The sequence below is a fragment of the Sphingomonas qilianensis genome (assembly GCF_039614825.1).
GTDB classification, from domain to species: Bacteria; Pseudomonadota; Alphaproteobacteria; order Sphingomonadales; family Sphingomonadaceae; genus Sphingomonas; species Sphingomonas qilianensis.
In genome coordinates this window covers 54,950-110,170 of record NZ_JBDIMF010000002.1, presented here as the reverse complement: position 1 = coordinate 110,170, position 55,221 = coordinate 54,950, and the positions used below count along the sequence as shown (strand labels likewise).

The following is a 55,221-nucleotide window of genomic DNA, read 5'->3' as shown; positions in this document are numbered from 1 at the left end:
CAAGACCAATGTCGAGACCTTCGTCTCCCTGCGCAAAGCCGAGCCGCCGATCCCGCTCGCCGATCTCCAGGCGCTTGCTACGGACTTTCCCGGCTCATCGACAACACTCGCTCTCGACCCCTCCTACGAGCCGGAGCGAACCGACAAGCAGAAAGCCGATCCCGCCATTCCGCGGCCCGATCCTGAAAAGAACGCGGTGTTCGCGCGGCTCCAGCGCTATGTTAAGGTCAATCTGGTGCGGCCAGTGGGCGCCGGGCACATGTGGCATGCAGCAATGGATTCTAAAGCCTGCGAGCTCACCGTGCTTGGTCAGCATTACCGCACGCTGGTCGCCAGCGGGATGATTTGACGCGCCATGACGCCAACCGAAATCGATCGCGCGCTCGAAGGTGTGCTGGAAGAGCTGGCCGCGGTCGAGCACGCGCGCTGGTCGCACTGGCAAGCCTACATGCATCGCAAGTGCGCACGACAGCCCGATGGAAGCCTGGTCATACCTGCGGAGCTCGTGGCTCACTGGGAGCGGCAGATCGCGCGCGACTATGTCGAGCTCGCAGAGGACGAGAAGGAGAGCGACCGCGAACAGGTGCGCGCCTATATACCGTTGATCAAGCGCGCGCTGAGTAAAGGCGGTTAATCGATAATGCGCCAAATACTGCGCTCATTGGTGTTTTGATCTTCGTCTTTCGCGGGTTACCCGCGCTACCTTGCCTAAGCGCGAGGCCGACTTTCGGTATGTCCGTCTTGGTCTCACTGCTTCCTATGGCAATGGCGCTGAGGTAGGATCGACGCTTATCATGCGTGCCAGGACGCTGCCGCGGCGGAAGCGGTCTGCCCTAGGCGAAGTTGTGCGGCAGGGGGAACAGACATGTCTGAAACGCGCGAGCGGGTTTTCGTTTCGATCGCGGTGTCGAATCCCGATGGCGGGCTCGCACCGTTACCAGGCGCAATAACCGCGTCGGAGCGGATGGCGGCTTGGGCTGAGGCCAACGGCTACATCCCGCTGCTGATAAATGATGCGCTGTATCCCGCCGTGACGATCGACCTGCTGCGCGACAAGATCACCGCCACGATCGAGGAAGTCACCAGCCGCGCGGCGCTGCGGCGGCTCGTGATCTTCTTCGCCGGACATGGTGCTTCGCTTGGTATCGACGATCAGAACTGGCTGCTCAGCAAGTGGAAACAACGATCCAGCGAGGTCGTCAACATCGCCTCGCTGCTGCGTGTGCTGGAGTATCACGGGCCGCAGCAGGTGGCCATTATCGGCGATGCCTGCCAGGAATTCTCTGCCACCTTCATGGAGGTGGTCGGTGGGCCCATCCTCGATACAACCGAGGAACAGAAGCAGGATTTCGAGCTCGACAAGTTCTTCCCGGTCGATGCTGGCTGCAAGGCCTTCATGATTAAGGCGAAGGACGGCGAACGAGCCTTTTGCCTGTTCAGCGAAGTCATGCTGGACGCATTGGAAGGCGACGCGCCCGAGCAGTACTTCGAAGAAGACGCCGATGGTCGCCATGTCACCAGCCAGAAAATCGCGCAGTTTCTCAAAGATCATCTCGCCAGCCAGGCCGGCAAGTACGGGGTCAGCATGTCTCCCCGCCCGCGCCCGGGATTCTGGAGCGATCGCAAGTATTTCACCGCTCCCAGGGCCGGCCGACCGCCCGAGGGCATGGTGCCGCGCGGAACCTTCCCGGCCCGCAACAAGGCGCTTGGCGGCGGTAATGCCGGCGGACTTGACGCGGCACTGCCGCGCGCCGTCGAGCGGATCGACCTGGCACTCGCCCCCCCCGCGACGGCACCCGCGCGGGACCTGGCCACCACGCTCGAAACCCAGCGGCGCGAGGTGGAAATGGCCTATGCTGAGGCGGCCGATGGTGACGTACGCGATCACTTCGAGACCGGCTGCGGCATTTGCTTCACCGGGGCGCCGGTGGGCAATGTGCGTACGTCGCGCGGTGAGGTGTCGCAAGACTGGCTGCCGTCCAATTGGTTTCGCCTGCAACTGAGCGACGATCGCGACCCGTTGTTGTGGGCCGACGTGGTTGTCAATCTTGCTGACGGCAGCGCGGCTTCGGCCTGCGTGGTCCAGAATTTCATTACCGCCATGCACGCGTTCGCCGACGGCGGGCTGAACGTGCTGCACCGCCCGCTATTCGCCGACGCCCGCGAAAGCAAGGATATCGTGGCCCTGCTCGCCAAGCTTCATGCCGGCACGCTGACAGAAGGCGAGATCGTCGATGCCGCGTCCATGCTCCGCTATGGCAAGCATCGGGTTATAACGCTCGGGCCGGTGGCGGCGCAGTTCTACGATTCGGTCCGCGACACCAACGGGCTGCGATCCATCGCGGCGTTCTATGCCCAAGCGGGACAGCCGATCCCGCTTGATATTCTGCTCTACGGCGGCGGACGACTGTTTGTTCAGGGCGACACGCTCGTGGCGGATGTTCCCGCTACCGGAGATCGCGCGCCGCGCTCGGCGATCGAGCGCGAGCGGGGGTATACGTATCAGGCTACCCCAGCGGTGACGCAGCATCCCGTCGCCGGGCGCGTGCCATGGATGCGGCAGGCGTGGAGTGCCCTCGCCACCGCCGAGTGCGACCCCACCGCGGAAAGCTGGCGGCAGGAGGCGCTCGCCGTGCTGCCGCACCTCGCCGCCGGCCCGTTCACCAAAGTCCGCCCAACAGGTGCGGAGGCGCTCGCTATGCTCGCCGGGGTGACCGAGAACCGCGAGGATCCCAAGCCCGCGCTCGCCCACGCCTGACCTGCAAGTTGGAGGACAAACCATGCGAATGATACTGGTTCACGGCATCGCGCAAGAGGGCAAGAGCGAGGAGAATATCCGCGAGGAATGGCTGGGCACTCTGCGACAAAACTTAGCTGGGGTAGGCAGCGACGCGCTGGATAGGCTCAGCCGGATCGACGCGGCTTTCTACGGCGACCTGCTCGCGCACCTAAGCTCGCTGCGGCTGGAAGACGAAGCGGTCGCGCTGGGCACGGATGAGGGCAGCAATGATTTCGACGAGTTCGCGGTCGGGCCATTCGAGGAAATGGCGCTGATGCTTGGCGTGGCGCGGGAAGCGATCGAAGCCGAGAACGGGCGGGCCGCGGTGCCGATGGGCGCGGGCCCCCATAAGCGCTGGTTGAAGGCCATTGCGCTTGCCGTAGAAGCGGTGTCGCCATTCCATGGTCGCATCGCGTTGCGGGCGCTCGGGCAAGCGCATACCTACGTTCGCAATCATTACGCGCACGACGAGGTGAACGGCAGAGTTCGCCCTTTGTTGGAAGACGATGAGCCAGCGATCGTCGTTTCGCACTCGCTTGGTACGCTAGTGTCCTATTCGCTGCTGCGCGAGTTTGCCGCCAATGGCCGGCCGCGCTCGGTCCCGCTATGGCTGACGCTCGGCTCACCGCTGGGAATCGACGTGATTCGCAAGGGCTTTGCCAAGCCCCGTGTGCGTCCGGCCGACGTGGCGCGATGGCTCAATGCGGCCGACCCGGAGGATTTCGTCGCCTTGCGCGAAGCGCTTGCCGAGAAAGACTACGGCCCCGACGTGGAGAACCTTTCCGACGTCGAGAATGGTCAGGCCAACCCGCACGCGATTGCCGGGTACTTGAGCGATGTTCGGATAGCGCAGGCCATCGCGGATGCCATGCCTTAGCTCGACTTTGTACGATTAGGCGGTGAAGCACAGGGCCTGCGCCATACGCATGAGGCGGTGGGCTCCAATATATGGCGCTTGTCGGTTTGGCGGGGAGCGTTGATAAATGTCGCCTATCCAGAGTTGGAGCCGAACGGCCACGATGGCGTCACTGAAGGTGAGACTGGTTTTTCGATACTAGGCGGCGGCATAGAGGGTGATATTGCTGGAGAGCAGATCGCCGGCCTACAGCGATACGAGGCTGTAGAGGCCCAGGTGAGCGCGCGTTTCGGCGAAGGTCGCCTCGATCAGCCATCGGCGGACGTAGGGGGCGATGATGTCCTCGGGCTTGATGGTGATATCGGTGCTAAAGAAAGCTTGCGGATAGCGTTCTGCCTCGGGATCACGCACGAGTACCCATCGGACCGGCAAGACCGGGGTGTCAGGTTTGTACCACAAGGCGATGCCGGATGTGAACTCAAGCGCCTTGCCCTCGGCATATCCGTACCTGGCGGAGACAACGATCCTTGTTTAGCTTGTCGGCTGGTTGGCCAGCAGGGTCTTGAGCTTGGGCAGCGCCGGGCCCTTTTTTGCGCGGGCCGGCCCATCGTGCGTAAGGTTCGTTTTGTGTGCAGTGCGAACAAGGCTGGCATCCAACCGCAACCGGCTGATCAGCGTTGCGCGCCGTGTGATGGCATGGGTCCGTTCGTCACACTGGAAGATCGACGTCCAGCCAGCAAGCGTAGGCCCGGACATCGATCATCGGCACCGTTGCCTTCTCCTACAAGCGGGCGAGGAGCTCAAACAGGAACGCCATCGCAGGCTTGCCAGTGGGCGTCAGCGTACCGCAGCCTTCATTGTGGCACGAGAAGATGCCCTGAGCCGCTACGCATTCGAGATCGAGGCGATCCTCCGGGCCGCCAGCGGCGAGAGCGTTGACCAACGGACCACCGAGGCATGGACTCCAGTCGCTGTCGAGCGTCAGCAGCCCGCCGACGATGTGTTGTAGAGCCTTTGCGGGATAGGTGCCGCCAGCGTGCGGGATCGGCAGGCTCGTGCGGTACAGCCGTCGCACGCTCCCCACGTTCTTGCGCGCGTACGCCACCTGCTCCGCGTTGATCGACGGACCGGTCGCCCGCCAAAATAAGCTTGCGGCGAAGGCGGACGATCGTGGCGCTCGTCGCGTACATCCCAATCGTGGCGCTACTCGCGGCGGCGATCGATCTGGTGCTGGCGCTGACGGGCGAGGTGATGCGGATTGATGTTAGCTACGGCCCGCAGCCGTATTCCAACTGGCGCACGGGTTCTTCAATTGGGCGCAAAGCTTATTGCCTATTAAATTAGTAGGAATATGTTTGCCGATGGAAGGCGCGTTTCGCCAGGCCCCCTAGAGCCAGGCAGGAACGCGTCTTCCGCTCCATCAGGAGTCGATGACATGGGAATCTTTTCAGCGTTCGATCCGGTCCAACCGACGATCCTGACCGTCCCCGGCCTTGGGGGGTCGGGACCATCGCATTGGCAGACTTTATGGGAGAGCGCGCGGCCCGATACGGTGCGCGTTGAGCTTGGCATGTGGCACACGCCGCATCGCAACGCCTGGGTGACGAAGCTCGATCAGGCAATTCGCCATGCGCAGGCCCCGGTGATCCTAGCGGCGCACAGTCTCGGATGCCTGGCTGTCGCCTGGTGGGCGGAATTGACGCGCCAACCTTATGGCTGGCCGGTCGCGGGCGCCTTGCTGGTGGCCCCGGCGGACGTCGACAGGCCATCGGCGCAGGATGCGTTGAAGGCGTTCGGCCCGACGCCGACCAAGACGATGCCCTTTCCGTCGATCGTCGTGGCGAGCCGAGACGACCCCTGGATCGATATCGAGCGCGCGCACAGCCTGGCGGTCGGCTGGGGCAGTCATTTCATCGATGCCGGCGCGCAAGGCCATCTCAACGCCGCCAGCGGCATCGGTTGGTGGAGCGAGGGCCAGGAATTGCTTGACCGCGTCATTGCCGCCGCCAGCGACCGCAAAGGCCGCGCCCGCCACCCTAGCGAGGCCCGCTCCTTATTGGCCATCAACGGGACGGACGCGGCGCAACAGCACTATCTGGGGAGATAGGGCCGGATAGGTTCGACTTGCTGGAGGACGCCGTAAGAGATCGATACGCCGTCCTTTTGGTTCGCCCGTTTCGGCCTTGGCGCCGACACGGGGCCCAAAGTATCGGTGCTCGATCTGTGATTTTGCAACGAAGTCTCTCCTGAGGCCTGCGCTGTCATAGGCCGAATCTTGATCGAGGCACGCGAGCGATTGCCAGCGACTTATGCCAATTACGGACGTTCACCCTTGCGGGGTATTGACGTCCTCCCTGCGTTCTGAGCCTCCGGCTCAAGCGACCCAGGCGCAACGTCAGCGCTGCCAACCGCGAACGGCAGCCAGCCGCGCTGGCGGCAAACGAGATGTGGTCGATGGACTTCGTCTCGGAAGCACCGTTCGATGGGCGCCGGCTGCGGGCGCTGACGGTGTTCGACGCCTTCACGCGCGAGGCGCTGGCGATCGCCGTCGACCACGGCATCAAGGGCGCGCCGGTGGTCGAAGCGATGACACGGATCGCGCTGTCGCGCGGGGCCCCCAGGGCATCCGGGTGGACAACGGGCCGGAGTTCATCTCGAAGACGCTCGACCGCTGGACATACGAGAACGGTGTGACGATGGACTTCAGTCGACCCGGCAAGCCGAGCGACAATGCGTTCGTGGAAACGTTCAACGGCCGCCGGGGCGACGAGCACCTGAACACCCATTGGTTCCTGTCGCTAGAGGACGCCCGGACCAAGATCGAGGTCTGGCGGCAGGACTACAATGAGAGCCGCCCTCACACATCGCTTGGCTGGCTGACGCCGGTGGAATATGCCGCCGCCGCGACCACCAAGGCTCCCGAATGAACGCTGGATACTCACCTGCGACCTGGGATGAGAAACCGGGGGACTCTCACTACTGGAGGGGGCCGGGTCGGGCGGCATGGCACGGAAACATCACAACGATTGATCGCGTGTGTGACAAATCAGAGTACGACTGTAAAGTTGAGCGAAGCATATTTGGTCCACCGGCCGGGCGGCGCGTTGAGCGCGTCGCGCAGGAAACGTCCTTTGCACAGCACGACCGCATCCAACTCCAGGCGCAGGGCGGGGGACAATCGGTGGCGCAGCCGACCGTCGACCTGCGTGCCGGCAAATGTGCCCGATCGCCCACTGGCATCGCGCACGCCTGTGGTTGAAAAACTATCCTCGCGCGCCGCGAGCCAGATCGGGCGCAGTGTGGCCATCACGTCGGTACGTTTGCTCGGCGCCGCCTCGATCCGCGCGCCGGGGCTGATGAAATTGGCCCGCCCGAACGCGTTGTAGAGGCCGGAGGGGCCGAGATCGGCGCGGCGCATGCCTAACAATGTGTCGAACCGGCCGTAGCGACCGCCCGGGCGGTCGCCGCTGGCATGATCAAATTCGATCGACAGCCGCGGGTGCCAGTCACCGGCCCAGGTGTAGCCGGCATCGGCATGGACGAACCAGGCGCCCACGTCCTGGCGCGCGGCGTTGGCAGAAAGGCCGGTGGAGATATGGCCGTGCTGGACGAAGCCCTCAAGCTCACCATCGAGTTTGCCGGGCGCGGGGTCGCTGATCAGCCGCAGCCCCAGGGTGTTCAGCAACCGGTCGCGTGTCGGGCGCTGCGGCGTATCGCGCTCGCCGAGATGGAAGAACGACGTTTCGATCATCGTTCGCCTGATCGCCCGCGCGCGGCTGATCGTCCCGCCCCACAGCACCAAATCGACGCCTTCATGATCCACCGCCACGGCGTTGTGCCGGAGCTCGGCCGGATCGTCCGGGCGGCGCTGCTGCGGCAGCGTGTAGATCAGGATGGCACGCCACCCGCCGCGCCAGGCGAGCTCGGCGTGCAGGCCGGTATAGCTGTTGGTGGTGTTGCGATAATCGTCTGCCGCGACGAGCCGACGTGAGCCGAGGTTGAGCAAAAAGCGCCCCGCCTGGAGCGATGCGGTGCTGCCCGCGCCCAACAAGGCGTGCGGCCTGACCTCGGCAAAGGCTTGGGCAAGTTCAAGCGTGTTGACCTCGCCGGTCGTGATCGGCGTGCCCTTATCGCCCGCATAGACGCGGCTGTCCCACAGCTCCGCGGCGATGCGGATCGGGCCATCGCGATACTGGCCGAGCACCGTCGTGCGCAGATTGACCAGATCGTCCGCCGCGTTGAACCCAGCCCGCGCCTGGCCATCGATCGCCTCGTAGCGCAACCTCGTGGTGCCGGATAAGGCAAAGCCGTCCTTGCTGTCCTGCGCGGACGCGGGCGCCGCGATGCCGATCGCGCTGAGCGCGATTCCCGCCATCGCCAGGCGCATCAGCCGATCGCGCCGCTGAGGTACAGCACCACGCCCCCCGCCGCCGCCGCGAGCAACGTCACGATCACCCCGGCGCGCAGCCAGAAAATTGCGACGACCGCCGCGGCCGTCAGCACCAACGACCACCAATCTATACTGGCCAGCACAGGCACGTCGAAACGAACCGGCCCCGCCACCAGCGGCATGGTGACACGGAACACCGTATGCAGGGCAAACCACAAAGCGAGATTGAGCACGACGCCCACCACCGCCGCGGTGATCGCCGACAAGGCACCGGAAATGGCGGCATTGCCGCGCAGCCGCTCGATGAACGGCGCGCCGAGGAAGATCCACAGGAAGCACGGCGTGAAGGTGACCCAGGTGGCGAGCAGCCCGCCCAGCGTCCCGGCCAGGAGCGGATCTAGCCCGCCCGGCGCGCGATAGGCGCCGAGGAAACCGACGAACTGCAGCACCATGATCAGCGGCCCGGGCGTGGTCTCCGCCATGCCCAGGCCGTCGAGCATCTCGCTCGGCTGGAGCCAGCCATAGGTCTCGACCGCCTGCTGCGCGACGTAGGCCAGCACGGCATAGGCGCCGCCGAAGGTCACCACGGCCATGGTCGAAAAGAACAAGGCGATGCGACTGAAAACATTGTCCGGCCCCAACGCGGCGACCAGCGCCGCCACCGGCACCAGCCACAGGGCCAGCCATACCGCGGCGGTCCGCACCGTGTGGCGCCAATCCGGGCGCGCATGATCGGGCAGTTCCGCACCGAGCAGCGTATCCGCATCGGCCACGCCGTTATGCTTGGCGGCATGGCCCCCGCCCGCCCGGAAAGCCGCCGACCCGCGACGCGTGGCCCACCAGCCAATGCAGCTGGCGCCCAGGATGATGACGGGAAACGGAATGGCGGCAAAGAAGATCAGCACGAAAGCAACCGCGGCCAGCATCAACGCGCCGCGCGTGACCAAGGCGCGGCGACCGATCCGCACCACCGCCTGCAGCACGATCGCCAGCACGGCGCCTTTCAGACCGAAGAACAGCGCCGACACGATGCCGAGCCGGCCATAGAGAATATAGATCCAGCTGAGCGCCATGATCGCGATGGCGCCCGGCACCACGAACAGCACCCCCGCCACGATGCCGCCGCGCGTCCGGTGCAACAGCCAGCCGATATAGGTGGCGAGTTGCTGCGCCTCGGGACCTGGCAGCAGCATGCAATAATTGAGCGCATGGAGGAAACGCTCCTCCCCGATCCAGCGCTTCTCATCGACCAGGATGCGGTGCATCATCGCGATCTGCCCGGCCGGGCCGCCAAACGACAGCAGCGCAATCCGCAACCATACCCAGAACGCCTCACCCAGCGTGACATCCTGGGGACGCGCATCCTTACAGGTCGCGGCTGCGGCGGTCGCGTTCATGCCGGCAGTTGCCGCGGCTGATGCGACGTCCAGTCATGCGTCTCGCTTCGCGCATCGCGGCACCAGCGATACAAGGCATCGTAGATCAGCATCCCCGCATCGAGCTGCGCCAGATCATCGGCATAGAGGCGCGACAGGCCGAGCGACACGGCCAGCAGGCCGGCCGCCTCGGGCACCAGATCGGGTTGCCCGGTATCCGCGCCGCGGACGATCGCGGCGAGTGGATCGAGGCCGGCGAACCCGCCGAGCCCCAGTTCGTCGATCATCACGTCGAACGTGCACTGCGCGCCGCGATGGCTCCAGAACACGTCCTCATGCGCGACATCGAACGGCGCCGCGCCAAGCGCTGTTGCCACCGTCAGGACGTCGCCGGGCGGCGCGAACAGAAAGCGCGCGTGCGGATCGACGAAGCGGCGGATCAGCCAGGGGCAGGCGATCCGATCCACCTTAGGCCGCGCGCGGGTGACCCACACGGTGCGGCCCTGCGCATCGGGGCGCGGCAGTTTGGCGAGCGGCAGCAGCGGCAACCCGGCGGCGGACCACGCCGCAGCGCCGCCATCCAGTGTTTCGGCCGCCACGCCCTCGCTGCGCAGCCAGGCGGCGACGCCCGGCGCCAGCGACGTGCCGCGATCGTCAATGATCACCGCTGCGCTGCCGATGCTGCCGCCCCAGTGTTCGACATTATCAGCCGCGCGGCGCACGGCGGTCGGGATCAGCTCGGGCGGATCATCGGGGCGGACATCGATGATGGCCGGGCACTGCGGCGTACCGACCAGCCGGGCGAGTTTGTTGACGGCAATGGTGTTGAGCGAGGGCATAAGGCGTCCTTTGCAAAAACATTGGACGCGATACTTCGGCTGTCGCCTCGTGGGGAGACCGCGTTCCCCATGCAACCCTTAGTCACGCCAACAACGCAACATTGTCAAGCGGCGCGCAAGGGTCAGGACACCACGCGCAGCGTCGCGCCTGCAATGCGCGGGGTGCCGAACTGCCGGCATGGGCGACGGGCGAGGTTTCCACGGCTGCGGTGATGGACAGTCTGGAGGGTTTTTTGCCGCGATGTCCTGTTGAGACGCACCAGAACATACGCACACGTCCCTATTGGGCGGTGAAACTGAACCTAGCACGACGTAAAGATTCGCTATGTGGGCAATTCCTACTATTTTAGTCGAGTATCGCCAGGGATAACAAAGGGCAGACTCGTGAACATCAGAAATCTCCTGTGCACTGGAACGGCGCTCACTTCCTGTTTCGCCCCTGCCGCCGTATTCGCCCAGTCGCTAGCCGACGCTGGAGCCAATTCGAGCCCGGTCGTCGACGACACTTACTCCCGCGGTGCGGGCGACATCGTCGTGACGGCGCGGCGCCGCGCCGAAAATGTCCAGGATGTCCCCATTGCCATCTCGGTGGTGAGCGGTGCCACGCTTGATGAGCAGGGCGCCTACAACATCTCCCGGTTGGCCCAGCTTGCACCGACGCTGCAATTTTACTCGCAGAATCCTCGCAACACCTTCATCAACATTCGCGGGATCGGTGCTCCGTTCGGCCTGACCAATGACGGTTTCGAGCAGGGCGTCGGCATCTATATCGATGATGTCTATTACAACCGGATTGCCTCGGCGACACTCGACTTCGTCGATGTCGAACGCATCGAAGTCCTTCGGGGCCCGCAGGGTACGCTCTACGGCAAGAATACAACTGCCGGCGCAATCAACATCACCACACGAGCGCCGAGCTTCGACTTCGAGGGCAAGGCCGAGGTGTCACTCGGCAACCTCAATTTCAAGCAAGGCAAGGCGTCAGTCTCGGGGCCGCTTACCGACAAGATCGCCGCGCGCATTAGCGTGACGGGCACGAGTCGACGTGGCACATTGTATGACACCGCCAAGAGCGCGTGGATCCAGTCACAGGATAACATCGGCGTTCGCGGATCGCTATTGTGGAAGGCGACGCCCAATTTCAATCTAACCGTTTCGGGCGACTATAATTTGCAGGATCCGAGTTGCTGCGCTTTTGCGTATGGCGGTTATGGCCCCACCCAACGCGCAGCCAATCGGCAATATCCGGCGCTGATCTCCTACTTTCCAGGCTATCAAGTACCGAGCACGAACCCGTATGAACGCGTGACGGATGCCGACGCAGCGCTCGCCGCGCGCAACGAACACGGTGGCCTTTCGGCCAGGGCGATCTGGGAAATCAGCGACGCTAACACGCTAACGTCGATCACGGCATGGCGGTATTGGGATTGGGGCCCGGCCAACGATCGCGATTATACGGGGCTGCCGATCTACACCAAGGTCAACAATCCAACCAAGCAGAGCCAATATACGCAGGAGTTTCGATTTAGCCACCAGGGGGCCGGGTATGACGTCGTCCTTGGCCTGTTCGGTTTCCATCAGAAAATTCACACCAGCGGGGTGCAGGAAACCGGCACAGCCGCAAGCCGCTGGTTGCTGGCCCCGCCCGCGGGCGGGGTCTGCACGCCCACATCGACGGCCTTGGCCTGCAACCCGGCAGTGCTGAACAACGTGGTCGCGATCAACGACATCCGGCTTAACAACACCAGCCTGGCCGCCTTCGCCAAGCTCAATGTTGAAGTGACCGACCGGTTCACGGTCTCGCCTGGCGTTCGCGTAAACTATGACAAGAAAATGGGCCTTTATGATTCGGTGGTTACGGGCACTGCCTCGAACGGCACTCGGCAGATCGTTTCCGCGGTTCCCGGCTCGCCCAGTTTTAATGATCCCTGGACGGCGGCGCAGCGTGGTATCCAGGCCTCGCAATTCTTCGAACCGAACTTTAGCGCGTGGAATCTCTCATATGATCTCAACCTGCGCTACGCGGTGACCAACGACGTCAATGTGTACGCGACCTACGCCAAGAGCTTCAAGACCGGCGGCATCAACCTCAACGGTGTTCCAGCGGACGCCAATGGCGCGCCGATCCTGGCCGCGGGCACGATCAAGCCTGAAAAGGTTGATCACTTCGAGCTGGGCTTCAAGAGCCAGTTCTGGGATCGCAGGGCCACGCTGAACGTCTCCGGCTTCTGGACCGAGATCAAGGATTTCCAGGCCAACGTCACCAACGGCCAGTTCGGCACGATTCGCGGCTATCTCGCCAATGCAGAAAAGATCCGCACCCGCGGCCTCGAAGCCGATTTCACGATCCGCCCGAGCGAGCGCTTCATCGCTCATGCCAGTGGCGCTTATACCGACGCCAAATATACCCGCTTCGTCGATGCGCCATGCCCGCCGGAGCTTTCCGGTGGCACCACCGCCACGGGCAGCCAAGTTGTCGGCCCCGCTGGCGTGGCGGGCTCCCTTAGTCCGGCGAACTGCGACATCTCGGGTCAGGTCCTGCCCGGCATTTCCAAATGGGCAGCATCTTGGGGCGCGGAAGGCAATGTACCGAGCACGTTGTTCGGCGAGGAAGGGCATTTCTATTTCGGCTATGATGCCAGTTATCGGTCGCGCTGGTCCTCAAATCCGTCGCCCTCGATCTACACCTGGGTCAACGGTTATTCGATCCAAAACTTCCGTGCCGGGTTCCGCACCGGTCGTGTCGATACCTTTGCCTGGGTCCGCAACGCCTTCGACAAGGATTATATCGATCTGCTGCTGGCCGGCACGGGCGGCAATACCGGGCTGATCGCAGCGCAAGTAGGTGATCCACGCACTTGGGGCGGCACGATACGGCTTACTTTTTAGTGACAACATATCAATGTCACGATTAAGAAGCGCTTCTCTCTTCTGGGTTGATCTGATATCCAAAACTGAGACAATATGCCGAGCGTCATAGAAATCGAACAAGCGTTTGTGCCAATACTGTCAACGTAATGCCTATAAACCGTATAATTATTTAAATGGGCGCGGAAATCTCCTTTTGCCCATCCTTTACTAAAAGCTTCAATCCAGAACGCCGCTACTCAGGACACTCCTCCCGCACCCCGACGCCTGCCATTCGTTTAATCCCGTCGAACGTCCTATTCGAGGCGTGTCTCCGTGATGACCGAATGGCTGCGGCTCGTGAATAGCGGCAAGCCAGCTTTGAGAACAGCTGGCCATACCAGGAGCACCGAAACGAGATAGAAAGCAGGCTAGCTCTGTTGCGTTTCGCTTTCGCGGCGTATGCTTGTGCGATGAACCAAGTGGCAGCCCTTCCTTATCGAATAGGTCAAGTGGGCGTTGAGGTTCTACTCGTCACCTCGAAGACCCGCAAACGATGGATCTTGCCGAAAGGTAAGGTGCCGCAGGACATGCTGGCACACGTGGCGGCTGCTCGTGAAGCATGGGAGGAAGCCGGGGTGTTTGGCGCAGTCATGGACCAGCCAGTTGGCAGTTACCAACAACTGGCGAAGCTTTCCGATGGCCTTACTGAAACGACCATAATTGCCGCTTACCCGCTGAAAGTTTCCAGTGAACTAGAGTCTTGGCCCGAGATGGATTTGCGTCGAAGGCAATGGTGGCCGATCAATCGAGCGATGGCGGTGGTCACCGACACGGGCCTTCGGGCCGTAATAGAAGCCTTTTCCAACGAGTTAGTTGATCTACCTCAATCCGAATGAACCGCCCCGGGTCTGCCGGAGGCCTTGGGTTGCGAGTCATGCTGCCATATCGATGTTATCCGCGGCAGCATAATATTGATCTTCGGCTTCGGCAGGTGGGATGTTGCCGATGGGCTCGAGCAGCCGACGATGGTTGAACCAGTCGACCCATTCGAGCGTGGCGTTCTCGACGGCTTCGAAGCTGCGCCAGGGTCCGCGCCGGTGGATCACCTCGGCTTTATAGAGGCCGTTGATCGTCTCGGCCAAAGCGTTGTCGTAGCTGTCGCCGACATGCAAGCGAAGTTTGTGCGGACGCAGCGCGCATTCTTCCTGACGTGCGCGGCGGCGTTTGTCTGGCTGACGTCCTGCTGGCGCTGACCCTTTGAAACGGTGCCTTGCCGGCATTGAGCGGATGGGTTGGCTGAGATGGCTGTCAACGAGGCGTTTCTGTCCGAGCGGGTCGACACTCTGTTCGGGACGAACTTCAATCCGCGCGACGGCCGCGTCGTTCCTACCATGGCCGACGTCGTGTTGAAGGATGGGGCAGTCAAGATCGACGCGACTTCTCTCTACGCGGATCTCGCGGGTTCCGCGCGTCTTTCGGACGTGTGCCCCTGGACCACCACCGCCAAGATTGGTCCGCGCCTTCCTCGACTGTGCGACGCGTCTGATAATCAAACACGGCGGCGTGGTGCGCAGCTTCGACGGCGATCGGGTCATGGGCGTCTTCATCGGCGACGCGAAGAACAGCAACGCGTCGACCTGCGGGCGTGAGATCCACTGGACCGTCAGGAAGGTCATCCATCCGAAGGCATATGCGCAGCTCAAGTCGATTAGGGACAACGGGATCGAGGTCCGGCACGGCGCCGGTATCGACACGGGCGAGGTGCGCGCGGTTCGTTCGGCATCCGCGACGCCAACGACCTGATCTGGATCGGCAAGGCAGCCAGCTTCTCAGCGAAGCTCTCCGACGTTCGCGACAATCCCTACCACACATATGTGTCCAGCCGCGGCTATGGGCGGCTAAACGAGAAGGCGAAATTCGACAACGACGCCGCCAACATGTGGTCGAGCAGCACGTTCGAATTCGCCGGCAGGACCGAGACAGTCTACCTGTCGAACGGCCGCGTGAAGGCCAACCGCGCGCCCTTCATGTGCGTCGCCATCACGCTCTCCGCACCGTTCAGCGTGCGGATGAACGGGAAAACGTGCTGGTCGACGATCTCGAACATCCGCTTGGGCTTCTCGTTCTTGAACCGCGACCAGCGCATCAAATCGTACGGGCAACCGTCGACGCCCTCGCCAGTGTCGGGATCCTTGCGGAAGCCAGGCGTGGCGAGACCGTCGGTACCTTCGGGGAAGATCCGCCGCGCGAGCGAACGGCCGAGCGCCTGTGCCTTGGCCTCCTCGCGCGACTGGATCTCGTCCAAGCGGCGGATGAACAGCAGATAGGTGAGCTGTTCGACGCCAGTCAGCGGGTTGGACACGCCCCCCGACCACATCGCATCGCGCAGCTTGTCGACCTGGCTGCGAATTTCACGGTTCAACACGGCATTACCCCTTGGCGGACATCGCAGGCTGAGCTTCTCGAGACGGTCCGAGCCTTATCCCGCTAATCGCCGCACAGTAGCATAAGGGCAAGATGCTGCTGACGTAGCCCTATCGGAAACCCTCGCCGGCGCACACGGCACACGGCACCCTGCCCCGACAGACGATAGATGCGATCTTGGACCAGCGTCTGATACCGGATGCCGCCTAGCCTTAGCGCTGGGCGCGAAGACGCCTTCCAGCTCAGCGAACTATAGCAGCCATCCACGATTATCGACCCCCGCGGATTGTTCGCTCATGTAGCATTGCACGTCTAAATCGTCTGGCTACGTCCGCACGTCAGGCTCAGATTACGATAGCTTGCGTGGACACTGCCACCGGCCCGCCGGGCCCTGCGCGCACTGCTGCCGTTTTGTTGCTCGCCCGGTACCACATGGGCAGCACACGGCATTGAAGTCGTCTTCGGCACGATGGCCGAACAGGTATTCGGCCGATGGCCGTCGAACATGCTAGCCTACCGGAGGCATTACCAACTGGAGCCGGTCAGGCCGCCCCCCTCTCCTTCTGCTGCTCATCGTCCAACCGTTCGCTACGCTCCCGAATTCGCCGCATCCGATCAATCTCGGCGGCGTCCTCAGCATAATTTTGGCGAACTGCGGCGTCGAAAAATTTGAGCTTAAACGGCGCCTTTCCAGTCCTGCTGTACAGACTCTCGGCAACCCTTTGGACAACGGGAAGGATGTCGCGTCCCAAATGGATATCGGGCAATGCCAGCCACTCCTCAAGCACATGGTGGTCGGATGGCTGAGTTGTAAATCCGCCCGCCTCCATGACTAAACTGAGGTCATCTGAGCGCGATTTACGCGATGACGAACAAAGAGATTTGCCATATTCTGTATGGCCTCTGGGATCTGGCTTCTGGTTGAAGCCAAAGCTTGGCTCTGGCCTCGCCACCCAAAGTTCACTGTTTTTATGAGGTTTTTTCGCCTTTCCGTGAAGCGCCCGTGCTCCTTTCAAACCGTTTTCAGCGTGCATTCGGCTCGTTTCCGCATCCTTTCCAAGCTCTCTTTCCGCGCGAGAATTGGTTATTAGGCCCTCCGAATTGAAACTGATTTTTCCCTTTCCTACGAGTTGGTCTCTGACCGCGCGCCATTTGCGAGGCGAGCATCTCATATAGGCGGCGAGGATGCGCTCGTCGTCGGCAATCGGGCCGCCATGATCATAGATAAGGTCAAGCACCGTCTGGTACGCGCCACGCTCCTCCAGAGAAAGCGGCATAAAGCCCGCTAGGGCGTCAGAGTGATACCGCTTGTGCCAAGGCCGTGCGCTCATCTCAAACCATCGTTTTGAAAAAACAGTGACCCGCGCACGGCTTGGTGGGAAGCAAAGAAATAGCAGTTGCGCTTGTCGATCCGGCCGTTGCGCACCTTGGCGGAGATAAGTTCCACCCGGTCGCGAACCGCCCCCATTGCCAGTTCCCACTCGGCCCGCTTCCTGTCGCCAAGTTCAGGCTTGGACCGCTCGAGGTAATATTGCTCGCGATAAACGAATATGACGACGTCGGCGTCCTGCTCGATCTCTCCGCTGTCTCTTAAGTCAGCGAGCTGTGGACGCTTGTCATCACGGCGCTCGACTTCGCGGTTCAACTGCGCAAGTACGACAATTGCCACATTCAGTTCACGAGCGATTGTCTTTAGTGTGCGGCTGATTGTGCCAATCTCCTCATGGCGGCTATGCTTTTGATTATCCCCACGAAGGAGCCCCAGGTAATCAATGAAAACGACGTCGAGGGAGTTGCCCTTCGAGACCATTTCCCGCTGATAACGGCGGATCAGCATCGTCAGGCGTCCGACTTTTAAGCCCGCGTCTTCGTGCAATACCAGTGGCCACTGCGCAATTTGCTTTCGCGCTACCGCAATAGCCTCCCGATCGCGAGGCGTGAACTTGCCGCGTTGCACTGCGTCGAATGATGCCGACTTGCCATGCTCAAAAAGCACATCAGTGATCGCTCGCTTCGTCAATTCTAGAACCGACATTTCAAGGCTGACGAACAGCGTCCCGTGGTTAGCGCGCGCGGATGCCAGAGCAACTGAGAGACCTACGGCCGTCTTCCCCATGCTGGGCCGCCCGGCGAGGATCACGACCTCCCCGCGACGCATATTCCCAGTCAGCGTGTTCCAGTCGTCGAGACCGGCGACGGCCAAAGCGTCAGTCGAATTCCCAGAGGCCTCGTCTTCGATTTTCAGTAGAGTATCGTCGAACGCTTTTGCAAAGCGGATGCCCCGATTCTGCCGATGCGTCTGGAGAGCCGCGGAAAGTACACCATCCATTTGCTCCACAATCTCGCTGATCGGCTGGTAGCCCTCTTCATCGCTGCGTTCACGCATATCGCTGACGCGTTCGATAACGCATTCGAGCGCTGCCATCAGGCGACGGCGCTTCGCAAGGTCGGCAATCTGTTTTGCGAAATCGCGCGCGCCTAACAGGGCAGCGCCGCTGCCCGTCAGCTTCGCGGCATATGCCGGTCCGCCCAACTCAACGATTCCGGGGAGGTGTTGTATCATCGGAGTAATCGTAATTGGTGTTGTCACCCTGCCGTTGGCAATTTCACTCGAAATGGCGCTGAACATCTGACCGTGAACCGGCTCATAGAAATCTTCCGCACTCACCAAGTCAGCGACGCGATCCATCATCCGATTGTCGATCATAAGCGCGCCCAACAGCGCCGCCTCCGCCTCAACATTCGAAGGAAGCTCGCGATCGATTGCGCGCGTTCCGGTCACGTCGCGATCTTCCAGTCGTTGCCTTTGCGGTGAAGTTTCAGCGTAGTGCCGACAACAGCCGGCATCGGGAAATCGCGACCGGGTGCTGTCAAGCCAACATGCTTAGACATCAAGCGTCACCGACGCCCGAGCCGCGCTGGCACCAAGCAGCTCGAACATTGCGCAGTAACAATCGTGCGCCTCGGCAAAGCTCGTTTTGAAATCGGAGTTTTTGGGCGCTTCAGGATACACTTCCGCGATGTGGTAATGCAGCTGCAGCGCGCGAAAGCTATCGTTCACGATGACTGCATGAATTTGATCAAGCGTGGTCAGCGATAGAACGAAAATTGTGGGGTCGGTTCCGGCAGTCGCGGTGACCCAGGGGCCGACCCCGGCGCAGGGCTGCCCGTTATCCTCGGCGGCGTGTGGCACAGTTCAGACCTTCCCCGTGTAGGGCGGAAGTGCGTCGATATACCGCTGCAACTCTCCGGTTGGGATTAGCGTGCGACGGCCCGACTTGCGGGCGCACAACGTGCCGTCCTTCAGCGCGTTATAGATAGCGGTGCGCGACATCTTGCTGGCGGTGACCGCTTCGGGAATCGTCAGGACAATCGGCGGCATACTGTGTCTCCGTCATTAGCGCTGTATCCAGCGGGACGGTCTTTATAACTCGCGATATCTCTTGATTATCAACGACAATTTTCAGTGTCAGCACTTCTAGCTTTTGGATCAGTTTGAATTTTCTCCTAACTGGCTAGTTCTAGCAAAGCGGTTTTATGGCTTAACACCACGCCTATTTTCGTGAACTGAGAAACGGAATTGTCCAGTTAGGGAAATCTCAACCTGCGGACTTTTTTTTAGAAATCGCCTTAGGGTATCCCGAAGGCAGAGCAAAATACGCGGTAGCAGCTTCGGTCGTCTGCGCTCGCTCGCACGCTGATTGCGAATCGAAATCGCAATCGAGAATCTGATATTGGTGGCTCTACCGCGGTACGCCGTGCGTCCGAAAACTTCCTTCCGGCTGGGACACGCACGGCAGGCGCTCTCATCACTGTTTGTGAAAGCGACCAGCCCTGGTCTTAAAGCTCCAGCGCGCAGAGCGCAGCAGTGGCGGCATCGTTGGCAAGGTGGCCGTAATGCCGCTCGATCATCTCAGCGCTAGTGCCCGAGATCTGGGCGATCGTGAGTAGCGGCAGCCCGGCACCTACAAGATCGGTAATTGTGCTATGACGAAGTGAATAGGCGGTGGCGCCGGCTGGCAACCCGGCTGCAGCGACCGCAGCCGCTATCGGTCGTTTCCAACTATCCTTATCCCAAAACTTCCCATTTTCGCGCATGAAAAGCGGAGCGGTTAGCAGCTTGCTTTTCGATTGCAGTGCAAAAAGCCTCGCCGCGCCTCCTGGAAGCTGAATTCGCCGCGGCTTTCCGGACTTGTCCTTTCCAATGGTCAGCTCAGCGGTGCGCTTGTCAAAATCGCCCACTTTAAGCGATGCAAGAGCGCCTGGCCGTAATGGTAGCAGGCATAAGGCTTCCACGAATGGAGCTGCCTCGGCCGTTGTTGCTTCAACTAGTCCGAGGCGCTGGCCGCGGTCAAGATAAAGGGTACGACGCCCGTCGGCGTTTGCTATTGCTTTCAACGGCTCCTGCCACGCAGCATCGGTATTGGGCGATCCAGGGGCCAATACTTTTGCAAGCGCAGCCCGCAAAACAACCATATCTCGGTTAATCGTTGAAGCGGCACGGGGTCGAACGCGAACCTCGCCGACTTTGCTCCGGCTCACTAGCGATGGCCGATCCTCGAGCCTTCTTCGCCATTCCGCAATATGGCGGCGGCGAAGCTTACTTAACCTTACTTTGGCGATCGCGTCCCCATAGACATAGCGCCGGAACCGGTCGCCGGCTTCGGGACGGCTTTCCGCATAGGCTCGACAAGCGTCCGCCACCGTTTCGATCTTAGCCCGCATCAGGCCACCGGCTTCGACTAATTCGGCCAGGCGCTCCGCTTCATTTTTTGCGACGGCAAACATTTCGTTGCCGCTAAGCGCACCGTAATCGCCGAGCGACTTCAAGCGATATTTGCGCGCATCCTCGTCATAGGCGCGCGCGATCCACGTTCCACGCCCGCCGCGCTTTGAAGGACGAAACCCAAGAAAGCATCCCGCGCGAAGCCGTTGCCAATGAGGTTCCCGCTGCAATTTTAGACGCTCGCGTTCTCCAACTTTGCTCAAGTCCAGCGCCATTTCCAGCCGTCCCTCTCACGTATGAAACTAGTACGGAATATATTGGGGGATATTCCGGGACAACACCAGACATTAAACGTCGCTTTTCCGCCGCTGCTATGTCCCACTGGATACCCAGCGACGGACTACCCCTGCCCTCCGAAGGCAGAGGCCGCTGGTTCGAATCCAGCCGGGTGCACCACTTTTCAGCAATCCCGCATGTGCGCGTCAGCCACGGCCTAGAGCTGTTTTGATCAGTCCCATCTGTTTGCGATACAAATTGGTCATGGCGGCGAAATCGGCCTGGACGGCGCCCATTTTGAGCAGTTGATCCTCGAGCGTGACATTGTTGCCGTCGGGTTTGGTCTCGCTCGTATCGGCATCGAGGATGATCCCGCTCGCGCCTTGCGGTGGGCGCGCGCCCATCGCCGTCATCCCCGGCGTCAAGGCAATGCGCGGACGGGCGATATGCGGCACGCCACCCTTGCTGGCTTGGCTATCCAGCAAGGCCGCAAAATCGGGTTTCTCCACGTCGCGCGCCTTGTAGCGCGGAGTTTCGCCATTGGCGATGTTCTCGGCGATCACGCGCTGGCGCTCCGAGAGATGCTTCATGGCCTGGGCGATGCCGGCGATCAGGGGCTGGGTCACTGTTGTGCTCCTTACTGGGATGTGCCGGTCAGCCGGCTCAGCGCGGCCTTGTATTGCGCCAGCTGCGCCTGCTGATAAGCCGAGCCCTGGCCGGTGATGCTGCCATCGATCAACGCCGCCTTGGTGTCGTCCCAATAGAGCGAGCGATAGGCCGTCTGCGTCATCGAGAGCGCGCTGTTGATCTTCTTGGCAGCGACCCCGGCGCTTTCAGTGGACAGTAGCGAGAAGGTGCCCCCCAGCCCCAACCCGTAGGTCCCGCCGGGCACCACCTTGGGATCTTTCGGCCCGGGGCTCTTGGGCTGCGCGATGCGGCCGGGCTTGAGACCAAGCTTGTCGAGCGCATCAGCGCCCGCCTCGCCCGCCTGGAGCTCGATCGCATAGCTGCCCTTGGCTTCGATCTTGAGCGTGGTCAGCCCGTCCAGCTTCGGCGTCGTGATGACGGCCTTGGCACCGGTGAGCGCGCGGATCTTGCTTGCCAGCGTCTCCATCGTCTCGCCGGCCTCGATCGTCACCGAGCGGCTTGGCCCCTGATCGATGCGGATGCTGAAACTGTCGCCCGCGCGCAGGCTGGTGCGCGCGGTCAGGCTGGTAGTATCGGGCGCGCTGATCGTGCCGCGGTGCAGCCCGAGCGCCCCGGTAATGCCCCCGCCCCCGATCGACACCGAAACGCGCACCGGCTCGGTCTCGACTCCGCGGACGCCGAATTGCGTGAAGCTGCCGATCGCTCCGGTGCCGCCGTCGATCCGGCTGACAAAGCCGTCGACCGTGCCGCGCAGCGCGCCGTCCAGCGCACCGGTGGTGCGCCCGCCAGCATAAACCGTATCGCCGATAAAGCCGATGCTATCCACCTGATCGTCCGCATCCGAGCCGACATAGGTGGTGCTGGCGGTGCTGAAGGCGGCGTCGATACGGGTCACGAAACCATCGCGGCCGCCGCCCAGCGCGTTGACCTGCGCACCCGTCACCGCGGTCGTCGTCGATCCGGCCACCGCAATCTGCCCGCTGGCAGAAACAGCAATCGCGCGGGCATCGACAATGCCGAGATCGATCGCGCCCAGATTGGTGCCAAGCGCCGCGGCATCGAGCCGGCGCACCGTCGCGCGCGTCCCCTCGCGCGACAGCACGAGCAGCTTGCCCGAGGCATCCAGCGCCAAGGCAGCGATACTGTCATTGCCGCCACTATCGATAACGCGATTTTCCTTCACCGCGCCCGCGGCGTCGAGCCGCGCGACGTACCCATCGCCGCCGCCGCTAGACGTCCGGCCAGCGACATAGATCGCGCCATCGGCGCCAACCACGACTGCGTTGGCCGAATCATCCCCCGCACCGCCCAGCGAAGTCGCAAACTGTTCGTCCCCCGCCGCGTTGAATTTCACCACCACCATGTCGGTGTCGGTGCCGCTGCGACCGTCGAACGCGCCTTTGATCGTTCCCGCGACAACGACATCGCCGTTGGCCCCGATGCTGATCGCCGCGCCCTTGGCCTCGCCCGCCGCGCCCAGCGTGCGCTGCCACACGATCTTGCCCTCGCTGTCCAGCTTGGTGACGAACAGATCGTCTGCGCCATCGCCGCGGCTATAGCCGAGATCACCCGCGGTGGTGCCGACGACATAACTGAACCCCTGCGCATCAGTGACGATGGCGCGTGCTTCGGTCTCCGCATAAACCTTGCCCGGAACGGGTGCGTCGTCGTCGGTGGCGGCAGTACTAGGCTTGGCAGTGGCGGCCAGCGCGGTCGCCGTGCGATCGATCCCACCGATCGTGGCGGTCGTCTGCGCGACGGGCATGGCCAATAGTCCATCGAAGCGCATCACTTTGACCGTGCCCGGCTGGTCTTCCACGCCTTGGCCACTGACCACGATAAGCCGATCCGGCGCCCCGATCTGATCGATCGCCACCTGCTCCACGCCCGCGCCCTGGAACGTCAGCCCCCATTGCCCATCGGTCTTTACCACCGCAAAGCTCGAATTCCACCGCGGCCGGGGAGCGCCGGCGCCATCGAGCACAGGATTGCCGTTCACATCCAGCATCGGTTCCGCGGCGATCGCGTCGTTGAGTGCCTTGGCGACAGAATCGAGCGTCGGCGGCTGCGGCGTCTGCGACAGATCGACCGTGACGCTGGTGCTGACATTGTATTTCGACAGGTCGATACGCAAAATCTCGTTGCCGACAAGCCCCGCCAAAGGCGCGTCGCGCACCGCGCTGACGCCGCTGCCGATCACGGTGCCGCTGCTATTGTCGGGCGCCACGCCGCTGCTCTGCACGGCGCGCGCAGGCTGATCGAACTGGAGACTGAGCAGGTTGCCCGGCGCCTTGCCGAGAAACGCCTGCACATCGTTCATGCCCTTGGCAAACGCCGCTTGCAACGCCTGCCGCTCGCCCTCGGGCGTGCCGGGTTTGGCCGCAGTCTCGGCCAGCAGGCGCAGCTTGTCGAGCGCTTTGTAGGTGGTGAAACTCGTCTCCACATCGGGCAGGCCCGATAACGTGGGATTGGTGCTGGTATCGACGATCGTGCGCAGGCGCTTGATCGCATCGATCTGCGCGGACACGGATGTTTTGGTCGCTGGCTCTTTCCACGGTGGTGTGGTCGCCGGGGTTGTAAAGCCGGCGCGCGCGCGCCGAACGGCGGCCGATTCGATCGCCGCAAACGAGCCCGCTGCGAACGAATTGCTCCCGGACAGGATACTGAGCCCGATCAGGCTGCTCGACATATTCACCACTAAACCTGCTCCTCGACGCCCGATCGGATTGGCTTCTCCTATAAGATAGACGGAAGGCGGGCGGGGCAGATCCGGTTTCACGAATTTATTTGAGGAACGCGCATGAACGTGATGGCGACAGTCGGCGAACCTCCCGAGATGAAGAAATTCTCCGGGCTGCAGCGTGCCGGCGCGCTGATGCTGGCGCTCGGCCAGGAGCATGGCGCGCCGATCTGGCAACAAATGTCCAACGAGGAGGTCAAGGAACTGTCCTCGACGATCGCGCAGCTGGGCCGGGTCCCCGTGGTTGTGGTCGAACATCTGCTCGTCCAGTTCTCCAGCGAAGTCTCCAGCATGGCCTCGCTGCATGGGTCGTTCGAGACGACCGAGCGGCTGCTCGAGGGGATCCTGCCGACGGCCCGGGTCAAGGAGATCATGGAGGATATTCGCGGCCCGTCCGGCCGGACGATGTGGGACAAGCTCTCCAACGTCAGTGAGACGGTACTCGCCTCGTATCTCAAAAACGAATATCCCCAGACCGTTGCCGTCATTCTTCACAAATTGAAGCCCGACCATGCCGCGCGCGTCCTTGCCGAGCTGCCCAAGGATATGGCGAGCGACGTCGTTATGCGCATGCTGCGGATGGACACCGTGCAAAAGGATGTGATTCAGGAAGTCGAGCAAACGCTGAAAAGCGAGTTCATGACCAATTTGTCACGCGCGCAGCGCCGCGATCCGCACGAGGCGATGGCCGAAGTGTTCAACGCGCTCGACCGCCAGACCGAAGAGGCGATGCTCGCCGCGCTCGAAGCGCAAGCGCCCGAGTCTGCCGTCCGCATCCGCGCCCTGATGTTCACCTTTGAGGATCTCGGCAAGCTGCTGCCGACGGCGATCCAGACCATCGTGCGCAATTGCAACAAGCGCGAACTGGCGCTGGCGCTGAAGGGCACGCCGGAGGAAACCAAACAATTGTTCATGTCCGGCATGACGCAGCGCGCAGCCAAATTGATGCGCGACGATATGGCCGCGATGGGGCCGGTGCGCGCGCGCGATTGTGAAGATGCCCAGGCCAGCCTGGTAATGCTGGCCAAAACGCTGGCCGATCAGGGGGAGATCATGCTGGTCGATCCGCGCAGCGATGAATCGGTGATCTACTGATGCGCACGGCACGGCGCGTCATCCCGTTCGGTTTCGATCGCGTGTTCGAAACGGCAGCAACCGATGCCGTTACCGCCCCGCTCGGCGCCGAAGCCGCGATGCAGATCGCGGCATTGCGCGCTGCCATGGATCGAATGACGGAGCTGCACGAGGCTGAATTGTTACAAACCCGGCAGGACGCATTCGAGGCGGGGCGGCACGGGGCGGGCGCCGAGCAACATGCGGCGCTGCTGGCCGCCGTCGATGCGCTGCAGGACATGCTGGGCGATATCGACGAGCGCCTCGCGGCCGCGACCGACGCGATCAAGCAAGACGCGGCCGAGATCGCGCTTGCCGCGGCGGAGCTGCTGGCGGGCCATGCCGTATCGGCCGCGCCGGCACGGGCGATCAGCGAGGCGCTGGGGCGCGCGCTGCGTCAAGTGGCGCGCGGAACGCAGCTCGATATCCGCGTCCACCCCGATCTGCTGGATGCCGTCAACGGCTGCGTCGAAGAGCATAAGGATCAGACACGGCGAAAACTGGCCATCACCGTGATCGCCGATGCGACGATCACGCCAGGCGATGCCACTATCGGCTGGGATGAGGGCGGGCTGGCAATCGATGCCGCTACGCGCCGCCAGGCCGTGCTCGACGAATTGGCGCCACTGCTGATCACGTGGCCGCTTGAGCCAAAAGAAATCGCACCGGCAAGAATTGCCTAGCACAAACGATCCTATAATGGACATGCAGGCCGTCCGGGCTCCTGCACTGGCCAGGATGCGGGGCTCCTTTGAACGGTTTGCAAAACTTCATCGCAACGCTGGGGACAAGGCGCCTGCTGCTGATGGGCGGGGTGGCACTGGCGCTGCTGATCGGGATCGGCGCGCTGGCGATGCGCTCCTCCACCCCGGAAATGGGCTTTCTCTATACCGATCTGGCCCCCGACGAGGCACGGTCGATCACCGAGAAGCTCAAGGGCCAGGGCGTGGCGTTCGAACTCTCCGCCGACGGCACGGCAATTACCGCCCCGGTCGAGAAATTGCCGGAATTGCGCATGGCAATGGCCTCGGAACGGCTGGGCGGCAAAATCGGTTATGACGTGCTCGATGCCGAGGAGCCGTTCGGCGTATCGTCGTCGCGCGCGCGCATGAACGAAACACGCGCCATCGAAGGTGAATTGTCGCGATCGATCGAAAGCCTCGACCGCGTCAACAAGGCGCGAGTGCAGATCGTGATGCCCGAACGCGCGATGTTCGCTGCCGAAGCGCGCCAGGCAACCGCCTCCATCACGCTCAACACGCAGGGCCGACTGCCGCGCGAGGCAATCCAGTCGATCCGCTATTTGGTGGCCTCGGCCGTGCCCGAGCTCTCCCCCGAAAGCGTGTCGATCGTGGATCAGGCGGGCAATCTGCTGGCGCGGGCCGGCGAGGAAGGCAGCGCCGGCACATCCGAGGTGGAAGAGCGCCAGGCCGCGACCGAGGCACGGCTGCGCACCCAGATCGAAGCGATGATCGAGCCGATCGTCGGCCAAGGCAAAGTGCGCGCCGAGGTCGCCGTGCTGCTCAACCGCGATCAGGTGCGCAAGGAAGCCGAGGCGTTCGATCCCGACAATCAGGTGATCGCGCACCAGGTGACGGTCGAATCGAACGACCGCAACGACGAAAATGCCGCGGGCGCCGAGGGCGCCACCGTCGCCGCGCAATTGCCCGAAAATCAGGGCAATACCGCGGGCACTGGATCGGACACGCGGCGCTCCGCGCGCAACGAATCCTCCGAAGACACGACGTTTCAGAACAGCCGCACGCATACCGTCAGCGTCAGCGCGCCGGGCAAGATCGATCGGGTGACGGTGGCCGTGATGGTGGATGGCGGGCCAAAGGGTATTCCGGCGCCCCAGATCCAACGGCTGACGCGGCTGGTCGAAAATACCGTGGGGTTCGATGCCGAACGCGGCGATAGCGTGGTTGTCGAGAGCATGCCGTTCATGGCGCCGGGCGACATCGAGGGCGGCGGCAGCGCGCTGCCCTTTGGGCTCACCGCCACCAATATCATCAATCTGGTGGGGCTGCTCGTGCTGGTGGCCGGGGCCTTGATCGCCATCCGCATGCTTCGCCCCAAGGCCGTGCCCGGCGATGCCAACCAGGCGCTGCTCGCCGGCAGCGGGGCGTCCGACCCGCTGGCACTGGCGGAGCGCGCCCCGAATGACGATCCCGAAGCGTTCGAACGGCGCGATGCGATCCGCGACGATACGCCGCTGCTCGATCAGGAGATCGCGCTGGCCCAGGTCGATGGCCGAATCCGGCTCTCCGCGCTTAACCGGCTGGGAGAGGCGATCGCGGCACGGCCGGCCGAATCCGCCTCGGTGATCCGCCAATGGATGAACGCATGAAAGAGAAGATCATGTCCGACGATGCCGAACCCCGCCAGCTCGCCCCGGCCCATTTTGACGCCGACGAGGGGCCCGCCGCGACCGTTGCCGCGGCCGATGCGCCGCGCGACGAAATCCCCTTCGTCCCGCCGTCCGCTGCCGATCTGCAGGCTGTGTTCGATGTCCCCGTCAAGGTTCAGGCTGTGCTTGGGCGCTCGCGGATGGACATCGGCGCGCTCATGCGGCTCAAGACGGGGGATGTGGTCGAGCTTGACCGGCGCGTCGGCGAACCGGCGGATATTTTCGTCAACAACCGGCTGATCGCGCGCGGCGAAGTCGTGCTGATCGACAATGCGCTGGGCGTCACCGTCACCGAAATCGTGCGGCAGGATCGGTGACGGACGTGACCCCTCCCGCGCCAGCCTCGGCCGACGGGTTGGTCGGTTGCACGCTGGCGCAGGTCGAGCGCGCGCTGATCCTCGAAACGCTCGATCACTGCCGCGGTAATCGCACGTCGGCGGCGTTGATGTTGGGTATTTCGGTACGCACGATGCGCAACAAGTTGCGCAGCTTTATCGAAGACGGCGTCGCCGTTTTGCCAGCGCCATGACGCGCAATCCGCCTACCCCGCTCACCGCCCTGAAGGCGCAACTGTCGCCCATGCTGTTGCGGTTCGGTGCCGGGCGCGATCTGGCGCTGGGCGGCGCCGTGCTGGCGATCATCGCCATGCTGATCCTGCCGATGCCGGCATGGATGCTCGATTTCGGGCTCGCGCTGTCGATCACCGCATCGGTATTGATCCTGATGACATCCTTGTTCATCGACAAGCCGCTGCAACTGTCCAGCTTTCCGACGATCCTGCTGATCACCACGATGCTGCGGCTCGGTCTGAATCTGGCCTCGACGCGGCTGATCCTCAGCCATGGCCACGAAGGCCATCAGGCGGCGGGCGGCGTGATCGCCGCGTTTGGCGAATTCCTGATGGGCGGCGAGACGGTCATCGGGCTGACCATCTTCCTGATCCTGGTGGTGATCAATTTCATCGTCATCACCAAAGGCGCGGGGCGGATTGCCGAGGTCGGCGCGCGCTTCAGCCTCGATGCGATGCCAGGCAAGCAAATGGCGATCGACGCCGATCTGTCGGCGGGCATGATCACCGAAACACAGGCGCGTGAGCGCCGCGCCGAGATCGAAGCCGAAAGCGGTTTCTACGGCGCGATGGATGGCGCCTCCAAATTCGTCAAAGGCGATGCCATCGCCTCGCTGGTGATCACCGCGGTCAATATCATCGTCGGTCTGATCATCGGCGTGGCGATCCATGGCCTGGCCTTTGGCGATGCGTTTCACACCTACACGATCCTGACGGTCGGCGACGGTCTGGTCAGTCAGATCCCGGCGCTAATCGTGTCGATCGCGGCGGGCATGCTGGTGTCCAAAGGCGGCGTCACGGGCAAGACCGGCGCCGCGTTGGGGGAGCAGCTGGGCCGCTATCCCAAGGCCTTCGGCATGGTCGCGGTGCTGATGCTGGCGCTGGCGGTCATGCCTGGCTTTCCCTTTCTGCCGTTCGCGTCGATCGGCGGGTTGTGCGGCTATCTTGCCTGGAACATGAGCCGCAAGGCGGAGCAAAGCGCGGCGAGCGAACGGCTGCAACAAGCGTTGACGCAGCAACAGGCCGAGCAGACCGACGAGCCGATCGCGCGCACGCTGGCCATCGATACGGTGCGGATCGAGCTCGGCTATGCGCTGCTCCCATTGATCAACGACAGCAATGCCGAGCCGCGGCTCGACGATCAGGTGCGCGCGCTGCGGCGGCAGATGGCGATGGATTATGGCTTCGTCCTGCCGGCGGTGCGCATCCTCGATAATATGTCGCTACAAGCCAACGAATATGTCGTGTTCGTCAAGGAAACCGAGGCAGCGCGCGGCGAAATCCGCATCGACAAATTGATGGTGATCAATCCCGGCGGCGGCAATGTCGGTATTGCCGGTGAGGAAACGCGCGAACCCGTGTTCGATCTGCCCGCCTTGTGGATCGATCGCAGTCTGCGCGACGAAGCCGGGCTGCGCGGGCTGACCGTCGTCAACAGCGGCACGATCATCACCACGCATCTGACTGAGATCGTCAAGGACAACATCGCCGATCTGCTCTCCTACAGCGAGACGCAGAAGCTGCTGACCGAGGTCCACAAGGATGCCGACAAGCTGATCGCCGACATCATTCCGGCCAAGATTTCGATCTCGGGGGTGCAGCGCATTCTGCAAAACCTGCTCGCCGAAAGCGTGTCGATCCGCGATATTCCCAGCATCCTCGAGGGGATCGCCGAGGCGGCCGGCTTCACGCAGAATCTGACGCAGATGACGGAACATGTCCGCAGCCGACTGGCGCGGCAGATTTCGGCGCAGCAGACGCGCGACGGGACGATCCCGATCGTCACGCTGTCGCCGCAGTGGGAGGAGGAATTCGCCGAGAGCATCATCGGCCAGGGCGACGACCGGCATCTGGCAATGGCGCCCTCCAGCCTGCAACGCTTCATCGCCGCGGTGCGGGAGACGTTCGACACGCTGGCCGCACGGGGCGAAATCCCCTGCCTGATGACCAGCCCGGGCGTGCGCCCGTTCGTACGATCGATCATCGAACGTGTGCGCCCCGCCACCGTCGTCCTGTCGCAAAACGAAATCCATCCGCGGGCGCGGATCAGGACGCTGGGATCGGTCGCCGCACCGGAGATGCTCGAACCGTCCTATAATGATCAGGAACGGGCCAGCGCGAAGGAGGCTGCATGAAGATCGCGTCGCAAATCGTCGGGCCCGTGGCGCCGGTCAGCGCCGGGGGAGCGACGACGCCTGGCGCGATCGCGTTTGGCGCGCTGCTAACGCTGGGCGGGAACGTCGCACCGCCGACGCTGCCCCCCGCCACGGCGGCGCCAGCAGCGGTGGCGCCCGCCGTCACGCCCGAAATGCTGCCCCCGGCCGCGGCCCTGCCACGCCTCGCTACCGGGTTGGAGGGCGCGGAGATCGCCATTGCCCCGGATGGCTCGGAAGCTCCTGGAGCGGTCGCAGCCGTTGCGGCCCCGGTGATGCCGGCGCCGACATCAAATGGCACGCTGCCTCAGTCCTCCGTCGCATTCGCGGCCGCTGAGTTGGCGTCTTCGCCGCTGCCCCTCCGCGTCGGCATGTCCGTGGGCAAGTCGGTGGGCATGTCGATCGGGGCGCCCGTCGCCTCGGCCATGGAGCCGCTCGCACCTGCGCCGCCCAAGAGCGAGTACAGTGCCAAATCCGACACGGAGGAACCGGCAGCGACCGACCAGGGCATCCCGCCCTCTTCGCCACCTCCGGTAATGCTCGCGCCGCCGATGCCCGCCAACGCTCCCGCGGTCACCACGGCGGCCACCACGAATGATATGACGACTATGCCGGGCGCCGTTGCCCCGGCGCACAGCCGGCCGGCCGGTGAGATCGCATCTGACACTGTCCTTGCTGACGGAAACGGCGTCGCAAACCTTGCCGCGTCCGATGGGGCCTTTGCACAGCAGGCCGTGGCTGCGCCGCGCACGCATGCCTTCACTGAGCTCTACAAGCATCATGCCGTCAATGCTGCTGCCGACGCGGTAGTGGCGGCGCAGCCCGGCAGCATCGGGCGCGAAATGGGCGTCGCAATCGCCCGGCATGTCGCTGCCGGGCGCGACGAGATGATGGTCCGGCTCGATCCACCAGATATGGGCCGGATCGATATCCGCCTCAGCTTCGATCGTGAGGGCGGGGTGCGCGGCGTGATCGCCGCCGACCATCAAGGCGCGCTCGATCTCCTTCGTAGGGAAACCGGCGACCTGAGCCGCGCGCTGGCCGATGCCGGCATCCGGGCCGATGCGCAGTCGTTCCGCTTCGATAGCCGCGCGCGAGATTTCGGGCAGCAACAGCAACAGCCCCGACAAGACCCGGGTGACCTGCGCAATGGCGCAGCGCAGCCCGACAGCGGCCCGCTCGACCAACCGGTGTACCGCACGCTGCGCGCCAGCGGCCGCATCGATCTGATGGCATAGGAGAGCCCCAAACATGACCACGATCACCAATGCCACCGGCCAGAGCGCGACTGCCACATCCCCCATGGTTGCCACATCCGGCGGGATCACGGCCGATTTCGACATGTTCCTAAAATTGCTGACCACGCAGATGCAGAATCAGGATCCGCTCGATCCAATGGATTCATCCGAATATACTCAGCAGCTCGTGCAATTCTCGCAAGTCGAGCAATCGATCCAACAGACCGGGGCGTTAAAGGACATCATCACGAAACTGACGGGTCAGGATATGGCGCAGGCGTCGAACTATATCGGCCGCGAAACGCGCTTCGATTCGCCGATCGCCGGCTTTGGCGAGGCACCGGCTACCTGGACCTATGTCGCCAGCGCGAAACCCGCGTCGCTGAAACTTTCCGTGCTCGATGAGGCTGGCAACGTCGTGCGGACCCAAACGCTCGATCCCGCGGAGCAAGGGCGCTATTCGTGGGACGGCACCAAGACTGATGGCAGCCAGGCCGCCAAGGGCGCCTACAAGCTCGCCATCGAGGCACTCGACAGCGCCGGCAAGGCCGTGCCCGTGGCGATCAATTCGGTGGGCATCGTCAAGGAAGTGGTGAGCGACGGGGCCAATGTCGTGCTCAACGTAAACGGTGTCCGTTACGCGGTCGGCGGACTCGTGGCGGTGGCCAACAGCCCCGGCGCGTAACGCAGCCATTTCGTGTTTTCAGACGGCGCCCGACCACAATCGGGCGCCGTCTTGCTGCGCGCGCAGGACGAGCGCCCACATCCTATAGCGGCGCAGGCAAGCCCGGGATGGCGGGATGCAGCGCGCGGAGCGCCGACAGGTCAATCAGCTGCATCACGCCCGGCAAGGGATCGAAGGCCGGTGGCGCGGCGATGGAAGGGTCACGCCCCCCGGCGGCCTGCCCCGTCGCCGCGCTGCGGACGCCGACTTCGTCAATGGCACAGCCGGCAATCCCCACCGGCAAGGCCAGCGTTTTCAGGCAATCCTCGATCGACGGATCCTCCGGCGGGCCGATCGTTTCGATGATCTCGGCCCGGTCGAGATGATCGGCGGTGCGCTGAAGGACCTGCATCGCCGCGCCCCACAGCGTGTCGGCATTTGTTACGGATACAGTAAGCACGATCTGAAAACTGGCGCTGTCACTGGCAGCCCCGGGCTCCGCGTCGGAGCTTTCACCAAGAGACATTATTCCCCCCCTTCAAGTCCATCTGATCAGGGCGCTAAGCGCCCAATCTCAGCCCCCACAGCAGATCTAAACCGAAGCGGTTTCTAAAACATCATCATTATGCTTTTGCGGCAACCTGGCATCATCTTCCATCCCCCTGGTCATGAGCCCGTTCCACTCCTGTATGTTACAAAAAAAGACCGGAATGGAAACCATTCCGGTCTTTTTTTTAGAAGGCGCGTCGCGTTGCTTTGGGGGGCACGGGTCACGCCCTCAAGCTGCCATGCTCCGATGAGGGCAGAGCATGTGTCGGCACCGTCTTAGCGGAACAGCGACATCAGCGTCTGCGGCGCCTGGTTGGCGATCGACAGCGCCTGCACGCCAAGCTGCTGCTTGACCTGCAGCGACTGCAGATTGGCCGATTCCTTGGCGAGATCCGCATCGACGAGGTTGCCGATGCCGCTGGTAATCGTGTCCGACAGCTTGCTGGTGAAGGTAAGCTGATCATCGATCCGGCGCGATGCCGAACCCAGATCGGACAGCGACGTACCGATGACGACCGTATCGGCTTCCAGTTCAGCAAGCGCCGTGGTGGCCGCTGCGGCGTCGGTCAGCGCGGTGCCACCGATCAGCGACAGCGTATCCAGGGCCTGGTTGCCGACGGCCAGCGTCGCGGCTTCCCACGTCGTCGAATCGGTATCCGTGCCGTCCTGCAGCGACATGATTGCGGAAACCGTGCCGCCGCCCGTGTTGAGCAGGTTCACACCGTTGAAGTTGGACGATTTGACGATATTCTCGACCTGCGACTGATACGCGACATAGTCCTTGTTGATCTTGGCGCGGGCAGCGGCATCGACACCGGTGTCGCTGGCTTCGAGCGCCTTGGACTTCATCTTGTTGACGATGTCCGAAATCTGCTCGACGCCCGATACGGCGACGTCCGTGGTGCTCTTGGCGTTGTTGAGCGAAGAGGTCACTGCCGAGAGACCGCCGAGATCGCCGCGCAGCTGCTGGGCGATCGTGTATTTGGCCGAATCGTCCTTGGTCGATGCGACGGTCAGGCCGGTGTTGATGCGGTTCTGCGTGGTCTCGAGATTGCGATTGGTCGCGCCGAGCGTCTGCAGCGCCATCATCGCGCCGACATTGGTGTTTACCGAAAGAGCCATGATAATTTCCTTCTAGGATAAAGGTTGCTTCTGCGACCTGGGCCAGTAACGCTGGCCCCCGGCGGGTCGATGAGTTCAGCCCGCCCTTTCATTCTGGGAAACAATATTGGGCGACCAAAACGATCTGCCGATTTTATTTGCAGCTAACTGCCGGTTAACGCTGACGCCATTCAGAACGGGAAGAGCGCGTCATAGATTTGCTGCCCCCATCGCGCCTGTTGTGCATCGGTCAACTGGCCACGCCCGCCATAACTGATATGCGCTTCGGCGATCTGACTGTGCCGAATGCTATTATCGCGCGCGATATCCTCCGGCCGGATCATCCCCGAGACGATGAGTTCACGCAGCTCGAAATTGACCCGCGTTTCCTGCCGGCCCCGGATCGTCAGATTGCCGTTGGGCAGCACGTCCGTCACCACCGCGGCGATGGTAAGATTGATATCCTCGCTGCGCGCAATATTGCCCGCGCCGCTGGATTGCGACGTTGAATTGGTGCTCACCAGGCTGGCCGGATCGGGTTTGCCGGGTAACACCTTGTCGATCACGTTTTCGAGGCCGAGCAAGGCCGCGATCCCTGCATTTTCGCCGCCCGATCGCGATCGCGTGGTGGTGTTGCCCACCACCGCGCGATCGGCGATGTTGATGCGGATGGTCACGATGTCACCAACGCGCGAGGCGCGTTGCCCGCGCAGGAAGGCGCCCGCGCCGGTGCGAAACAGCGATGCGGTGGGCGGCCCGGCCACGGGCGCCGCGCCCGAGCGATGCGCCGCGGCCTGCGCGCCGAGCGATGGTTCGAGCAGGGGCGATTCCGGGCGTTCATAAGCGGTCATCTTGGGCGGCTTGCCGACCGCGGATAACCGCCCGACCGCGCCGCAGCCGGACAGCAGCACGACAAGCGCCAGCGCCGCCCCGATTTGCTTCAGCATCTCTTACTCCCAGATTCCGACGACGCGGACCCGCCCCCGGCCTTCCACGATGGCGGTCAGCGTACGATTGGTATCGAGGCTGACGACGCGGACCGGATCGCCCATCCCGCCACCCGACAAGGCCCGCGCGGTACTGGTGATCGACAGCGGCCCCGCGCGCACGCTGACCACCAGCGCTTCGCCGCGCCGCACGATTTGCGGCACCGCCACATCCCCGGGGCGGACCGTCGTTCCCGCCATCAGCCGATGCGTCGCTTCCTTGCCCGTGGCCTGCGCCGGTTGCAGCGCGCCACGCACGGCATTGGGCGCCATCCGCCTGAGCTCGAAATCCGAAGCTTGTAGCGTCTCGCCGGGTTCGATCATGCGCGCCAGCACCGGCGTCTCTACCGTTGTGGGCGTCGCGGTCTGTGCCGTGGCAGGCTGCGTGGCGAACTGCGTGGCGAACAATGCCAGGCATGGGAGAAGGCGCATCGCCATCACCGTAGCTGTGAGCTGGTGGCCAGCATCTCGTCCGCCGTTTTCACCACGCGGCTGTTCATCTCATAAGCGCGTTGGGCGCTGATCAGCGCGGTGATTTCGGATACGGGATTGACGTTGGATGCTTCCAGAAAGCCTTGGTTCAGTGTGCCAAAGCCAGGCTCCCCGGGCAGCGCCACCGCCGGCTGACCCGAGGCGGACGTTTCCAGCAGCATGTTGGAGCCGATCGCTTCCAGGCCAGCTTCGTTGACGAACGTCGCCAGCTCGAGTTGCCCGATCGTCTGCATCTCGATCTGGTCGGCCAGCTTGACCTGCACCTCGCCGGTTTTCGACACCACCACGTCGACCGCGCCCTGCGGCACGGTGATCCCGGGCTGCACGCGATACCCGTCATTGGTGACAAGTTCGCCCTGGTCGGAGGGTTGAAACGATCCGGCGCGCGTATACGCCGTCTCGCCACTGGGCAGCTGCACGCGGAAATAGCCCTTGCCCTGGATCGCCAGATCGAACGTCGCGTCGGTCTTGGTCAGTGCGCCTTGCTCGACGATGCGGTAGACGCCGCCGGTGCGCACGCCCGCGCCGATCTGAATGCCCGATGGCACCCGCGTGCCGTCCGCGCTGGTGGTGGCACCGGGGCGCGACACTTGCTGATACAGCAGATCCTGGAACTCGGCGCGCTGACGCTTGAACGCAGTCGTGTTCATGTTGGCGATGTTATTTGAGATGACATCGACATTGGTCTGCTGGGCGAGCATCCCGGTGGCCGAAATCGATAATGAGCGCATGATCGGAAATCCTTTGGTGAAGGGAGATGGGGCAGTCCGCGATCAGGCGACCTTGCCGAGCCGTTCGATGGCGCGCTGGCGCATCGTGTTCATACTGTCCGACATGCCCACGCTGGTTTGATAGGCGCGCAGGATCTCGACCATCTTGGTCGTCTCGACGATCGGCTGGACGTTGGAGGCTTCCACGCCGCCGGCCTTGAGCTTGACCTCGGCGGCGGCCAGAAACCGCCCGTTGGTGCCATTCATCAGGCCATCACCGCGCGGGTCAACCGCGGTTTCGCTGGAAAAGCCGCTGACCGCCAGCTGCCCGAGCGGCCCATCGGCGCCCATCACCGTGCCGTCCTCGGCGATGGTAAGGCTGCTGGCCTGTTCGGCGGGCACGGTGATCGCGCGGCCCTGCGCATCGAGCAGGCGCTGCCCGCCCGAGGTGGCCAGTTCGCCGCTTTCGAGCAGCTTGATGAAGCCGGCCCGCGTATAGGCCACGCCGCCGCCGGGCGCCTCGACATTGAGATAGCCCGGCCCGTCGATCATCACGTCGAGCGGGTTGCCGGTCGCCTGGAACGCGCCCTGCGCTGCATCGTGCACCGCGCCGAAATCGAGCACGAACGAAATCTGCTTGGCGTCGTCAATCGGCGCCTCGCGCACCGTTTCGATGAATTCGTGGAACAGTGGCTGCTCACGCTTGAACCCCACCGTGCCGGTATTGGCCATGTTGTTTGCGGTGACGTCGAGCTGACGGCGCAAGGCCTGTTCGTGGCTCAGCAGCACATAGGAAGAGACGTCCATTGCCCCGGCTCCAAAAAACCATCGGTTTGATCGGTACCAGGCAAATATTGCCGAGCACTCATCCTATAATAGTATCGAAATGGCAAAAGCGGTCGCAGCGCGCGCGATTTGCACGGACAGAGATGGGGCAACATGGACGACGTGATCGAGGCCAAGACCGAGGACGAGGACGAGGATCAGGCGACACCGACCGCCGAGCCGGCACGCGCCGTGCCCAAGCGTCGTCGGCTGTGGCTGATCATCGCCGCTATCGTGCTGCTAGCGGCGGCGGTCGGCGGCTATCTGCTCGTCGTCCGCGCAGGATATAGTTCGCTGTTCACCCCCGCTTCCCCGTCAGCGCCCCCGGCCGAGACCGAAGCCGAAACCTACGTCGATGTCCCGCCTATCACCGTCAACCTGCGGGTCCCGGGGGGGCAGGCGCGATTCCTCAAGCTGCGCTTCATGATCGTCGCCGGGCAGGCCGAGCAGGCCGATGCGATCCGCGCCCGACTGCCGATCCTGCTCGATGCGTTGCAGCCGTTCCTGCGCGAGCTGCGCCCCGAGGATCTCAACGGTTCCGCCGCGGTGTTTCGCATCAAGGAGGAGATGATGGTGCGCGCACGCGCCATTTACGGCGACGGCGTGGTGCGCGATCTGCTCATCCAGGATCTGGTGCAACAATGAGCAGCGATTTCCGCCCCGCCATCGACGATGCGCCCCTGCCGCAGAAAAGCGGTCTCAAGGCGGTGATCGAATCCGACATCATCAGCCATGAACGGCTGCCGATGTTCGAGGTGGTATGCGAACGCATGGTGCGCACCTTCGCCACCAGCATGCGCAACCTGACGTCCGATGCGATCGACGTCCATCTCGAAGACGTCACCTCGACCCGTTTCGGTGAGTTCATGAATCGGCTGTCTGATCCCGCCATATTGGGCGTGTTCCGGGTGCGCGAATGGGAGAATTACGGCGTCGTTACGGTCGATTCGGGGCTGATCTACGCGGTGGTCGATGCACTGCTCGGCGGGCGCCGCGGCAATGGCGCGCCGCGCAGCGAAGGGCGTGCGCCAACCACGATCGAGACGGGGCTGATCTCCAAGATGGTGCAGATCGCGCTCACCGATTTCGCCGCGTCGTTCGAGGCGATCGAGCCGATCACGATCGAGATCGACCGCGTCGAGACCAGCCCGCGCTTCGCTGCCATTGCCCGGCCCAGCAACATTGCCGCGGTGGCGACGTTCCGCGTCGATATGGAGGGGCGCGGGGGGCGTTTCAGCATCGTCCTGCCCTATGCGACGATCGAGCCCGTACGCGACAAACTGCTGCAGCGCTTCATGGGCGAAAAGCTCGGGCGCGACCGCATCTGGGAGCTGCACATGGCCTCCGAACTGCTGCAGACCGAGATCATCATGGATGTCGTGCTGGGGGAGCAGCATATGCGATTGCGCGACGTGATGAATCTGCAGATCGGCGAGACGATCGGAGTCAATCGCGGGCCCGACGATGCGCTGGAAGTGCATTGCAGCGGCGTGCCGCTGGGCCGCGCCTTTATCGGCCAACGCACCAACAACATCGCTGTCAAAATCATGACGGACATTTCGAAGGGGTTCGCCAAATGAGCTTCGCCATCGCGACCAATGCGGTGCTGATCCTGCTCTGCGTCGCTGTTCTGGTCCAGAGCGTGCGGCTGTTGCGCGGTTTCCGGATCATCAAATCGGGCGATCTCGCAGAAACAGTGCGGTCGCTCGATCGCGCCACCGCGGAGGCGCATGTCGTGCTTGCCGAACTCAAGGAGCTGCTCGCGGTAGACGGTGCCGCCAATGCCCGCGCCATCGCCTCGGGCAGCACGATGCGCGAGGAACTTTCGATGATGGTGGGGATCGGCAACGCCATCGCCGAGCGGATCATGGATGCCGCCGAAAAGGCCGGCGTGCAGCGTGACGAGGAAGCGACGGCCGCGCCCAGGAAAAGCCCCCGCGCCGCGGCGCGCAAACGCCCGCCCGTTGCCGTGAGCGGCGCGCAATGACCCCGCCGGCAATCCCGCCACGCGCGTCGTGGTTTGCTTTAGCCCGTCGCCCGTCGCTATTGGCGATGACGGCGGGCTTTGCCGGGCTGGCCGCGCTGGCCAATGCGGTTGCGGCCGGCACCGGGCCGGAGCAGACGCGCATGGGCGCCTCGATCCAGGACAGCCTAGGCGCGCGCGATCACGCGGTCGCCCAGCAGAAGCGCGCACTGGAGCTGCGTGAGCTTGCCGCGCGTGCCGCTGAGGCGCGGCTGAAGGCGAGCGTCGTCGCGCGCCGCCCGGCCCCGGCGCCCGCCATAGCCGCCGCCCCTGCCCCGGCCGCGATCGTGGCACCAAATCCGCTGCCCGGCGAACCGGGGCAGGCGTTCGAGGATCTCGCGCGAATCTATCAAACGATGAAGCCGGCACGTGCGGCCCCGATCTTCGAGCGGCTGGATCTCGATGTGCAGCTGCAGATTGCGCGACGTATGCGCGAACGCTCGACCGCGCTGATCCTGTCGAACATGTCCTCCAATGCTGCGGTGCGGCTCAGCATGGCGCTCGCCGGGTATCGCGTCCGGCCGGCGCCGGAGGCCGTCTCGGTGCCCGCGGCGACGGGGCCGATCAGACGGCCGGTGGCAACGGTGCGTCCGGTAGGCGGCGCGCACGCGCCGGATGGAATGCGTTGATCGCGCCGGATCGATCGATGCGGGCCGCGATCAGGCCGGTCGGGCCGACACGGCGAGGATCAGGACCCGGCCGGCATCGCCGTCAACGCGCTGCAGCGCCGTCGACAGCGTTTCATCCAGTCGTTCGGCATCCACCGGTCTGAACCCCGAGGCATAAAGCCGTGCAAATTCAAGCGTGCTGGTCAGCAGGGCGGCCCGCAACTCGGGCATTTTCTGCCGCAGCCGCTCCATCCGTTGGGTATCGCCCGCCTGGATCGTCACCGAAACGCTGAGCGATCCCTCAATGCCATTTGGCGCAAAGATCGGCGTGGTAATGTCATCGATCGGCAGGAACGCCGCCTGCCCCAGCGCCACCGGCGGCGCGCCGACGGCCGCCATACTGCCGCCGGCGAGCGTCGACAGGGCCGTGGCCGCGGCCATTCCAAACAAACGCATACGCTTTCTCCGGTCTTGTGATCACCGGCGGGCGATCTTTTCTATAATAGGATTGGAATATTGAACGGAAGGTAAAGGAATGGCTCGCGACCAGCGCCCGGGGCAGGTGAAGATCTATGCCGATCGGTCCGCCGCGCCGCTTGGTCGCCGGCTTGGTGATGCCCGGGATGGTGTGGATCCGGCCCTCCCCGCCGCCCCGCCGCCCCGGCACTGGTTGACCATTCCGGCCTGGCTGTTCGCCATCGGCTGCCTCGTGGGCGGGTCTGCCGCCGTCGCACGCCACCTGCTGGATGGGATGATGTTGTGAGGCAGGCATGGCTCATCGCCGGCACCGCGCTCACGCTCCCCCTTGCCGGGCTGGGCATGGTCGCCGCCGCCGACACCCGTGCAACGCCGCCGGTGGCGGCCCCACCCGCGCGTTTGCCGGGCTACGCCGCCACACTGGCACAACAGCGCGTTACCGGCCCCTCGGCGTGGCGCGCGCTGCCCGAGTCCGACGCGTGGGCGGCGCTGTCACGTGCCGCGCCCGGCGATCGCCAGCGCGCGCGCTGGGATTATGCCCGCAGTCTGGTCGCCAAAGCGCGCGGTGCCGAGGCGCAGGGCGTGCTGACGGTGATGCAGCTTGATGATCCCGATCTGGCGATGGTCCCGGCGTTCCGCCTGGCGCGTGGCGCCGCCTTCGTCCTGTCAGCCAGTCCTGCCGAAGCGCTTGATCTGCTCGGCGATCCGGCGCTGGCGGCCAACTCCGAGGGATGCGCCTGGCGGCTGCGGGCGCTGGCCGGGGCAGGATATGCGGCGCAGGCGCTGCGCGAGCTGCATTGTGCGCTGCCCGCGGTAAACGCCCGCCACGGCGCCGCCCGTCTGCCCTTCGTGCTGGCCGCCGCGCGCGCTACGGTTGACAGCGGGGCGCCGACAAACGCGCTGCAGTGGCTGAAGGGCGTCGCGGGGAAAAATGCTGAGGCGACGATCCTGCAGGCGCGCGCCCTGATCGCGCTGGGGCGGCACCGTGAAGCCATGCTCATGCTTGATCGCACGCCCGCGGGCGGATCCGAGGCCAGCCGGATGGAGGCGCGGCTGATCGGGATCGAGCTCGGCCTGGCCACGCGCGCGCTGCGCCCCGCAACCGCGCTCAAACAGCTGGCCGATCTGCGTTTCGGCTGGCGCGGCGATCAGATTGAAGAACGCGCGTTGCGCCTCAGTCACCGCCTGTCGCACGAGGCCAGGGATGCGAGGGGCGCGTTGGCGACGGGCGCGGTCCTGTTCCGCTTTTTCGATCCGGGCGCGCAGGGGCCAGGGTTTGCAGCGGCATTACAGAGCGATCTGGCGGCGGTGCTGGACGATGACACGCTGCCACTGGATCAGGCTGCGGGCGCATTCTGGGATTATCGCGATCTCATGCCGAGCGGCAGCGAAGGCGATCGACTGGTCAGCCGATTGGGGCGCCGGCTCGAAGCAGCGGGGTTGTACGAGCGCGCGGCCGACTTGTTCGAACATCTGCTGTTCGTGCGCGCCGAGGACCTCGCGCGCGGCCCGCTATCGGTGCAGGTCGCCACGCTGCACGTCCTGGCCGGGCATCCCGATCGGGCGTTGGCGGCGCTCCGCCGCACCGCCCAGCCCGGTTATACCAACGAGATGATCTACGCGCGCAAGCGGGTCGAGGCCGCCGCGCTTAGCCAGATCGGCCAGATCCCCGCCTCTTTGGCCGTGCTGCAGGAGGTGCCGGATGCGGCTGCCTTGCGCTCGGAAATCCTGTGGAAGAAACGGGACTGGAGCGGGCTGGTCACGCAGACTGCGGCGATTGTGCCGCCCCGCCGGTCGCTCAGTGACATCGATCAGGTTGTCTTGCTGCGCCATGCCATCGCCCTGGCCATGTTGGGGCGGGAAGACGCACTGGCCCAGTTTCATGCCCGTTATGCCATGCGGTTCGCGCCGCTGCCGACCGCAGCGGCGTTCGACGTGCTGACGGCGTCGCCCAACAGCGTCGATCCCGAGGCGATCGCGCGGGCAATGGCCTCGCTGCCCGCGGCCAGCCCGGCGGGCGATCTGGCGGTCTTGTTCGAGGCGGAGAAGAAATGAGCGGGCGCGCTCAGCGCAGATAATTGGCCAGCGACAGTGCCGAAATCTGCGAGAAGACGGAATATGAGCTGGCCAGCAGCGTCTGGTAATTGGCGACGTCCAGCGCCACTTGGCCCAAATCGGCATCTTCGGCATTACCGATCACGGTCTTGAGCATCACCTCGCGCTCGCCGGCGCGCACGCTCAAGGTCTCGACCTGGTTCTGCTTGGCGCCGTTATTGGCATTAAGGCTGCGCACGTCCTTCAGCCCGACTTCGAGCTCGTTGAGCGCCTGTTTCATCGCGTCCAGCTGTGCCGCGCTCGGCTTGTCGCCGAACGGCCCAGCTTCGGCCAAGGTGCGATAGGCTTTGACGAGATTGCCCGCCACATCGCTGGCGACGACGCCGAACTCGACATTGACGCCATCGGCAAGCTGCGCCGAATTCTTGATGGTATCGTTGGCAAAGGCATCGGCGGGATCGAGCCCGATCATGTCGCCCAGCTCCTGCGGCACGAACGGCTTGGTCTCGGTCTGCGTGCCGCCGAAAATCGCATTGCCGGCCGAATTGGTGTTGAGCGTCGCGCGAAGGCTGTCGAAAGCGGCTTCGATGTTGGATTGGATGCCTGGTCCGTTGCCGGTGCCGATCACCTCGAGCAGCGCCTTGCGCAGCTTCTCGGTCTGCGTATCGATCGCCGTCAGGCTGGTGTCGTAATATTCAAGCGTGGTTGAAACATGTGACGCCACCGTCTTGTACGCATCTTCCCGCCCGAGCATCGATTTCGCGGAAAGCAGCCGCGACGTATCGATGCCGATGCCGGCATAATCGGTCGCCTTCTTTTGCGTCTCGAGCTGGTGCAAGCTGTTGGCCAGCCGCTGCTGCGTGGTCTGCATCGCAGTCTTCATCGTGTAGTGCATCGGGCCGGTGGCGACGCGGGTCATAAGCGATTCCTTAAGCGAGCATGGCGAGCAGCGTATCGTACATCGCGCTGGCGGTGGTGATGACCCGGGCCGAGGCCGAATAGCTGTTCTGCAACACGACCATGTCGGCCAGTTCCTCGTCGATATTGACGCCGGCGAAATTGTCGCGGCGGATCGTGGCGTCGTCGCGGCGCGCGGCGGCGTCTTTATACGCGCTGCTCGCCTGCGCGGATTCGGCGCCCGCGCGCCCCAGCAATTGGCTGGCGGAGCTGGCCACGGTGCTTTTGCCATCCTTGCCCAGATCCACCGCCGCAGCCAGCCCCGCGACGAAATCGGCCGCGCCGCGGATATCGCCTTTGCCCACCGCAATCTCGCCCACCGCCGCGCCAAGCTGCAGCCGCGCCAGCGGCAGCTTTTTGGGATCCTGCAGGATGCCCGCCTGCGCCGCCGCGTCGCGCAACCCGCTGGCACCGCCGGTCAGCCCGGACAGCGCGGAAAAGCTGCGCCCGGTGCCCAGCCGATCGGTCGAATCGGCGGGGATCGAGACGGTCGCCCCGGTCGATCCCGCCGCCGGCGTGAAAGCGAAGCGCCCTTTGTCGTCCATCGCAAAGCTGCCAAAGCCGCTTAGCGGACTGGCGTTCAGGTCGCTCAGCAGATCGCCGAAGCTGGGGCCGCCAGTGCCGGTCAGCGTATAGCTGGCCAGCACCCGCCCGCTTGCGTCCCGCACCGCGAGCTGCGCGGTCTGCCCCGCTGCGAAGCCATGCACATCTGCCGCCGTAAAGCCTGACGGCACCAAGGCGCTGCTACCGCTGCGCACCAGATCGTTGAGCCCAAAAAATTGCGCAAAACCCGACCCGGCGCGCGCGCTCGGCGCGGTCGTGCTCTGCGCCACGGCCACGCCTGTCCCGGCATTGGTGGCACGGATCGAGAGCACGCCGTCAACGAGTTGCGCGCTTGCTTGCGGCACCAGCCCGGCGTTGATCGCGGCGACCGCGTCATCCACCGTCGCACCCGCGCCAAGCGCATCGAAATCGACCGTCGTCTTGGCCAGCACCGTGCCATCGGCGCCCAGCACGGCAAACACCGCCCCCCCCGTAAAGCCCAGCCGGTCGCTGCCGACCAGGCCGCTCGCGCGCCCACTAAGCTCGGCCGGCGCGGGCACCGTCGTGCCGGCATTGGCCGCCGCGTTGAGCGTCTGGGCAAGCCCGGTAAACAGCACGCCGAGCTGCTCGGTAAAAGCGGGCAAGGTGCGATCACGCATGTCGATCAGCCCACCCAATTTGCCGCCCACCGCCGATGAATCGATCCGATCACCGGTGGCCGCGCCGGTGCTGCCGACGGCACCGGCAAAGCGGATGTCGATCGCGGGATAGGTTGGCTGCGACACGCCGGGCCCGGCAGGATAGCTCAGCACGCGCAGCCGCCGATCGAGCAGCACCTGGCCCGATGCGGTGTCGATCGTCATGCGGCCATCGGCCTGCTGCCGGACATTGACCTTCATCAACGTGCTGAGCTCGTCCACCGCGGCGACGCGGCGATTTTCCGCCCCGGCAGCGCTTTGCCCCCCGGTCTGCGCGATCTGATCGTTGAGATCGTGGATCTGGCTGAGCAGCACATTGATGCGATCGACAGTGAAGCCCAGTTCGGTCTCGACATCGCCGCGCAGGTTGCTGACATCGGAATCGAGCTGCCGGAACGAGGCCAGGCTATCCGCGACGTTGCCGGTGAATTGGGCAATGGTTTCGGGCGAGCCCAACGCACCGGTCATCCGCGCCGCCGAGGCGGCGATCGCATCGATGCGGCCGGCAATCCCCGATGCGGCGCCGGGCGCACCAAGCAACGCCTGCAGCCGATCGAGATAGCTCGACACCGCCTCCGATCGCCCCATATCGCCGCCGCGGCGGAACACCGCATTTTCCAGGAAACTGTCAGCGACGCGCGCGGGCTCGCCGATCAACACGCCGGTCACCCGCCCCGCGGTTACTGCGGTGCTCGTCGCGGTGCGCTCGCGGGCATAGCCCGACACCCCGACATTGGCGATATTATTGGATACCGAACGCATCCCCGCTTGCGACGCGGCGAGCCCGGACGTGGCGGTATGGAGGATTTCGTTCAGCGACACAGCGGCGCTCCTTCGCGCGACAGGGCAGGATCAGCGCTTGAGGTTGCTGATTTCCTGCAACATGTCGTCCACCGTCGTGATGATCTTGGAGGACGCGCTATAGGCGCGCTGGAAGCGGATCATGTTGGTGAATTCCTCCGCCAGATCGACATTCGATGCCTCGAGCGAACTGGCCGAGATCGTTCCCGCGCCCAGCGAACCGGGCGGGTTGATCGCAACGTTCCCGGATTCCTGCGAAATACCATACGCATTGCCCGACAGCCGCGTCATGCCGTCGGGATTTTGCACGGTGGCGAGCGGCAGCTGATAGATCGCCCGCGACGTGCCATCCTCGAAGATGGCACTGACGACGCCGGTATCTGAAATCTCCACCGACGCCACCGTGCCGAGCGTGCCGCCATCGACGAACGACCCGATCATCGCCGACGGATCGGAGAATGACGTCAACCCGTCCAGAGCGCCATTGCTGCCCAGCGCAAGATTGATCGGGCTGGACCCCGCGCCGTTGGCCCAGTTGATATTGAGATCGTCGAACAAGGCGGCGGTCGATCCGGCGAGATCGAGGCTGCCATCGCCGTTGAAGCGCACCTCGCCACTGGCCAGCAGACCGCCCGGCGCACCGGTCACATCGGCGGCGGGCACGGCATAGATTTCCGCCTGCCACTCATTGGCCGCGGTTTTAACGAAGCCCATGGTGATGCGATGCGGGCTGCCCTGCGCATCGGAGACGTCGAACGATCGCGAGAATTGCGCGGTGGCGGTGCCCGCGGCGATATTGCCCGCGGCATAGGCGCCGGCGAAATTGGCCGTGGTCGACTGGAGATTGATGCGCGCTTCCAGCCGCGTGGTGGGCGCGGCCGAACCGGTCAATGCCGAGGGGCGGATCGGCTCGAGCTGATCAAGATTGCCGGTGTTGACGTAATTGCCCTGCGCATCGAGCGGCCAGCCCTGCAGGTAATAATTCGCCGTGTTGCGCAAATAGCCCTGCGCATCCGGCTTGAACGATCCGGCCCGCGTGAAGGCAACCTCGCCATTGTCGCTCACGCCCGGGCGCACGACAAAGAAGCCCGCGCCCTCGACGCCGATGTCGGTCAGGCTCGATGAGGCCTGGAGCAGCCCCTGCTTGGAGATCATCGCCTTTGGCGCCGCGACCACGCCGCCCGCGGAATAGCTGCTGCGCACGCTGCCATCGGTCACCAGCGTGCGGAATTCCGCCGCCACGCCCTTATAGCCGACTGTGTTCACGTTGGTGATATTGTCGGCCACGGTGGCCATCGCGCTGGCCTGCGCGCTGAGGCCGGATACGCCAGCGTAAAGGGCGGAATAGAGGCTCACGATCGTCTCCCGTGGATAGGGTGGCGCGAGCGCTGTGCCCGGCCGGGGTCCATTGTCATTGTAGGAGGAGCGATCGCGGCGCCCAAGATAGGCAAAATTTGCCCAGTAAAAACGCACGCGGCGTCGCGTCATTCTATAATGAGCTTGAAGGCCAATCGCGGCCCCTGGAGAAGCCCCTTGTCCCTGCGAATTTCCCTGCGCAATGGCGAGAAATGCGTCGTCAACGGCGCGGTGTTGCGCTCGGATGGGCGGACCAATCTCTATGTCGAGAATAGCGCGGCGATCCTGCGCGGGCGTGACGTCATGTCGCCCGCCGATGCCACCACCGCGGCGCGCCAGCTCTATCTCGCCTGTATGATGGCCTATATCGATCCGGCGCAGGTGGCGCGGCACCAGCAGACCATCATCGAGGGCGTCGCCGATCTGCTCTCCGCGCTGGAATCGCATGAGGCGAAAGCAGTGTGCATCGCCTTTGCCGGGAAGGTCGCGGCGCTCGATTTCTACGCCGCCTTGGCCGATTGCCGCTGGCTGATCGCCTATGAAACGGCGGCGATCGAGCGGCTCGCCGAGCCAACGGCCTGATGCACGGCACGCCAACGCTGGCCGCCGCGGCCGAAGGCTTGCGCGCGGTGCTGCCCGATCTGCGCTACGGCAAGGTCGTGGCGGTGCGCGGTGCGCTGCTCGAAGTGCAGGGATTGTCCGGCGCGGCGCAGATCGGCGCACGTATTCGGGTCGGCGGGAACGTCGATGCCGAAGTGATCGGGCTCGATCGCGATATCGCGCATTGCCTGCCGTTCAGCTATCCGCAGGGCGTGGCGACCGGCACGCGCGCCGATCTGATCGGCGGCGCCTTCGCCATCAAGCCCTGCTCGGCCTGGCTCGGGCGGATGATCGATGGCCTGGGCCGGCCGATCGACGATCGCGGACCATTGCCACTCGGCGCGCAGGCGCAACCGATCCGCGCGCTTCCCCCGCATGCCTCGGCGCGGGCCCGCGTCGGGCGCAAGCTCGAAACCGGGGTGCACGCGCTCGATCTCTTCGCGCCGCTGTGCGCGGGGCAACGGCTCGGCCTGTTCGCCGGATCGGGGGTCGGCAAGTCAACCTTGCTGTCGATGATCGCGCGCTGGACTGAATGCGATGTCGCTGTGATCGGGCTGATCGGCGAGCGCGGCCGCGAGGTGCAGGAATTTATCGAAGACGATTTGGGCGCTGAGGGCATGGCACGCAGCGTGGTGGTGGTGGCGACATCGGATGAACCCGCCTTGATGCGCCGCCAGGCGGCGTGGACTACGTTGGCGGTAGCGGAATATTTTCGCGATCAGGGGCTGCAGGTGCTGTGTCTGATGGATTCGGTTACGCGCTTCGCCATGGCCCAGCGTGAGATCGGCCTGGCCAGCGGCGAGCCGCCCGCCACCAAGGGGTATACGCCAACGGTGTTTGCCGAGCTGCCGCGTTTGCTCGAGCGCGCCGGGCCGGGCGTGGTCGGGCAGGGATCGATCACCGGGCTGTTCACCGTGCTCGTGGATGGCGATGACCACAACGAGCCGGTGGCGGATGCGGTGCGCGGCATCCTGGACGGGCATGTGGTGATCACGCGGCGCATCGCCGAACGCGGTCGCTATCCCGCTATCGATGTGTTGAAATCGGTCTCGCGCACCTTGCCGCAAGCGCATTTGCCGGACGAAAATCGCATCTGCCTCGCGGCGCGGCGAATCCTTTCCACTTATGGCGACATGGAGGAAATGGTCCGGCTCGGCGCCTATCGCACCGGATCGAGCGCGGAGGTGGATCATGCCGTCCGGCTGGCGCCGCAGATCGAGGCGCTGCTCACGCAATCCAAACATACGCGCGCCTCTGCCGCCGCGGGTTTCGCGGCGCTTGAGGCATTGCTGGAGGTGCCCGATGAAAACGCCCTTTGACGCAGCAATGCGCGTGCGCCGCCGCGAGATCGAGCGCGCCCAAGTCGTCATCAACCGCCAGATCGGGCAATTGCTGCAGATCGAGCAGCATCAGGCCGCGCTGACCGCGCGCTTGGCGCAGGAAGCGGCCGCCGCGGCGGTTCATCACGGCCCCAGCGCGCATGCCTATCTCGCGCGGATGCGGCAGCAGCGCCTGCATCTGGCCGAGCAGCGCGCCGAGGCCGATCGGCAACTGGCGCACATGCGGGCGGCGGCGCAGGCCGCCTATGGCGATTTCAAGGCAATCGAATCCGCCGCCGATGCATTTCGCGACGATGAAACGCGCAAGATCGCTAATGGCGAACAAAGCCATCTCGACGATGTCGCCGCCACCGCGATCGCGCGCCTGTCGCGCCGGCCCCGGGCGTGATCGAGCGCGCCGACGCGGCGCAGGCCGCGGCGCTGCGCCGGGCCGAACTGATCTACGCGCAGGCACGCGGTGAAGTATCCGATCGCTTGTGGCAGGCGGCGCTGGGCAGCGGTGATCACGGCGCCACGCGCGATCCGGCCGTGCGCAGCGCGCAGGGCATGTCGCTGGATACGTTGCTGGCATTGACGATGCCGGACGATGTTGATCGCCAACGTTCGTCGCGGGCCTTCCGGCGCGCGCGCGCGACTCCCGGCGCCGAGCCGCTCGATCTTGCGGCCCCGCCGCCCCTGGCGTCGGCGGGTCCGGCGCGCACCGACTTGGGGGTCAATGCCGGCATGACCGATATCGTCGAGGCCGCTGCGGCACGGACGGGCATCCCCGCGCCGGCGCTCGCCGCCATCGTCAATGCCGAAGCCGCCAAGGATGGCGCCGGGCGGTGGCAGGTCTTTTCCCGCAATCCGCGCTCGAGCGCCGCCGGTTTGGGTCAATTTCTCAGCAGCACGTGGAAGGACGAGGCCGAGCGCGCCGGCACGTGGCTCAACGACCTCTGCCACACGCGTGGCTGGATCAATGACAGCGGCAAGCTGACCGCGCCGCGGTCGCAATTGCTGGCGCTGCGCTACGATCCCGAAGCGTCGATCAACGCCATCGCCGATTATGCACGCGCCAATGTCGCGCGGTTGCGCGCCGCTGGCGTGCCGGTCGGCGCGCAGCTCGACGATATCGCCCGCGCCGCCTATTTCGCGCATCATCTGGGCATTGGCGATGCCATCAAGTTTCTGCAGGGCGGCCTGCCGGCGCCGCGGGCGCGCCACCTGCTCAGCGCCCAGATCGGCGATGGCGCGGCCAGCCGGCGGATCGCCGAGCTGGGCGATCCCGTCGCCGCGCACCGCGCCTGGTTGCTGGGTTTTGTCGGCAGCAACATCCGGCCGGCCCGCTTTGCCGCCCTTGGTGAGCCGACGCGGCACCGGGGGTAATTATAGGATGATTTGGTTTTCCATTGTGGAAAGAAGCAGTTGTTAATCTTTTTTCTCGTACTCTGAGGCCGGGGGGCACGCGGACGGCGCGCCTTTTGAGCTGAGGGGTTCAAAAAAATGTCGAAAATTACGATAGCGCTTGAATCGGCGGTCGCGACGGTGATCGCCAATACACCATGTGAGGGGCAACGTCCGACGGCGCGGCAACGCGCCGATACCGATCGGGCCTTTGCGCAGATTCTCAAATTGATCGCGCCGCGTATCCGCCATTTTATCCGCCAATACGGCCTGGGGGGGCATTGGGACGATGCCGAACAGGCCTGTGCGATCGGGGTCCATCGCGCCATTCAGGGTTATGATCCCGCCCGCGCGCAATTCACCACATTCGTCAATTGGCAGATCCGCGGCGAGTTGCAGGGGCTGCGCTTCCGCCTGATGACCGATCAGCGGCCATCGGCGAAGAAGGTGGACGCCGCGACGGTATCGCTGCACGCCACGATGCGCGGCGCCGAGGGCGAGGAAACATCGCTCGAAGCGATGATCGAAGACGAGAGCGCAGTCGCGCTTACCGAAGCCGCTGCGGCCGACTATCTGGCAGAAGCGGCAATGCACTCGCTGATCGATTCCTATATCGCGCATCTGCGCGTCACCGCGATCAACCAGCTCAAGCGCAAGCCGCGCCCGCGCCCGGCAGGCCCCGGCATCGACCCCGAGGAATTGATCCGGCTCGATCAGCGGCTGACGCGCAACCGCCAGATCGTCGAGACCCGCATCTTCGAATTGGCCGGCCCCGACGATCTCCTGGATGAAGCCGGCATCACCAAGGAACGCATCCGCCAGATCGCCAAGCGCGCGGCCAAGACGATCAGCGAAATCAGCGAGACGGAGCCGCGCTTCGAACTGATGGAGCATTATCGCCGGCCAGCCACGCCGCAGCGTCGCCCTGCGCTGGCAGCGCCGGCCGACCCGCACCTGCTGGAGCTGGCATTGGCGAATGCGAGCGTCCTGGCCGAGCCATCGTCGAGCGTCCGCCACTGACGGCTTGGCCCGTCATTGTCTCGCACTAGGGCATGGCCTCCGCGCAGCGCGCGGGGGCCATTTCTCGCTGCCGCACGGCTCGCCCTTCGGGCGAACAGCGGGCCGGCTAGGATGCAACATTTTCCGGCGCCAGCCCTTCGATCACGGCGCGATTGACGGAGATCAGATCCGCGATCGGCGCTTGTCCGCGCACCACCTGCCCGGTGTAGCGCTCGACCCACAACGCGAGTGAAATGATCCCGGCGCGCAGCTCGACCGGCAGTTGATTGTCGGACGCGGCACACAGACTGGAAAACGTGTTCCACACTTCGCGATTGCGGTGCAGCGCGGGCATCAAGGCGCCGCGCTCGAGCCCGGCATCCTGCGCCGCGATCATCTCGCCGGTGATCTGGCTCATCAGGCGATGTTCCATGGCGCGCGGTGTTTCCGCGATGCTGCGCGCGCGCTGATAGGCTGTCAGAGACATAAGCTCTCCTCGGTTTCAGCCATCATCATAGGATGATTTCGCGCGCTTGCGCTGTTGCCGCCGCGACAAAAACATCACCGCACGCCGCCCAAGCGGTCGCGCCGTCCTATAATCAGGACAACGGGCTTCGCGCCTTCAGCTTTTGGAATGCCCCATGCTCAACGCCATTGGTGTCGTCGTCATCATCGTCTGCGTGTTCGGTAGTTTCCTGATGTCCGGCGGCAACATCATGGTCATCGCGCACGCCTTGCCGCACGAGATGCTGGCGATCGCTGGTGCCGCCATCGGCGCGTTCATCTTCGGCAATACCAGCGCGACGGTGAAGAAGACGCTGGCGGGGTTCCGGCGGGTGTTTCGCGGGGCGCACTGGAACGGCGCCGATTATCGCGATCTGCTCGCCTTGCTGTTCGCGCTGCTGAGCACCTTCCGCAAGGGCGGCGCGACCGCAATCGAGCCGCATATCGAGGCACCCGACACCAGCCCCATCTTCACGCCATATCCGCGGTTGCTGGCGGATCCGGCGCTGATCGAATTCATCTGTGATTATTTGCGCATGATGACGGTCAATTTCGAAGATCCGCACCAGATGGTCGAGGCGATGGAGAGTGACATCGAGCGTCACCACGAGGAGGAGCTGCTGCCGCAACATGCGCTGCAGATCATGGCCGATGGCCTGCCCGCTCTCGGCATCGTCGCTGCCGTGCTGGGCGTGATCAAGACCATGTCGTCGATCGATCAGCCCACCGAAATCCTGGGTGCGATGATCGGCGGTGCGCTGGTCGGCACGTTCCTGGGCGTTCTGCTTTCCTATTGCTTCGTCGGGCCGATCGCATCGAAATTGCACGAGATCATCGATGCCGATTGCAAACCCTATGCGATCGTGAAGACGGCGATCGTCGCTTATACGCAAAAGCTGCCGATTCAGGTGGCGATCGAGCTTGCCCGCCGCATGACCCCGTCCAGCTATGCGCCGACATTTCTCGAGCTCGAAAGCGCGCTCGATCAGGCCAAGGACGGTCTGCGTGCCTGATCCGGTCGCGCGCCGCAGGATGCGCGGCGCATGACGCCGCCGATCGAGAAGGGTGCCCCCCACGCCGTCATCGTGGTGCGCAAGGCGCATCGCCGCAAGACGCGAGGCCATCATGGCGGTGCCTGGAAAGTGGCCTATGCCGATTTCGTCACGGCGATGATGGCCTTCTTCATGCTGCTGTGGATCATCGCCACGCCGGACAAGGGGCGGCTGAAGGGGCTGGCGGAATATTTCTCCCCGGCCACCGCCGAGGGCGCGCCGGCGGTGCCGACGCTGACCAGCATGCCGGGCGACGAAGCCGGCTTTGGCGGGCATCGCCGCCGCGCGCAGGGCGATGCCGAACGCCCGCTGGGTGAAGTGACCAGCGAAGCGGGCACGGCGGGCGCGGCGCGCGGCGGCACCGCGGATGTGCCGGAAGCAGCGATGCGCGTGCTGGCCGACGAAATGACGATCGCGCTCGAACCGACCCCCGCGACGCCGCTCGCGCAGCGTCAGGTGCGCATCGATCAGCAACGCGATGGCGTGCGGATCAATTTGATGGACACCGCCAACCGCACGATGTTTCGCGGCACCACCGCGGAACTCAACGATTATGCGCGCGAGCTGCTCGGCAGGATCGCGCGCAAGCTGATCAAATCGGGCGCGCAGATCGCCATCGAAGGCCATACCGATTCCGCCGGCGGCCAGAGCGACGCCAATTGGCGGCTGTCGAGCGAACGCGCGTTGGCGGCGCGGTCGGCGATGGTCGCGGCCGGGCTGACGGTCGATCATTTTGCCGAAGTGGTGGCCAAGGCCGGTACCGCGCCGATCTATCCAGATCGGCCCGATCGCCCCGAAAACCGGCGCATCACCATCGTGGTGCTGGGTGCCCCCTCGGTGATGCCGCGCGACGTTAGCTTCCAATTCTGACGCCGCGGAGCAAGGCATGAACAAGATCCTGATCTGGGGGGCGAGCCTGGCGCTTGGCCTGGGGGCCGGCGGGGCCGCCGTGTTCGGTGCCGAACAATGGTTCAGCGCAGCGCCGATCGCCGCGGAGCCTCCGGTGTTCGTCCCCACCGGCGCAGTGCTCGCGCCACTGGTATTTCCGGATGGCCGGCTTGCCGGTTATGCCTCGTTCGAGGTCGAGCTCGAAGTTATGCAGGGCGAAAGCGCGTTGGTGAAGGAGCATATGCCGCTGCTGCTCAACGCCATCAATATGCGCACGCATCGCACGCCGATGGCCAGCGGCCCCGATGGATTGCTGCCCGATCTCAAGCGCTTCCAGCAGGTCGTGGTGGAAGCGGCGGGCGAGGTGTTCGGGGCCGGCGTGGTGCGCCGGGCGGCGATTACGCAGGCCAAGCCGATGTGATCGACATCTGGAGGGCGGGCGCGATCGCTCCCTCCCAGCAATGCTCATCCCGCGCCGCCAAAGCTCTTGACCAAAGATCCGGCGATCAGCGCCCACCCGTCGACCAGCACGAAGAAGATGATCTTCATCGGCAGCGAGATCGTCGCCGGAGGCAGCATCATCATGCCCATCGCCATCAACACCGCCGCCACCGCCAGATCGATCACCAGGAAGGGCAGAAGCAACAGGAAGCCGATTTCGAACGCGCGGCGCAGTTCCGAGATCATGAAGGCGGGCATCAGCGTGGTCAGCGGCAGGTCGGCGCGCGTCGTGGGCCGCTTGCCCGACATGTCGACGAACAGCCGGACATCCTCATCGCGCACGTGCTGCAGCATGAAGGCGTGAAATGGTTTGCTGGTCCGCTCGAACGCAACGGCTTCGCTGATCCGGCCCTCGTTATAGGGCTTGATGCCATCGCGCCACGCCACATCGAAGGTCGGCGCCATGACGAAGAACGACAGGAACAGCGCCAGGCTGATGATCACCGGATTGGGCGGCACGCCGGGTGCGCCGATGCCGGTGCGCAACAGCGACAGTGCCACGACGATGCGCGTGAACGAGGTGACCGTCATCAGGATGCCCGGCGCAAGGCTGAGCACGGTCATCAGCATCAACAGCTGGATCGCGCGCCCCGAGATGGAGCCCTGCCCGAGATCGGCGGTGACGCTTTGTGCCCAAGCCGCTTGCGGCACGACGAGCAGCGATAGCGCCACGCCGGCGAAGATCGCTTTACGCATCGCCGCGTGCCTGTTCCACGCGCAACGGCAGCGCCTCGAGCAACAACAAGCCTTCGGGCGCGATCATCACCAGATGTTCGCGATCGTCGCGCCGCACCAGCACGAGCGAGCGCCGGCTATCGAGCGGCAAACGTTCGATCAAGGCCAGCCGCCGCACCGGGGCGGTGCCGCTGAACTTGCCCAGCATGCCCCCCGGCAGGGTGAGGTCATACCGACGCACCAGCCACAACGCGCCGGCCAGCAATCCCAGCACGACGGCCAGCGCGCCGAGCGTGCGCAGCACGGAAAAAAGCTCCATCACACCGCCCGACGCATGACCTGGGTGATCTCCAGCGACATCACTTCGCCATCGACCAGAATCCGGCCCTGCGCGATCAATTCGCCGTTGACGTAAACGAGCGTCGGATCGTCATGATCGCAATCGAACGGGATCATCGCGCCGCGGCTCATCTTGAGCACCTGCCGGATCGGGATGTGGGTCGATCCGAGCACGATCGACAGATCGATCGGTATTCCCTCGAGCACGGACATGCTGGTTTCCTTCCACCAGCGTTATAGGAATTATTTACAGGAGCAGTCCGGCGCTAGGCAAAAAATGCCTATAAGGAAAAAGTCCGCAACACAGCGGCCGGAGGACGGGATGGACCTGCAATCATCGATCGAGGTTTCGGCATCGGGGCTGCGCGCGCAATCGTTGCGCATGCGCGTCATTGCCGAGAATCTGGCCAATTCGGATTCGGTGGCGCGGACCGCCGGAGGCGATCCCTATCGCCGCCGCGTCGCCACCTTCAAAGCTGAAGTGGACCGCGCGACCGGCGCCAATCTCGTCTCGGTCAAATCGATCGATGGCGACAAATCGGCGTTTCAGCGTGTCTATCAACCCGGCAATCCCGCCGCCGATGCGCAGGGCTATGTCCAGCGCCCCAACGTCAACGGGTTGATCGAGGCCGCCGACATGAAGGCCGCGCAGCGCTCGTACGAAGCCAATCTCAACGCCATCGAAGCCGCGCGCAGCCTGACCATGCGC

The 55,221-nt window shown here is 64.1% G+C and carries 59 protein-coding genes and 2 pseudogenes (2 of these 61 only partly in view); 33 read left to right on the top strand and 28 right to left on the bottom strand.

Translation table 11 applies throughout. From position 1 onward, the window contains the following. The 4 genes from ABC969_RS07060 to ABC969_RS07045 form a co-directional block, all read left to right on the top strand. Window positions 1-349 carry the 3' portion of a hypothetical protein gene (locus tag ABC969_RS07060; RefSeq protein WP_345863982.1) on the top strand. It extends 104 nt beyond the left edge of the window, so only the last 349 of its 453 coding nucleotides appear in the window; the start codon falls outside the window, past its left edge; its stop codon occupies window positions 347-349. A 6-nt stretch (window positions 350-355) separates the two neighbouring features. Then, window positions 356-634, top strand: coding sequence for a hypothetical protein (locus ABC969_RS07055; protein ID WP_345863981.1), 279 nt, complete (start codon window positions 356-358; stop codon window positions 632-634). Window positions 635-865: 231 nt separating this feature from the next. Beyond that, the gene (locus ABC969_RS07050) at window positions 866-2,758 is read left to right on the top strand and encodes a hypothetical protein (RefSeq protein WP_345863980.1); all 1,893 of its coding nucleotides are present in this window, start codon (window positions 866-868) and stop codon (window positions 2,756-2,758) included. Between the two features lie 22 nt (window positions 2,759-2,780). Continuing rightward, the gene (locus ABC969_RS07045; RefSeq protein WP_345863979.1) at window positions 2,781-3,656 is read left to right on the top strand and encodes a hypothetical protein; all 876 of its coding nucleotides are present in this window, start codon (window positions 2,781-2,783) and stop codon (window positions 3,654-3,656) included. A 225-nt stretch (window positions 3,657-3,881) separates the two neighbouring features. Here the strand turns inward: ABC969_RS07045 and ABC969_RS07040 are convergent, their stop codons facing one another. Both ABC969_RS07040 and ABC969_RS07035 read right to left on the bottom strand, forming a co-directional pair. After that, window positions 3,882-4,046, bottom strand: coding sequence for a hypothetical protein (locus tag ABC969_RS07040; RefSeq protein ID WP_345863978.1), 165 nt, complete (start codon window positions 4,044-4,046; stop codon window positions 3,882-3,884). Between the two features lie 370 nt (window positions 4,047-4,416). Further along, window positions 4,417-4,710, bottom strand: a complete 294-nt coding sequence (locus ABC969_RS07035; RefSeq protein WP_345863977.1) for a hypothetical protein — start codon at window positions 4,708-4,710, stop codon at window positions 4,417-4,419. Between the two features lie 95 nt (window positions 4,711-4,805). Here ABC969_RS07035 and ABC969_RS07030 point away from each other — a divergent pair, with 95 nt between their 5' ends. From ABC969_RS07030 to ABC969_RS07020, 3 genes and pseudogenes are all read left to right on the top strand, one after another. Continuing rightward, window positions 4,806-4,979 carry a hypothetical protein gene (locus tag ABC969_RS07030; RefSeq protein ID WP_345863976.1) on the top strand — a complete coding sequence of 58 codons (174 nt, stop codon included), beginning with the start codon at window positions 4,806-4,808 and terminating at the stop codon, window positions 4,977-4,979. A gap of 91 nt (window positions 4,980-5,070) precedes the next feature. Continuing rightward, complete coding sequence (locus tag ABC969_RS07025) at window positions 5,071-5,742, top strand: RBBP9/YdeN family alpha/beta hydrolase (protein ID WP_345863975.1); 672 nt, start codon at window positions 5,071-5,073, stop codon at window positions 5,740-5,742. A gap of 254 nt (window positions 5,743-5,996) precedes the next feature. Continuing rightward, window positions 5,997-6,562: pseudogene (locus ABC969_RS07020) on the top strand (integrase core domain-containing protein); the annotation flags it as partial. Between the two features lie 119 nt (window positions 6,563-6,681). On the opposite strand, the gene ABC969_RS07015 reads toward ABC969_RS07020, so the two are convergent. From ABC969_RS07015 to ABC969_RS07005, 3 genes are read right to left on the bottom strand one after another with little or no spacing between them, the layout of a single operon-like run. Further along, the gene (locus tag ABC969_RS07015) at window positions 6,682-8,022 is read right to left on the bottom strand and encodes an alginate export family protein (RefSeq protein WP_345863974.1); all 1,341 of its coding nucleotides are present in this window, start codon (window positions 8,020-8,022) and stop codon (window positions 6,682-6,684) included. Further along, on the bottom strand, window positions 8,022-9,422 hold the full coding sequence (chrA, locus tag ABC969_RS07010) for a chromate efflux transporter (RefSeq protein ID WP_345863973.1): 1,401 nt from the start codon (window positions 9,420-9,422) through the stop codon (window positions 8,022-8,024). The genes ABC969_RS07015 and chrA overlap by 1 nt, the downstream gene beginning before the upstream one ends. Then, the gene (locus tag ABC969_RS07005) at window positions 9,419-10,240 is read right to left on the bottom strand and encodes a chromate resistance protein ChrB domain-containing protein (protein WP_345863972.1); all 822 of its coding nucleotides are present in this window, start codon (window positions 10,238-10,240) and stop codon (window positions 9,419-9,421) included. Before ABC969_RS07005 ends, chrA begins: the two co-directional genes overlap by 4 nt. Before the next feature lie 384 nt (window positions 10,241-10,624). Between ABC969_RS07005 and ABC969_RS07000 the strand changes: the two genes are divergently transcribed. Both ABC969_RS07000 and ABC969_RS06995 read left to right on the top strand, forming a co-directional pair. Beyond that, entirely contained in the window at window positions 10,625-13,129 is a 2,505-nt protein-coding gene (locus ABC969_RS07000) for a TonB-dependent receptor (RefSeq protein ID WP_345863971.1), read from the top strand. Window positions 13,130-13,527: 398 nt separating this feature from the next. Continuing rightward, a complete protein-coding gene (locus ABC969_RS06995; protein ID WP_345863970.1) occupies window positions 13,528-13,986 on the top strand; it encodes an NUDIX hydrolase in 459 nt (152 codons plus the stop codon). A 36-nt stretch (window positions 13,987-14,022) separates the two neighbouring features. Here ABC969_RS06995 and ABC969_RS06990 read toward each other — a convergent pair. Continuing rightward, window positions 14,023-14,256, bottom strand: a pseudogene (locus tag ABC969_RS06990) (integrase core domain-containing protein); the annotation flags it as partial. 427 nt (window positions 14,257-14,683) lie between these two features. Here ABC969_RS06990 and ABC969_RS06985 point away from each other — a divergent pair. Next, complete coding sequence (locus ABC969_RS06985) at window positions 14,684-14,893, top strand: hypothetical protein (protein ID WP_345863969.1); 210 nt, start codon at window positions 14,684-14,686, stop codon at window positions 14,891-14,893. A gap of 181 nt (window positions 14,894-15,074) precedes the next feature. Here ABC969_RS06985 and ABC969_RS06980 read toward each other — a convergent pair whose 3' ends face one another. The 8 genes from ABC969_RS06980 to ABC969_RS06945 form a co-directional block, all read right to left on the bottom strand. Next, the gene (locus ABC969_RS06980; protein WP_345863968.1) at window positions 15,075-15,512 is read right to left on the bottom strand and encodes a type I restriction-modification system subunit M N-terminal domain-containing protein; all 438 of its coding nucleotides are present in this window, start codon (window positions 15,510-15,512) and stop codon (window positions 15,075-15,077) included. A gap of 544 nt (window positions 15,513-16,056) precedes the next feature. Beyond that, window positions 16,057-16,845, bottom strand: a complete 789-nt coding sequence (locus ABC969_RS06975; RefSeq protein WP_345863967.1) for a DUF1376 domain-containing protein — start codon at window positions 16,843-16,845, stop codon at window positions 16,057-16,059. Further along, the gene (locus tag ABC969_RS06970; RefSeq protein WP_345863966.1) at window positions 16,842-18,296 is read right to left on the bottom strand and encodes a DnaB-like helicase C-terminal domain-containing protein; all 1,455 of its coding nucleotides are present in this window, start codon (window positions 18,294-18,296) and stop codon (window positions 16,842-16,844) included. Before ABC969_RS06970 ends, ABC969_RS06975 begins: the two co-directional genes overlap by 4 nt. A 102-nt stretch (window positions 18,297-18,398) precedes the next feature. Beyond that, the gene (locus ABC969_RS06965) at window positions 18,399-18,707 is read right to left on the bottom strand and encodes a hypothetical protein (RefSeq protein WP_345863964.1); all 309 of its coding nucleotides are present in this window, start codon (window positions 18,705-18,707) and stop codon (window positions 18,399-18,401) included. 3 nt (window positions 18,708-18,710) lie between these two features. Continuing rightward, entirely contained in the window at window positions 18,711-18,896 is a 186-nt protein-coding gene (locus ABC969_RS06960) for a helix-turn-helix domain-containing protein (protein WP_345863963.1), read from the bottom strand. A gap of 458 nt (window positions 18,897-19,354) precedes the next feature. Next, window positions 19,355-20,503, bottom strand: coding sequence for a tyrosine-type recombinase/integrase (locus tag ABC969_RS06955; protein ID WP_345863962.1), 1,149 nt, complete (start codon window positions 20,501-20,503; stop codon window positions 19,355-19,357). 219 nt (window positions 20,504-20,722) lie between these two features. Beyond that, the gene (locus tag ABC969_RS06950; protein WP_345864299.1) at window positions 20,723-21,106 is read right to left on the bottom strand and encodes a flagellar biosynthesis protein FlgB; all 384 of its coding nucleotides are present in this window, start codon (window positions 21,104-21,106) and stop codon (window positions 20,723-20,725) included. Between the two features lie 47 nt (window positions 21,107-21,153). Beyond that, window positions 21,154-23,853, bottom strand: a complete 2,700-nt coding sequence (locus ABC969_RS06945) for an NHL repeat-containing protein (protein ID WP_345864298.1) — start codon at window positions 23,851-23,853, stop codon at window positions 21,154-21,156. A 111-nt stretch (window positions 23,854-23,964) separates the two neighbouring features. Between ABC969_RS06945 and fliG the strand changes: the two genes are divergently transcribed. The 8 genes from fliG to ABC969_RS06905 all read left to right on the top strand — a co-directional run bounded on the left by fliG (window position 23,965) and on the right by ABC969_RS06905 (window position 32,071). After that, window positions 23,965-24,999, top strand: a complete 1,035-nt coding sequence (fliG, locus tag ABC969_RS06940; protein WP_345863961.1) for a flagellar motor switch protein FliG — start codon at window positions 23,965-23,967, stop codon at window positions 24,997-24,999. Beyond that, window positions 24,999-25,700, top strand: a complete 702-nt coding sequence (locus ABC969_RS06935) for a FliH/SctL family protein (protein ID WP_345863960.1) — start codon at window positions 24,999-25,001, stop codon at window positions 25,698-25,700. The genes fliG and ABC969_RS06935 overlap by 1 nt, the downstream gene beginning before the upstream one ends. 122 nt (window positions 25,701-25,822) lie before the next feature. Then, entirely contained in the window at window positions 25,823-27,367 is a 1,545-nt protein-coding gene (fliF, locus tag ABC969_RS06930) for a flagellar basal-body MS-ring/collar protein FliF (protein WP_345864297.1), read from the top strand. Further along, on the top strand, window positions 27,364-27,744 hold the full coding sequence (gene fliN, locus ABC969_RS06925) for a flagellar motor switch protein FliN (protein ID WP_345863959.1): 381 nt from the start codon (window positions 27,364-27,366) through the stop codon (window positions 27,742-27,744). The genes fliF and fliN overlap by 4 nt, the downstream gene beginning before the upstream one ends. A gap of 5 nt (window positions 27,745-27,749) precedes the next feature. Then, window positions 27,750-27,956 (top strand): helix-turn-helix domain-containing protein, encoded by a 207-nt coding sequence (locus ABC969_RS06920; RefSeq protein ID WP_345863958.1) that lies wholly within the window; start codon window positions 27,750-27,752, stop codon window positions 27,954-27,956. Next, a complete protein-coding gene (gene flhA / locus ABC969_RS06915; protein WP_345863957.1) occupies window positions 27,953-30,130 on the top strand; it encodes a flagellar biosynthesis protein FlhA in 2,178 nt (725 codons plus the stop codon). The genes ABC969_RS06920 and flhA overlap by 4 nt, the downstream gene beginning before the upstream one ends. Continuing rightward, a complete protein-coding gene (locus ABC969_RS06910) occupies window positions 30,127-31,386 on the top strand; it encodes a flagellar hook-length control protein FliK (RefSeq protein WP_345863956.1) in 1,260 nt (419 codons plus the stop codon). Before flhA ends, ABC969_RS06910 begins: the two co-directional genes overlap by 4 nt. 13 nt (window positions 31,387-31,399) lie before the next feature. Next, the gene (locus ABC969_RS06905) at window positions 31,400-32,071 is read left to right on the top strand and encodes a flagellar hook assembly protein FlgD (protein ID WP_345863955.1); all 672 of its coding nucleotides are present in this window, start codon (window positions 31,400-31,402) and stop codon (window positions 32,069-32,071) included. Between the two features lie 82 nt (window positions 32,072-32,153). Here ABC969_RS06905 and ABC969_RS06900 read toward each other — a convergent pair whose 3' ends face one another. From ABC969_RS06900 to ABC969_RS06875, 6 genes are all read right to left on the bottom strand, one after another. Then, complete coding sequence (locus ABC969_RS06900) at window positions 32,154-32,462, bottom strand: hypothetical protein (protein WP_345863954.1); 309 nt, start codon at window positions 32,460-32,462, stop codon at window positions 32,154-32,156. Between the two features lie 413 nt (window positions 32,463-32,875). Beyond that, window positions 32,876-33,721, bottom strand: coding sequence for a flagellin (locus ABC969_RS06895; protein WP_345863953.1), 846 nt, complete (start codon window positions 33,719-33,721; stop codon window positions 32,876-32,878). Between the two features lie 170 nt (window positions 33,722-33,891). Further along, on the bottom strand, window positions 33,892-34,647 hold the full coding sequence (flgH, locus tag ABC969_RS06890) for a flagellar basal body L-ring protein FlgH (RefSeq protein ID WP_345863952.1): 756 nt from the start codon (window positions 34,645-34,647) through the stop codon (window positions 33,892-33,894). 3 nt (window positions 34,648-34,650) lie between these two features. Next, complete coding sequence (gene flgA / locus ABC969_RS06885) at window positions 34,651-35,118, bottom strand: flagellar basal body P-ring formation chaperone FlgA (protein WP_345863950.1); 468 nt, start codon at window positions 35,116-35,118, stop codon at window positions 34,651-34,653. A 5-nt stretch (window positions 35,119-35,123) separates the two neighbouring features. Then, the gene (gene flgG, locus ABC969_RS06880) at window positions 35,124-35,909 is read right to left on the bottom strand and encodes a flagellar basal-body rod protein FlgG (protein WP_345863949.1); all 786 of its coding nucleotides are present in this window, start codon (window positions 35,907-35,909) and stop codon (window positions 35,124-35,126) included. A 42-nt stretch (window positions 35,910-35,951) separates the two neighbouring features. Beyond that, a complete protein-coding gene (locus ABC969_RS06875) occupies window positions 35,952-36,695 on the bottom strand; it encodes a flagellar hook basal-body protein (RefSeq protein ID WP_345863948.1) in 744 nt (247 codons plus the stop codon). Between the two features lie 132 nt (window positions 36,696-36,827). Here ABC969_RS06875 and ABC969_RS06870 point away from each other — a divergent pair, with 132 nt between their 5' ends. The 4 genes from ABC969_RS06870 to ABC969_RS06855 are packed head-to-tail and all read left to right on the top strand — an operon-like array spanning window position 36,828 to window position 39,365. Then, window positions 36,828-37,358: a flagellar basal body-associated FliL family protein gene (locus ABC969_RS06870; RefSeq protein ID WP_345863947.1), complete on the top strand. Its 531-nt coding sequence runs from the start codon at window positions 36,828-36,830 to the stop codon at window positions 37,356-37,358. After that, window positions 37,355-38,293 (top strand): flagellar motor switch protein FliM, encoded by a 939-nt coding sequence (fliM, locus tag ABC969_RS06865; RefSeq protein WP_345863946.1) that lies wholly within the window; start codon window positions 37,355-37,357, stop codon window positions 38,291-38,293. The genes ABC969_RS06870 and fliM overlap by 4 nt, the downstream gene beginning before the upstream one ends. Then, a complete protein-coding gene (locus ABC969_RS06860) occupies window positions 38,290-38,700 on the top strand; it encodes a hypothetical protein (protein WP_345863945.1) in 411 nt (136 codons plus the stop codon). Before fliM ends, ABC969_RS06860 begins: the two co-directional genes overlap by 4 nt. Next, window positions 38,697-39,365 (top strand): MotE family protein, encoded by a 669-nt coding sequence (locus tag ABC969_RS06855; RefSeq protein ID WP_345863944.1) that lies wholly within the window; start codon window positions 38,697-38,699, stop codon window positions 39,363-39,365. Before ABC969_RS06860 ends, ABC969_RS06855 begins: the two co-directional genes overlap by 4 nt. Before the next feature lie 30 nt (window positions 39,366-39,395). Here ABC969_RS06855 and ABC969_RS06850 read toward each other — a convergent pair whose 3' ends face one another. Further along, window positions 39,396-39,800 (bottom strand): flagellar basal body-associated FliL family protein, encoded by a 405-nt coding sequence (locus ABC969_RS06850; RefSeq protein ID WP_345863943.1) that lies wholly within the window; start codon window positions 39,798-39,800, stop codon window positions 39,396-39,398. Window positions 39,801-39,879: 79 nt separating this feature from the next. Here ABC969_RS06850 and ABC969_RS06845 point away from each other — a divergent pair, with 79 nt between their 5' ends. Both ABC969_RS06845 and ABC969_RS06840 read left to right on the top strand, forming a co-directional pair. Next, complete coding sequence (locus ABC969_RS06845) at window positions 39,880-40,107, top strand: hypothetical protein (RefSeq protein ID WP_345863942.1); 228 nt, start codon at window positions 39,880-39,882, stop codon at window positions 40,105-40,107. Beyond that, window positions 40,104-41,876 (top strand): hypothetical protein, encoded by a 1,773-nt coding sequence (locus ABC969_RS06840; protein ID WP_345863941.1) that lies wholly within the window; start codon window positions 40,104-40,106, stop codon window positions 41,874-41,876. Before ABC969_RS06845 ends, ABC969_RS06840 begins: the two co-directional genes overlap by 4 nt. 10 nt (window positions 41,877-41,886) lie before the next feature. Here ABC969_RS06840 and ABC969_RS06835 read toward each other — a convergent pair whose 3' ends face one another. Genes ABC969_RS06835 through ABC969_RS06825 form a run of 3 tightly spaced genes read right to left on the bottom strand, consistent with a single transcriptional unit; the run spans window position 41,887 to window position 46,231 of the window. After that, window positions 41,887-42,795, bottom strand: a complete 909-nt coding sequence (locus tag ABC969_RS06835; RefSeq protein ID WP_345863940.1) for a flagellin — start codon at window positions 42,793-42,795, stop codon at window positions 41,887-41,889. Window positions 42,796-42,805: 10 nt separating this feature from the next. After that, a complete protein-coding gene (locus tag ABC969_RS06830; protein ID WP_345863939.1) occupies window positions 42,806-44,896 on the bottom strand; it encodes a flagellar hook-associated protein FlgK in 2,091 nt (696 codons plus the stop codon). A gap of 30 nt (window positions 44,897-44,926) precedes the next feature. Then, window positions 44,927-46,231: a flagellar hook protein FlgE gene (locus ABC969_RS06825; RefSeq protein WP_345863938.1), complete on the bottom strand. Its 1,305-nt coding sequence runs from the start codon at window positions 46,229-46,231 to the stop codon at window positions 44,927-44,929. 177 nt (window positions 46,232-46,408) lie between these two features. On the opposite strand from ABC969_RS06825, the gene ABC969_RS06820 reads away from it, so the two are divergent. From ABC969_RS06820 to ABC969_RS06800, 5 genes are all read left to right on the top strand, one after another. After that, window positions 46,409-46,813 (top strand): flagellar biosynthesis repressor FlbT, encoded by a 405-nt coding sequence (locus ABC969_RS06820; RefSeq protein ID WP_345863937.1) that lies wholly within the window; start codon window positions 46,409-46,411, stop codon window positions 46,811-46,813. After that, the gene (gene fliI / locus ABC969_RS06815) at window positions 46,813-48,150 is read left to right on the top strand and encodes a flagellar protein export ATPase FliI (RefSeq protein ID WP_345863936.1); all 1,338 of its coding nucleotides are present in this window, start codon (window positions 46,813-46,815) and stop codon (window positions 48,148-48,150) included. The genes ABC969_RS06820 and fliI overlap by 1 nt, the downstream gene beginning before the upstream one ends. Beyond that, window positions 48,134-48,559, top strand: a complete 426-nt coding sequence (locus ABC969_RS06810) for a hypothetical protein (protein WP_345863935.1) — start codon at window positions 48,134-48,136, stop codon at window positions 48,557-48,559. Before fliI ends, ABC969_RS06810 begins: the two co-directional genes overlap by 17 nt. After that, the gene (locus tag ABC969_RS06805) at window positions 48,556-49,536 is read left to right on the top strand and encodes a peptidoglycan-binding protein (RefSeq protein WP_345863934.1); all 981 of its coding nucleotides are present in this window, start codon (window positions 48,556-48,558) and stop codon (window positions 49,534-49,536) included. Before ABC969_RS06810 ends, ABC969_RS06805 begins: the two co-directional genes overlap by 4 nt. Before the next feature lie 117 nt (window positions 49,537-49,653). Next, window positions 49,654-50,574, top strand: coding sequence for a sigma-70 family RNA polymerase sigma factor (locus ABC969_RS06800; RefSeq protein ID WP_345863933.1), 921 nt, complete (start codon window positions 49,654-49,656; stop codon window positions 50,572-50,574). Window positions 50,575-50,680: 106 nt separating this feature from the next. Here the strand turns inward: ABC969_RS06800 and ABC969_RS06795 are convergent, their stop codons facing one another. Continuing rightward, a complete protein-coding gene (locus ABC969_RS06795) occupies window positions 50,681-51,040 on the bottom strand; it encodes a flagellar biosynthesis regulator FlaF (protein WP_345863932.1) in 360 nt (119 codons plus the stop codon). Between the two features lie 154 nt (window positions 51,041-51,194). On the opposite strand from ABC969_RS06795, the gene motA reads away from it, so the two are divergent. Genes motA through ABC969_RS06780 form a run of 3 tightly spaced genes read left to right on the top strand, consistent with a single transcriptional unit; the run spans window position 51,195 to window position 53,418 of the window. Continuing rightward, window positions 51,195-52,070 carry a flagellar motor stator protein MotA gene (gene motA, locus ABC969_RS06790; RefSeq protein WP_345863931.1) on the top strand — a complete coding sequence of 292 codons (876 nt, stop codon included), beginning with the start codon at window positions 51,195-51,197 and terminating at the stop codon, window positions 52,068-52,070. A 30-nt stretch (window positions 52,071-52,100) separates the two neighbouring features. Further along, window positions 52,101-52,979: a flagellar motor protein MotB gene (locus ABC969_RS06785; protein ID WP_345863930.1), complete on the top strand. Its 879-nt coding sequence runs from the start codon at window positions 52,101-52,103 to the stop codon at window positions 52,977-52,979. Between the two features lie 16 nt (window positions 52,980-52,995). Further along, window positions 52,996-53,418, top strand: coding sequence for a hypothetical protein (locus ABC969_RS06780; RefSeq protein WP_345863929.1), 423 nt, complete (start codon window positions 52,996-52,998; stop codon window positions 53,416-53,418). Window positions 53,419-53,462: 44 nt separating this feature from the next. On the opposite strand, the gene fliP is transcribed toward ABC969_RS06780, so the two are convergent. Genes fliP through ABC969_RS06765 form a run of 3 tightly spaced genes read right to left on the bottom strand, consistent with a single transcriptional unit; the run spans window position 53,463 to window position 54,725 of the window. Continuing rightward, complete coding sequence (gene fliP / locus ABC969_RS06775; protein ID WP_345863928.1) at window positions 53,463-54,194, bottom strand: flagellar type III secretion system pore protein FliP; 732 nt, start codon at window positions 54,192-54,194, stop codon at window positions 53,463-53,465. Next, the gene (locus ABC969_RS06770; RefSeq protein ID WP_345863927.1) at window positions 54,187-54,492 is read right to left on the bottom strand and encodes a flagellar biosynthetic protein FliO; all 306 of its coding nucleotides are present in this window, start codon (window positions 54,490-54,492) and stop codon (window positions 54,187-54,189) included. The genes fliP and ABC969_RS06770 overlap by 8 nt, the downstream gene beginning before the upstream one ends. Further along, window positions 54,492-54,725 carry a FliM/FliN family flagellar motor switch protein gene (locus ABC969_RS06765; RefSeq protein ID WP_345863926.1) on the bottom strand — a complete coding sequence of 78 codons (234 nt, stop codon included), beginning with the start codon at window positions 54,723-54,725 and terminating at the stop codon, window positions 54,492-54,494. The genes ABC969_RS06770 and ABC969_RS06765 overlap by 1 nt, the downstream gene beginning before the upstream one ends. 109 nt (window positions 54,726-54,834) lie before the next feature. Here ABC969_RS06765 and flgC point away from each other — a divergent pair, with 109 nt between their 5' ends. After that, on the top strand, window positions 54,835-55,221 hold the 5' portion of the coding sequence (gene flgC, locus ABC969_RS06760; RefSeq protein WP_345863925.1) for a flagellar basal body rod protein FlgC. 21 nt of this gene lie beyond the right edge of the window; 387 of the gene's 408 nt are visible here — the first part of the coding sequence; the start codon lies at window positions 54,835-54,837; the stop codon falls past the right edge of the window.

What these genes read in the sequence shown, in the direction of transcription:
- ABC969_RS07055 (WP_345863981.1), top strand. Translation starts at nt 356, where the DNA reads ATGACGCCAACCGAAATCGATCGCGCGCTCGAAGGTGTGCTGGAAGAG.
- ABC969_RS07050 (WP_345863980.1), top strand. Translation starts at nt 866, where the DNA reads ATGTCTGAAACGCGCGAGCGGGTTTTCGTTTCGATCGCGGTGTCGAAT.
- ABC969_RS07045 (WP_345863979.1), top strand. Translation starts at nt 2,781, where the DNA reads ATGCGAATGATACTGGTTCACGGCATCGCGCAAGAGGGCAAGAGCGAG.
- ABC969_RS07025 (WP_345863975.1), top strand. Translation starts at nt 5,071, where the DNA reads ATGGGAATCTTTTCAGCGTTCGATCCGGTCCAACCGACGATCCTGACC.
- ABC969_RS07015 (WP_345863974.1), bottom strand. Translation starts at nt 8,022, where the DNA reads ATGCGCCTGGCGATGGCGGGAATCGCGCTCAGCGCGATCGGCATCGCG.
- chrA (WP_345863973.1), bottom strand. Translation starts at nt 9,422, where the DNA reads ATGAACGCGACCGCCGCAGCCGCGACCTGTAAGGATGCGCGTCCCCAG.
- ABC969_RS07005 (WP_345863972.1), bottom strand. Translation starts at nt 10,240, where the DNA reads ATGCCCTCGCTCAACACCATTGCCGTCAACAAACTCGCCCGGCTGGTC.
- ABC969_RS06985 (WP_345863969.1), top strand. Translation starts at nt 14,684, where the DNA reads ATGGGCGTCTTCATCGGCGACGCGAAGAACAGCAACGCGTCGACCTGC.
- ABC969_RS06975 (WP_345863967.1), bottom strand. Translation starts at nt 16,845, where the DNA reads ATGAGCGCACGGCCTTGGCACAAGCGGTATCACTCTGACGCCCTAGCG.
- ABC969_RS06960 (WP_345863963.1), bottom strand. Translation starts at nt 18,896, where the DNA reads ATGCCGCCGATTGTCCTGACGATTCCCGAAGCGGTCACCGCCAGCAAG.
- ABC969_RS06950 (WP_345864299.1), bottom strand. Translation starts at nt 21,106, where the DNA reads ATGAAGCATCTCTCGGAGCGCCAGCGCGTGATCGCCGAGAACATCGCC.
- ABC969_RS06945 (WP_345864298.1), bottom strand. Translation starts at nt 23,853, where the DNA reads ATGTCGAGCAGCCTGATCGGGCTCAGTATCCTGTCCGGGAGCAATTCG.
- fliG (WP_345863961.1), top strand. Translation starts at nt 23,965, where the DNA reads ATGAACGTGATGGCGACAGTCGGCGAACCTCCCGAGATGAAGAAATTC.
- ABC969_RS06935 (WP_345863960.1), top strand. Translation starts at nt 24,999, where the DNA reads ATGCGCACGGCACGGCGCGTCATCCCGTTCGGTTTCGATCGCGTGTTC.
- fliF (WP_345864297.1), top strand. Translation starts at nt 25,823, where the DNA reads ATGGGCGGGGTGGCACTGGCGCTGCTGATCGGGATCGGCGCGCTGGCG.
- fliN (WP_345863959.1), top strand. Translation starts at nt 27,364, where the DNA reads ATGAAAGAGAAGATCATGTCCGACGATGCCGAACCCCGCCAGCTCGCC.
- flhA (WP_345863957.1), top strand. Translation starts at nt 27,953, where the DNA reads ATGACGCGCAATCCGCCTACCCCGCTCACCGCCCTGAAGGCGCAACTG.
- ABC969_RS06910 (WP_345863956.1), top strand. Translation starts at nt 30,127, where the DNA reads ATGAAGATCGCGTCGCAAATCGTCGGGCCCGTGGCGCCGGTCAGCGCC.
- ABC969_RS06905 (WP_345863955.1), top strand. Translation starts at nt 31,400, where the DNA reads ATGACCACGATCACCAATGCCACCGGCCAGAGCGCGACTGCCACATCC.
- ABC969_RS06900 (WP_345863954.1), bottom strand. Translation starts at nt 32,462, where the DNA reads ATGCAGGTCCTTCAGCGCACCGCCGATCATCTCGACCGGGCCGAGATC.
- ABC969_RS06895 (WP_345863953.1), bottom strand. Translation starts at nt 33,721, where the DNA reads ATGGCTCTTTCGGTAAACACCAATGTCGGCGCGATGATGGCGCTGCAG.
- flgH (WP_345863952.1), bottom strand. Translation starts at nt 34,647, where the DNA reads ATGCTGAAGCAAATCGGGGCGGCGCTGGCGCTTGTCGTGCTGCTGTCC.
- flgA (WP_345863950.1), bottom strand. Translation starts at nt 35,118, where the DNA reads ATGCGCCTTCTCCCATGCCTGGCATTGTTCGCCACGCAGTTCGCCACG.
- flgG (WP_345863949.1), bottom strand. Translation starts at nt 35,909, where the DNA reads ATGCGCTCATTATCGATTTCGGCCACCGGGATGCTCGCCCAGCAGACC.
- ABC969_RS06875 (WP_345863948.1), bottom strand. Translation starts at nt 36,695, where the DNA reads ATGGACGTCTCTTCCTATGTGCTGCTGAGCCACGAACAGGCCTTGCGC.
- ABC969_RS06870 (WP_345863947.1), top strand. Translation starts at nt 36,828, where the DNA reads ATGGACGACGTGATCGAGGCCAAGACCGAGGACGAGGACGAGGATCAG.
- fliM (WP_345863946.1), top strand. Translation starts at nt 37,355, where the DNA reads ATGAGCAGCGATTTCCGCCCCGCCATCGACGATGCGCCCCTGCCGCAG.
- ABC969_RS06860 (WP_345863945.1), top strand. Translation starts at nt 38,290, where the DNA reads ATGAGCTTCGCCATCGCGACCAATGCGGTGCTGATCCTGCTCTGCGTC.
- ABC969_RS06855 (WP_345863944.1), top strand. Translation starts at nt 38,697, where the DNA reads ATGACCCCGCCGGCAATCCCGCCACGCGCGTCGTGGTTTGCTTTAGCC.
- ABC969_RS06850 (WP_345863943.1), bottom strand. Translation starts at nt 39,800, where the DNA reads ATGCGTTTGTTTGGAATGGCCGCGGCCACGGCCCTGTCGACGCTCGCC.
- ABC969_RS06845 (WP_345863942.1), top strand. Translation starts at nt 39,880, where the DNA reads ATGGCTCGCGACCAGCGCCCGGGGCAGGTGAAGATCTATGCCGATCGG.
- ABC969_RS06835 (WP_345863940.1), bottom strand. Translation starts at nt 42,795, where the DNA reads ATGACCCGCGTCGCCACCGGCCCGATGCACTACACGATGAAGACTGCG.
- fliI (WP_345863936.1), top strand. Translation starts at nt 46,813, where the DNA reads ATGCACGGCACGCCAACGCTGGCCGCCGCGGCCGAAGGCTTGCGCGCG.
- ABC969_RS06810 (WP_345863935.1), top strand. Translation starts at nt 48,134, where the DNA reads ATGAAAACGCCCTTTGACGCAGCAATGCGCGTGCGCCGCCGCGAGATC.
- ABC969_RS06800 (WP_345863933.1), top strand. Translation starts at nt 49,654, where the DNA reads ATGTCGAAAATTACGATAGCGCTTGAATCGGCGGTCGCGACGGTGATC.
- ABC969_RS06795 (WP_345863932.1), bottom strand. Translation starts at nt 51,040, where the DNA reads ATGTCTCTGACAGCCTATCAGCGCGCGCGCAGCATCGCGGAAACACCG.
- motA (WP_345863931.1), top strand. Translation starts at nt 51,195, where the DNA reads ATGCTCAACGCCATTGGTGTCGTCGTCATCATCGTCTGCGTGTTCGGT.
- ABC969_RS06785 (WP_345863930.1), top strand. Translation starts at nt 52,101, where the DNA reads ATGACGCCGCCGATCGAGAAGGGTGCCCCCCACGCCGTCATCGTGGTG.
- ABC969_RS06780 (WP_345863929.1), top strand. Translation starts at nt 52,996, where the DNA reads ATGAACAAGATCCTGATCTGGGGGGCGAGCCTGGCGCTTGGCCTGGGG.
- fliP (WP_345863928.1), bottom strand. Translation starts at nt 54,194, where the DNA reads ATGCGTAAAGCGATCTTCGCCGGCGTGGCGCTATCGCTGCTCGTCGTG.
- ABC969_RS06770 (WP_345863927.1), bottom strand. Translation starts at nt 54,492, where the DNA reads ATGGAGCTTTTTTCCGTGCTGCGCACGCTCGGCGCGCTGGCCGTCGTG.
- ABC969_RS06765 (WP_345863926.1), bottom strand. Translation starts at nt 54,725, where the DNA reads ATGTCCGTGCTCGAGGGAATACCGATCGATCTGTCGATCGTGCTCGGA.